Source organism: Mycolicibacterium aromaticivorans JS19b1 = JCM 16368 (assembly GCF_000559085.1).
GTDB lineage: Bacteria > Actinomycetota > Actinomycetes > Mycobacteriales > Mycobacteriaceae > Mycobacterium > Mycobacterium aromaticivorans.
On sequence record NZ_JALN02000001.1, the window covers coordinates 461374 to 519044 of the forward strand.

General features: G+C 67.6%; 52 protein-coding genes (2 of these 52 only partly in view). 28 read left to right on the top strand and 24 right to left on the bottom strand.

Features of this window, described 5'->3' with window-relative positions; translation table 11 throughout:
• Positions 1 to 359: the 5' end (the start) of an FAD:protein FMN transferase gene (locus tag Y900_RS02230; protein ID WP_051659834.1), read on the bottom strand. It extends 517 nt beyond the left edge of the window; only the first 359 of its 876 coding nucleotides appear in the window; the start codon lies at positions 357 to 359; its stop codon lies beyond the left edge, outside the window.
• A 366-nt stretch (positions 360 to 725) separates the two neighbouring features.
• Here Y900_RS02230 and Y900_RS02235 point away from each other — a divergent pair, with 366 nt between their 5' ends.
• Positions 726 to 1742, top strand: coding sequence for an FkbM family methyltransferase (locus tag Y900_RS02235; RefSeq protein WP_081844958.1), 1017 nt, complete (start codon positions 726 to 728; stop codon positions 1740 to 1742).
• On the opposite strand, the gene Y900_RS02240 is transcribed toward Y900_RS02235, so the two are convergent.
• Both Y900_RS02240 and Y900_RS02245 read right to left on the bottom strand, forming a co-directional pair.
• Complete coding sequence (locus Y900_RS02240; RefSeq protein ID WP_237752486.1) at positions 1739 to 2947, bottom strand: sensor histidine kinase; 1209 nt, start codon at positions 2945 to 2947, stop codon at positions 1739 to 1741. The genes Y900_RS02235 and Y900_RS02240 overlap by 4 nt on opposite strands.
• Positions 2944 to 3624, bottom strand: a complete 681-nt coding sequence (locus tag Y900_RS02245; protein WP_036338491.1) for a response regulator transcription factor — start codon at positions 3622 to 3624, stop codon at positions 2944 to 2946. Before Y900_RS02245 ends, Y900_RS02240 begins: the two co-directional genes overlap by 4 nt.
• A gap of 182 nt (positions 3625 to 3806) precedes the next feature.
• Between Y900_RS02245 and Y900_RS02250 the strand changes: the two genes are divergently transcribed.
• The 6 genes from Y900_RS02250 to Y900_RS02275 all read left to right on the top strand — a co-directional run bounded on the left by Y900_RS02250 (position 3807) and on the right by Y900_RS02275 (position 13349).
• Complete coding sequence (locus Y900_RS02250) at positions 3807 to 6179, top strand: heavy metal translocating P-type ATPase (protein ID WP_237752487.1); 2373 nt, start codon at positions 3807 to 3809, stop codon at positions 6177 to 6179.
• A gap of 140 nt (positions 6180 to 6319) precedes the next feature.
• Positions 6320 to 7600, top strand: a complete 1281-nt coding sequence (locus Y900_RS02255; RefSeq protein WP_420329729.1) for an MgtC/SapB family protein — start codon at positions 6320 to 6322, stop codon at positions 7598 to 7600.
• A 295-nt stretch (positions 7601 to 7895) separates the two neighbouring features.
• Positions 7896 to 8249 (top strand): hypothetical protein, encoded by a 354-nt coding sequence (locus tag Y900_RS02260; protein ID WP_081844960.1) that lies wholly within the window; start codon positions 7896 to 7898, stop codon positions 8247 to 8249.
• Entirely contained in the window at positions 8246 to 8803 is a 558-nt protein-coding gene (locus Y900_RS02265) for a GNAT family N-acetyltransferase (protein ID WP_420329791.1), read from the top strand. The genes Y900_RS02260 and Y900_RS02265 overlap by 4 nt, the downstream gene beginning before the upstream one ends.
• Before the next feature lie 113 nt (positions 8804 to 8916).
• Entirely contained in the window at positions 8917 to 13041 is a 4125-nt protein-coding gene (locus tag Y900_RS02270; RefSeq protein WP_051660291.1) for a SpoIIE family protein phosphatase, read from the top strand.
• Entirely contained in the window at positions 13038 to 13349 is a 312-nt protein-coding gene (locus Y900_RS02275; protein ID WP_036338497.1) for an STAS domain-containing protein, read from the top strand. Before Y900_RS02270 ends, Y900_RS02275 begins: the two co-directional genes overlap by 4 nt.
• Positions 13350 to 13357: 8 nt before the next feature.
• Here the strand turns inward: Y900_RS02275 and zapE are convergent, their stop codons facing one another.
• Complete coding sequence (zapE, locus tag Y900_RS02280) at positions 13358 to 14446, bottom strand: cell division protein ZapE (protein WP_420329730.1); 1089 nt, start codon at positions 14444 to 14446, stop codon at positions 13358 to 13360.
• Here zapE and Y900_RS02285 point away from each other — a divergent pair.
• Genes Y900_RS02285 through msrB form a run of 4 tightly spaced genes read left to right on the top strand, consistent with a single transcriptional unit; the run spans position 14445 to position 18591 of the window.
• Positions 14445 to 15239, top strand: coding sequence for a pyrimidine reductase family protein (locus tag Y900_RS02285; RefSeq protein WP_036338504.1), 795 nt, complete (start codon positions 14445 to 14447; stop codon positions 15237 to 15239). The two genes, zapE and Y900_RS02285, sit on opposite strands and share 2 nt — an antisense overlap.
• Before the next feature lie 36 nt (positions 15240 to 15275).
• Complete coding sequence (locus tag Y900_RS02290) at positions 15276 to 16850, top strand: alpha/beta fold hydrolase (RefSeq protein ID WP_036345615.1); 1575 nt, start codon at positions 15276 to 15278, stop codon at positions 16848 to 16850.
• A 20-nt stretch (positions 16851 to 16870) separates the two neighbouring features.
• Entirely contained in the window at positions 16871 to 18175 is a 1305-nt protein-coding gene (aftC, locus tag Y900_RS02295; RefSeq protein WP_036338507.1) for an arabinofuranan 3-O-arabinosyltransferase, read from the top strand.
• Positions 18172 to 18591, top strand: coding sequence for a peptide-methionine (R)-S-oxide reductase MsrB (gene msrB / locus Y900_RS02300; protein WP_036345617.1), 420 nt, complete (start codon positions 18172 to 18174; stop codon positions 18589 to 18591). Before aftC ends, msrB begins: the two co-directional genes overlap by 4 nt.
• Here the strand turns inward: msrB and Y900_RS02305 are convergent.
• From Y900_RS02305 to hemE, 6 genes are all read right to left on the bottom strand, one after another.
• Entirely contained in the window at positions 18551 to 20896 is a 2346-nt protein-coding gene (locus tag Y900_RS02305) for a putative bifunctional diguanylate cyclase/phosphodiesterase (protein ID WP_036338510.1), read from the bottom strand. The two genes, msrB and Y900_RS02305, sit on opposite strands and share 41 nt — an antisense overlap.
• 35 nt (positions 20897 to 20931) lie before the next feature.
• Positions 20932 to 23349 (bottom strand): putative bifunctional diguanylate cyclase/phosphodiesterase, encoded by a 2418-nt coding sequence (locus tag Y900_RS02310; RefSeq protein ID WP_051659837.1) that lies wholly within the window; start codon positions 23347 to 23349, stop codon positions 20932 to 20934.
• 2 nt (positions 23350 to 23351) lie between these two features.
• The gene (locus tag Y900_RS02315) at positions 23352 to 25736 is read right to left on the bottom strand and encodes a putative bifunctional diguanylate cyclase/phosphodiesterase (protein WP_051659838.1); all 2385 of its coding nucleotides are present in this window, start codon (positions 25734 to 25736) and stop codon (positions 23352 to 23354) included.
• A gap of 118 nt (positions 25737 to 25854) precedes the next feature.
• A complete protein-coding gene (gene hemQ / locus Y900_RS02320; protein WP_036338513.1) occupies positions 25855 to 26559 on the bottom strand; it encodes a hydrogen peroxide-dependent heme synthase in 705 nt (234 codons plus the stop codon).
• Positions 26560 to 26588: 29 nt separating this feature from the next.
• Positions 26589 to 27938, bottom strand: coding sequence for a protoporphyrinogen oxidase (locus tag Y900_RS02325; RefSeq protein WP_036338516.1), 1350 nt, complete (start codon positions 27936 to 27938; stop codon positions 26589 to 26591).
• Complete coding sequence (gene hemE / locus Y900_RS02330) at positions 27935 to 28984, bottom strand: uroporphyrinogen decarboxylase (RefSeq protein ID WP_036345623.1); 1050 nt, start codon at positions 28982 to 28984, stop codon at positions 27935 to 27937. Before hemE ends, Y900_RS02325 begins: the two co-directional genes overlap by 4 nt.
• A gap of 174 nt (positions 28985 to 29158) precedes the next feature.
• Between hemE and Y900_RS02340 the strand changes: the two genes are divergently transcribed.
• Both Y900_RS02340 and Y900_RS02345 read left to right on the top strand, forming a co-directional pair.
• Positions 29159 to 29791 carry a DUF3000 domain-containing protein gene (locus Y900_RS02340; RefSeq protein ID WP_420329792.1) on the top strand — a complete coding sequence of 211 codons (633 nt, stop codon included), beginning with the start codon at positions 29159 to 29161 and terminating at the stop codon, positions 29789 to 29791.
• Between the two features lies 1 nt (position 29792).
• Positions 29793 to 31073, top strand: coding sequence for a ribonuclease D (locus Y900_RS02345; RefSeq protein ID WP_036338525.1), 1281 nt, complete (start codon positions 29793 to 29795; stop codon positions 31071 to 31073).
• A 1-nt stretch (position 31074) separates the two neighbouring features.
• On the opposite strand, the gene dxs is transcribed toward Y900_RS02345, so the two are convergent.
• The 4 genes from dxs to Y900_RS02365 form a co-directional block, all read right to left on the bottom strand.
• Positions 31075 to 32991 carry a 1-deoxy-D-xylulose-5-phosphate synthase gene (dxs, locus tag Y900_RS02350; RefSeq protein WP_036338528.1) on the bottom strand — a complete coding sequence of 639 codons (1917 nt, stop codon included), beginning with the start codon at positions 32989 to 32991 and terminating at the stop codon, positions 31075 to 31077.
• Positions 32992 to 33019: 28 nt separating this feature from the next.
• The gene (nhaA, locus tag Y900_RS02355; protein ID WP_036338532.1) at positions 33020 to 34345 is read right to left on the bottom strand and encodes a Na+/H+ antiporter NhaA; all 1326 of its coding nucleotides are present in this window, start codon (positions 34343 to 34345) and stop codon (positions 33020 to 33022) included.
• 84 nt (positions 34346 to 34429) lie between these two features.
• Positions 34430 to 35626 carry a class I SAM-dependent RNA methyltransferase gene (locus Y900_RS02360; RefSeq protein ID WP_036338534.1) on the bottom strand — a complete coding sequence of 399 codons (1197 nt, stop codon included), beginning with the start codon at positions 35624 to 35626 and terminating at the stop codon, positions 34430 to 34432.
• A gap of 7 nt (positions 35627 to 35633) precedes the next feature.
• Positions 35634 to 37637, bottom strand: a complete 2004-nt coding sequence (locus tag Y900_RS02365; RefSeq protein WP_192827466.1) for an APC family permease — start codon at positions 37635 to 37637, stop codon at positions 35634 to 35636.
• 78 nt (positions 37638 to 37715) lie between these two features.
• Here Y900_RS02365 and Y900_RS02370 point away from each other — a divergent pair, with 78 nt between their 5' ends.
• Positions 37716 to 38393 (top strand): potassium channel family protein, encoded by a 678-nt coding sequence (locus Y900_RS02370; RefSeq protein WP_081844962.1) that lies wholly within the window; start codon positions 37716 to 37718, stop codon positions 38391 to 38393.
• A complete protein-coding gene (locus Y900_RS02375; RefSeq protein ID WP_036338541.1) occupies positions 38393 to 39076 on the top strand; it encodes a potassium channel family protein in 684 nt (227 codons plus the stop codon). The genes Y900_RS02370 and Y900_RS02375 overlap by 1 nt, the downstream gene beginning before the upstream one ends.
• Here Y900_RS02375 and Y900_RS02380 read toward each other — a convergent pair.
• The 3 genes from Y900_RS02380 to Y900_RS02390 are packed head-to-tail and all read right to left on the bottom strand — an operon-like array spanning position 39073 to position 41584.
• Positions 39073 to 40494 carry an MFS transporter gene (locus Y900_RS02380; protein ID WP_109751002.1) on the bottom strand — a complete coding sequence of 474 codons (1422 nt, stop codon included), beginning with the start codon at positions 40492 to 40494 and terminating at the stop codon, positions 39073 to 39075. The genes Y900_RS02375 and Y900_RS02380 overlap by 4 nt on opposite strands.
• A 2-nt stretch (positions 40495 to 40496) precedes the next feature.
• Positions 40497 to 41216: a DUF3159 domain-containing protein gene (locus Y900_RS02385; protein WP_420329731.1), complete on the bottom strand. Its 720-nt coding sequence runs from the start codon at positions 41214 to 41216 to the stop codon at positions 40497 to 40499.
• Entirely contained in the window at positions 41213 to 41584 is a 372-nt protein-coding gene (locus tag Y900_RS02390; RefSeq protein ID WP_036338547.1) for an OB-fold nucleic acid binding domain-containing protein, read from the bottom strand. Before Y900_RS02390 ends, Y900_RS02385 begins: the two co-directional genes overlap by 4 nt.
• Positions 41585 to 41706: 122 nt before the next feature.
• On the opposite strand from Y900_RS02390, the gene Y900_RS02395 reads away from it, so the two are divergent.
• A complete protein-coding gene (locus Y900_RS02395; RefSeq protein WP_036338550.1) occupies positions 41707 to 42411 on the top strand; it encodes an alpha/beta fold hydrolase in 705 nt (234 codons plus the stop codon).
• Here Y900_RS02395 and Y900_RS02400 read toward each other — a convergent pair whose 3' ends face one another.
• Both Y900_RS02400 and dut read right to left on the bottom strand, forming a co-directional pair.
• On the bottom strand, positions 42412 to 43203 hold the full coding sequence (locus tag Y900_RS02400) for a DUF3710 domain-containing protein (protein WP_109751003.1): 792 nt from the start codon (positions 43201 to 43203) through the stop codon (positions 42412 to 42414).
• Positions 43203 to 43667 (bottom strand): dUTP diphosphatase, encoded by a 465-nt coding sequence (gene dut, locus Y900_RS02405; RefSeq protein ID WP_036338555.1) that lies wholly within the window; start codon positions 43665 to 43667, stop codon positions 43203 to 43205. The genes Y900_RS02400 and dut overlap by 1 nt, the downstream gene beginning before the upstream one ends.
• Positions 43668 to 43692: 25 nt before the next feature.
• Here dut and Y900_RS02410 point away from each other — a divergent pair, with 25 nt between their 5' ends.
• Positions 43693 to 44178 (top strand): DUF3093 domain-containing protein, encoded by a 486-nt coding sequence (locus Y900_RS02410; RefSeq protein ID WP_036338558.1) that lies wholly within the window; start codon positions 43693 to 43695, stop codon positions 44176 to 44178.
• 12 nt (positions 44179 to 44190) lie between these two features.
• Here Y900_RS02410 and Y900_RS02415 read toward each other — a convergent pair whose 3' ends face one another.
• A complete protein-coding gene (locus Y900_RS02415; protein WP_005145714.1) occupies positions 44191 to 44493 on the bottom strand; it encodes a DUF4193 domain-containing protein in 303 nt (100 codons plus the stop codon).
• 170 nt (positions 44494 to 44663) lie between these two features.
• On the opposite strand from Y900_RS02415, the gene cei reads away from it, so the two are divergent.
• Entirely contained in the window at positions 44664 to 45314 is a 651-nt protein-coding gene (gene cei / locus Y900_RS02420; RefSeq protein WP_036338567.1) for an envelope integrity protein Cei, read from the top strand.
• On the opposite strand, the gene Y900_RS02425 is transcribed toward cei, so the two are convergent.
• The gene (locus tag Y900_RS02425) at positions 45315 to 46175 is read right to left on the bottom strand and encodes an inositol monophosphatase family protein (RefSeq protein WP_036338570.1); all 861 of its coding nucleotides are present in this window, start codon (positions 46173 to 46175) and stop codon (positions 45315 to 45317) included.
• A gap of 101 nt (positions 46176 to 46276) precedes the next feature.
• Between Y900_RS02425 and ppgK the strand changes: the two genes are divergently transcribed.
• The 4 genes from ppgK (at position 46277) to Y900_RS02445 (ending at position 50826) form a co-directional block, all read left to right on the top strand.
• Positions 46277 to 47059 carry a polyphosphate--glucose phosphotransferase gene (gene ppgK, locus Y900_RS02430; protein WP_036345638.1) on the top strand — a complete coding sequence of 261 codons (783 nt, stop codon included), beginning with the start codon at positions 46277 to 46279 and terminating at the stop codon, positions 47057 to 47059.
• A gap of 175 nt (positions 47060 to 47234) precedes the next feature.
• Complete coding sequence (locus Y900_RS02435) at positions 47235 to 48743, top strand: RNA polymerase sigma factor (RefSeq protein ID WP_109751160.1); 1509 nt, start codon at positions 47235 to 47237, stop codon at positions 48741 to 48743.
• A gap of 65 nt (positions 48744 to 48808) precedes the next feature.
• A complete protein-coding gene (locus tag Y900_RS02440; protein WP_192827553.1) occupies positions 48809 to 50239 on the top strand; it encodes a serine hydrolase domain-containing protein in 1431 nt (476 codons plus the stop codon).
• Positions 50240 to 50451: 212 nt separating this feature from the next.
• Entirely contained in the window at positions 50452 to 50826 is a 375-nt protein-coding gene (locus Y900_RS02445; protein WP_420329793.1) for a RidA family protein, read from the top strand.
• On the opposite strand, the gene Y900_RS02450 is transcribed toward Y900_RS02445, so the two are convergent.
• Positions 50802 to 51167 (bottom strand): DUF952 domain-containing protein, encoded by a 366-nt coding sequence (locus Y900_RS02450; protein WP_036338579.1) that lies wholly within the window; start codon positions 51165 to 51167, stop codon positions 50802 to 50804. The genes Y900_RS02445 and Y900_RS02450 overlap by 25 nt on opposite strands.
• A 159-nt stretch (positions 51168 to 51326) precedes the next feature.
• Here Y900_RS02450 and Y900_RS02455 point away from each other — a divergent pair, with 159 nt between their 5' ends.
• Both Y900_RS02455 and Y900_RS02460 read left to right on the top strand, forming a co-directional pair.
• Entirely contained in the window at positions 51327 to 51518 is a 192-nt protein-coding gene (locus tag Y900_RS02455; RefSeq protein WP_036338582.1) for a DUF7455 domain-containing protein, read from the top strand.
• 60 nt (positions 51519 to 51578) lie between these two features.
• A complete protein-coding gene (locus Y900_RS02460; protein WP_036338585.1) occupies positions 51579 to 52586 on the top strand; it encodes a YihY/virulence factor BrkB family protein in 1008 nt (335 codons plus the stop codon).
• Here Y900_RS02460 and Y900_RS02465 read toward each other — a convergent pair.
• Positions 52573 to 52812 carry a DUF3039 domain-containing protein gene (locus tag Y900_RS02465; RefSeq protein ID WP_036338588.1) on the bottom strand — a complete coding sequence of 80 codons (240 nt, stop codon included), beginning with the start codon at positions 52810 to 52812 and terminating at the stop codon, positions 52573 to 52575. The genes Y900_RS02460 and Y900_RS02465 overlap by 14 nt on opposite strands.
• A gap of 76 nt (positions 52813 to 52888) precedes the next feature.
• Between Y900_RS02465 and Y900_RS02470 the strand changes: the two genes are divergently transcribed.
• The 3 genes from Y900_RS02470 to Y900_RS02480 all read left to right on the top strand — a co-directional run bounded on the left by Y900_RS02470 (position 52889) and on the right by Y900_RS02480 (position 55205).
• Positions 52889 to 53284, top strand: coding sequence for a DUF3099 domain-containing protein (locus Y900_RS02470; RefSeq protein ID WP_036338591.1), 396 nt, complete (start codon positions 52889 to 52891; stop codon positions 53282 to 53284).
• A gap of 117 nt (positions 53285 to 53401) precedes the next feature.
• Entirely contained in the window at positions 53402 to 54391 is a 990-nt protein-coding gene (locus Y900_RS02475; protein WP_272945534.1) for a sigma-70 family RNA polymerase sigma factor, read from the top strand.
• Between the two features lie 124 nt (positions 54392 to 54515).
• A complete protein-coding gene (locus tag Y900_RS02480; protein WP_036338595.1) occupies positions 54516 to 55205 on the top strand; it encodes an iron-dependent transcriptional repressor DtxR in 690 nt (229 codons plus the stop codon).
• A 6-nt stretch (positions 55206 to 55211) separates the two neighbouring features.
• Here the strand turns inward: Y900_RS02480 and Y900_RS02485 are convergent, their stop codons facing one another.
• Positions 55212 to 56270 (bottom strand): DUF4192 domain-containing protein, encoded by a 1059-nt coding sequence (locus tag Y900_RS02485; RefSeq protein WP_036338598.1) that lies wholly within the window; start codon positions 56268 to 56270, stop codon positions 55212 to 55214.
• 175 nt (positions 56271 to 56445) lie between these two features.
• Here Y900_RS02485 and sthA point away from each other — a divergent pair, with 175 nt between their 5' ends.
• A protein-coding gene (gene sthA, locus Y900_RS02490) for a Si-specific NAD(P)(+) transhydrogenase (RefSeq protein WP_036338600.1) crosses the window boundary here: on the top strand, positions 56446 to 57671 show its 5' portion. 187 nt of this gene lie beyond the right edge of the window; the window shows 1226 of its 1413 coding nt (coding positions 1-1226); it begins with the start codon at positions 56446 to 56448; the stop codon falls past the right edge of the window.

Genomic DNA, 57671 nt, shown 5'->3' on the forward strand with positions numbered 1-57671 from the left:
ACCATTCGACCGTCGAGGCTGACCATCGACCAGTCAGCCGACTGACTGACCGACATCGCCAGCGGCGCAGACGAATCCATGTCAGCGATGTCACGGTCGTAACCGAGATCGATCAGGCGAGCGCCGATCGTCGGATCGATGTCGCCATCGGTCTGCTGTGCTGCCAGCAGCGCGGCGCCGAGCAGTTCGGCGAGTAGTTCACTGACCTTCGTCGGCCGACCAGACCGCGTGAGGGCGTTGATCTCCGAATCCGGGTTGAATCGTGAGGCCGCAGCGTCGATGGCGTCGAGTTCCGCGTCCACCGCGCACCGCGCGGCGGCAAGGGCATCGGGGTCCGTGACGATGATCTGCATATCCATCGTCCAACGCTGCCAATGGCTTTCCGCGGTCGCCACACCCCTGCGCGCAGCCGGCGTCTCGGCTACCGCACCTGATGCAGCCACGGCGCGAGGTAACGCAGAACCGGGTGAGTCCATGACTGCATGCTCACAGCCGGTCTTTTGAAACCTCGAAGAATTGCGCCGGCACCGCACACGGTGATGACCCACGTCCGGCGGCGCTGACCGTAATCTGCGCGAACGGTGTGAGTTGTCTGGCAAATCCGCGGCGGGTTTGCTGTGGGAATCTGCGTCTTTGGTGCCGTCTGGCAGCTTCAGGTGCCACGTCACCGGTGCCGCCCGGATGTTCTTTGTGGGCTCAAAGAATGCGACATGAATTTGTAACGCATGGTTTCGACCCGGTCCCCTCTGGAGCTGATGGTCGTCGCGACGGCATGCGGTCTGCGCAACGTGGCACGGCGGCTCGGCACTTCCAAGCAATCAGTTCCCCGCGCAGAAAGGGTGCTCCGGGCCGCGCTTCTGATACCCGTGTTCGCGGCGCTGTCACTGCTGCTGCGCGGCTACGGCCGTCTGGGGCACGCCGTGAAGCTGCCGGGACGCACCGGTTTCGACGCGACCGTGATGTGCCGACTGCCCGATCTCATCGCCACCTACATCTGGGTTTTCCACGAGTGGGAGCCGGACCTGACCCGTTTCATCGCGAGCAGGCTCGGCGACGGCGATGTTTTCATCGATGTCGGCGCCAACATCGGCTACTACTCACTGCTCGCCGCAGGCCCGGTGGGCGCTCACGGCGGCGTCGTCGCGGTCGAGGCATCGCCGGCGATGTTCGACGATCTGCACCACAACGTCGACGTCAGCGGCCATCGCGATCGCATCCGCCAGGTGAACATGGCAGCAGCCGCGAAGTCCGGGACGCTGACCGTGTACGCCGGTCCACGCAACAACGCCGGAATGTCGACGACCCTGCCGTCGCGCGGCCTGCACGCCGAGTCGACGATCGAAGCCAAGCCGCTCGAGGAGATCCTCACGTTCCGCGAGATCACGTCGGCGCGGCTGATCAAGATCGACGTGGAAGGCGCCGAACCTGATGTTCTGGCCGGGATGCGCAACATCATCGGCACACTGCGGGACGACGCGGAGATCGTGGTCGAGCTCTCGCCCCGATGGTGGCCCGACCGGCATCTGCGGCCGGTGGACGTCCTTCGCCCGTTCATCGAGGCCGGATTCAACGTGTACGAGATGACCAACAGCTACTCCGCGTGGCGATACCTGTGGCCCAACGACGTACGCGACGCGATCCGGCTGCGCGATCCGCTCACTGCCCGGGTGTCACGACTGGAGCTGGTGCTGTCTCGCCACGACGGCGAGCGGCTTGCGATCGACGCGCGCACTGCCTGCTAGCCGCCTGGGGCGCCCGGAAGGGTCAGGGTGAAGGTCGCGCCTCGACCGGAGGTCGACTCGACGCTCACTTCCCCGCCGTGCGCATGGGCGATCTCACGCACCAGCGCCAACCCGATGCCGTACGACTGCCGATGTGTGCGGGTGGTGTGCTCGGTGCCGCGCGCGAACCGGGTGAACAGCGTGGCCATCGCGTCGGCGTCGATGCCGACACCGTCGTCGGCGACCTCAGCCTTGATCACCGCGCCGTGCCTGCTCAGACGAATGTCGACGACCCCGCCGGAATGCTCGTGACTCAAGGCGTTGTCCACCAGCGCGGTGAGTGCCCGGCGCATTGCGGCACTGGAGCCGATGATCTCGAATAAACCGGTATTGCTTGGTTTTTCGTAACGCAGGCGGACACCCAGTGCGTCGGCATACGGCGCCAGGCTGTGGTAGACGTCATTTGCCACCGAGGCCAGGTCGACCCGGTCGCGTGGCGACTCGCCGGCCGTCATCGTCGCCGAAGCCAGCAGATCGTCGACGATGTCGCTGAGCGCCCGGGTGTCGGCGACCAGCGCGTCGGCGTCGGCGCGGACCACCTGAGCGTCCGCGGTGCCGGCTCGCTGGGCCAGCATCTGGGCACGGGTGTGCAACACCGTCAACGGCGCCCGCAGTTCGTGTGATGCGTCTGCGACGAACCTGCGCTGCAACGCCAACGCCTGGGCCAGCGGACGCACCGACCGGCGGGTGAACAGCGCCACCACCGCGACGGATGCCAGAATTCCGGCCAATTCGGCGAAAGCCACCGACATCAGCAGACGGTTGCGGCCCGCGTAGTAGGGCGCCAGATCCATCATCGCCACCACCCGCCCCTCCGGCCGGTCCGCGACAAAAGTTCGGTAATGGCGCCCGCCGGTGCGAAGGTCGCCGAAGCCCGCCGGCCCGGCCAGCAACGCCACCCCGGGCTGCCCGCCATCGCTGGTCGACACCGCGCCGTCGTTCTCGCGCAATGCGAGTTCCATGTCGGGAGGCGGATCGCCCGCGTCGTCGGCCGACACGGCCAACGTCCGCACCTCGGCGTCGATCTGACGGTTTTGCGCGCGGACATAGACCGTGAACACGACCCCGCCGACGACCAGCAGCACCAAGGCAAGGGCAACAGACGCTTGAATCGCGGCGATGCGCCCGGTCCGCCGCACCATGGCGAGATCACCAGCCGGAGTCATTCGTACCCGAACCGATAGCCGGCGCCGTGGACCGTGCGGATAACCTGCTTGCCGAGCTTGCGACGCAGATAGTGGACGTAGAGATCCACCGCACCGCCGGACTCGACACCTTCGAACACCAGGTCGAGCAACTGCGCCCGGCTGTACACCCGTTTGGGCGCGGACATCAGCGTCGCCAGCAGGGAGGCTTCCCGCTCGGACAACTCGACATCCCCGCCGTCCCTGCCGGCTTCCGACACCCGGCGGGTCACCCGGTCCAGCCGCAGACCACCCGCGGCGACGACGGTGGCGGAGTTGTCGATCCGCCGCAGCAGCGCGCGGACCCGGGCCAATAGCTCGGGGACTTCAAAGGGCTTCAGCAGGTAGTCCTGCGCACCCGCGTCGAGGCCCTCCACCCGATCGTCCACCGCTCCGCGCGCCGTCAAGATCAGCGCAGGTGTGGCAATCCCCTTCGACCTGAGCAGCGCGACCAGGTCCGCGCCGTCCATCACCGGCAGTCCACGGTCCACGATCAAAGCGTCGTAGTCCCCCGTCAGTCCGCGGTGCAACCCTTGCTGTCCGTCGTACGCGGTGTCGACCCGGTACCCCTCATCGGCCAGGAGCGCGGCCAGCATCGCACTGAGCGCGTGATCGTCCTCGACGACCAGAACCGCTGGGGCGACACTCGGCACGGGCACTCAACGAGCGTGCCACGCAACACGACTCGTCGCCGCCGAAGACACGTTCTTTCAGCGATCAAGATGGTGACCTTGTCCTCTTAACGCAGGATCCGGACGTCATGAGGATGACGGGACGAGAGTCGAGGAGGGTGTGTGATCCGAACTGCCGTGCCCGCTCGCGGACGTGCCGGGGCGGGCCCGTGAGCGACGCCGCGAGCGCCGAACGGCCGTTGTGGCTGCGGATCCGGCCGCTGATCGAGCCGGTTCTGTTGGCGGTCACGGTGACGGCTCTGCTGCTGGGCGGTCTCGCCTGGCTGATCGGCCGGCACGGGATCGCCGACGGCATCTGGGCCGTGGGAACACTGTCGGCTGTGGTGCCCGCGCTGGTCTGGGTTGTCCTCTCGCTGTACCGCGGGCGAGCCGGGGTTGATCTGCTGGCCGTGCTATCCCTGGTCGGCACGCTGTGGGTGGGCGAGTATCTGGCCGGCGCCCTGATCGCGGTGATGCTGTCCACTGGCCGCTTTCTGGATGCCGCCGCGCAGCGCCGAGCGTCGAAGGATCTGCGAGCTCTACTGGAGCATGCGCCGCGTTTTGCCCGGCGCAAGGCCGGCGACGCGGTCAGGGTCATCCCGCTGGCGGACGTCGCAGTCGGTGATGTGCTGGTGGTCGGCCCCGGCGAGGTGGTGCCAGTGGATGGCCGGATCGAGGGCGCCGAGGCGATTCTCGACGAGTCGGTCTTGACCGGTGAGCCCCTGCAGGTCGAACGTGCGATCGGTGAGCCGGTCCGCAGCGGTGTGGTGAATGCCGCCACCGCCTTCGACATTCGTGCGACGGCCACCGCGGCAAACAGCACCTACGCCGGCATCGTTCGGTTGGCCGAGCAGGCCGGCTCCGAACGCGCACCCATCGTTCGGCTGGCTGACCGCTATGCGGCAGCGTTTCTGCCGGTGGCGCTGGTGGTGGCGGCCGCCGCGGGGCTGGCCGGCGGATCGTGGGTTCGTGCGGTGGCGGTGCTGGTGGTGGCGACCCCGTGCCCACTGCTGCTGGCCGCGCCGGTGGCGATCGTGTCGGGGTTGTCACGCGCATCACGCCACGGTGTGGTGGTCCGCAGCGGCGGGGCTCTCGAAAACTTGGGCCATGCAACGACATTGGTGATGGACAAGACGGGTACGCTCACCGCCGGCCGCCCTGTCGTTGTCGACGTTCTGCCTGCGCCCGGCTACAACCGCAAGGAGGTTCTGCGCCTCGCCGCGTCCGTCGATCAGATGTCTCCCCACGTGCTGGCCGAGGCGATCGTCACCGAAGCACTCGCGCAGGGAATACCGCTGTCGTTGCCCGTCAACATGATCGAGCAACCGGGGCGCGGCGTCGCCGCCACCGTCGATGGCGCGCAGGTTTCCGTGGGCAAAGTCTCCACCGCCGTTCCGGAAGCGGGGTGGGCGCGCGCAGCGGTCAACCGGGCGAGCCTGGACACCGCCGCGATCGCATGGGTCGGTGTCGACGATGCCGTGATCGGCGCGGTGCTGCTGCGAGATCCCCTGCGGCGCACGGCGCCCCGGACCATGCGCCGCCTGCGCGCGGCGGGCTTCACCCGGCTGGTCATGCTGACCGGCGACCGGGCCGCGCCCGCGCTGGAGGTGGGCACCGTACTCGGTTTGGACGAGGTGTACGCAGATCAAAGCCCCGCCGACAAGGTCGCCGCCGTACGCGCCGAACGGGAGAAGGCGGTGACCGTCATGGTGGGCGACGGCGTGAACGACGCCCCCGCCCTTGCCGCAGCCACAGTCGGAGTCGCGATCGGCGCACGCGGCGCCACCGCCTCATCGGAGGCCGCCGATATCGTGCTGACCACCGACCGGTTGGACCGCCTCGCCGACGCGATGGACATCGCCCGCTGGTCCCGGCGCATCGCGGTGCAGAGCGCGGTCGTCGGAATGGCCCTGTCGTTGCTGGCAATGGGCGTCGCCGCTTTCGGTTGGCTGCCGCCCGCGGCGGGAGCGCTCCTGCAGGAGGCCATCGACGTCGCCGTGATACTGAATGCGCTACGCGCGCTTCGCGGTAACCCCGCACTGGGCGTTGCACTGCCTCACGAGACGGAAGTCCTTCTGCTTCGATTCGCCGCCGAACACGACATCCTGCGGGACGCACTCTCACAGCTTCGCGATGCCGCCTCCCAACTCGACAGCCAGCGCGACGGCCCGGCGCTCGAGGCGCTCGAGCGTGCCTACCGGTTCCTCACCGACCAGTTGCTGCCCCACGAGGATGCCGAACAGAACGATCTCTACCCGGCACTGGCCGCACCCCTGGGCAGCGCCGAAGCAACCGCCACCATGAGCAGGACACATGCCGAGATTCATCGCCTGACCGATCGGATCGGCAATCATCTCGAACTGGCCCGAAACGCCGGAGCCGTCCAGTTCGACCAGCTCGACGACCTTCGCGCTTGCCTTTACGGGCTGCACGCGTTGCTGCGGCTGCACTTTCTGCAGGAGGAAGAGAACTATTTCACGCTCACCGACGCTGAGGACCCCGGGGCGAAGCGGACAGCGGACCAGATACCACCAACCCGATGACGTTCGACCCCCATGTCGTCACGAAAGCGGCAATAGCGTTGAAGGAACGTGACATTGCACGAGTTCTTCTCGACGCGCTCATCGGTGAGTAGCGCCGACCCTGCCTACCGGCCAGCACGACGTCGCCATAGGATTGCGCGGTGACCGTTGCGGGCGGCTTCGCTGTGAACGCACAGCAGCTGGAGCCTTTCCTGGTGGCGTTGGCCATCGGATTGCTGCTCGGCTTCGAGCGTGAACGTAGCCACAGCCGCCGGCTGCCCGCCGGTTCGCGCTCGTTCGCGTTGCTGTCGCTGGCCGGCGCGGTCGCGGCGAGCTTCAACACATGGGCTGTCGTGGCCGGGATGGTTTGCGTTGCAGCACTTCTCACTCTTGCCTATCTGCGCACCAGCCAGGACGATCCCGGTACCACCACCGAGATAGCCGCTTTTGTGGCCTACCTGCTCGGCGCCTTGGCCTACACCCGGCCCGCAGTGTCCGTGGCGCTCGCGGTGATCGTGACGCTGCTGCTGCTGTCGAAAACCCGGATCCATCGGTTCGCCCGGGAAATCGTCAGCGAGATCGAACTCGAGGACGCAATCAAGTTCTTCGTGGTCGCCTTCGTGATCCTGCCCATGCTGCCGGATCGGCAGATCGGGCCCTATGGGGTCCTCAACCCGTCGAAGGTGTGGCTGCTGGTCGTGCTGCTGACCGGTATCGGCTGGCTCGGCTACATCGGTGTTCGCGCCCTGGGTCCCCAGCGTGGCCTACTCGTCACCGGTTTGGCCGGCGGCTTTGTATCGGCCAGCGCGACGACGGCGTCCATGGGCCGGGCCAGCCGGACCGACGCCGGCTTACGCGCACCGCTGGCGGGCGCACTGCTGGCCAGCGGCGCCACCTTTGCCCAACTTCTCCTCGTGATCGGCCTGGTCGACATCGACGTGCTACGCAGGCTGTGGCTTCCCGTCGCCGCGGGAGCCGTCGTCCTGGTCATCGTGGCGCTGGCGGTGTACCGACGCGCTGCGCGGGACCGGCCCCATGACCCAGAGCCCGCCGAGGACGCAGCGTCCACGCCGGCTGCCCGGCCGTTCGCACTGCGACCCGCTCTCATCCTGGCCGCGGTACTGACCGTGGCCCTGCTCGTCGGACGTTGGGGCGCCGACGTATTGGGGCCACAAGGCGCGGTGCTCGCCGCGTTCGCAGCGGGGCTCGCCGACGCACACGCCGGTTCGGTCGCCGCGGCAAGCCTGGCCGCCAAAGGCGACATCAGCGTCGACACCGCATTGGTCGCGATCGCCGCCGCGCTCGGGTCCAACCTACTGGTGAAGGTCGTGCTGGCCTTCACCGCAGGCGGGCGCCGCTTCGGGCTGGGGTTCGTCGCAGGCATGGCCGGCCCGACAGTGGTGTTCGGTGCGGCGCTGGCCGCCGCGGTCGTCTTCAGCTGAGCTCTCGACGACGGTTCGGCGGGACCGGCAAAGTCGACGCTGCTCTCTCAACGCTTTTGGCTGCTATCGCCAGGCCCGCCTACGCCAGGTGTAGCAGCCCAATCTTTCGCCCGTCGCTTGCCTGACGCTACGCCTACCGCAGGAATTAACTACCGTAGACATCAAATCGTCGCGAATTGGCCTGCCAAACCACCACCTGTTGGTGCCACCCGCGCCGATCAGACCGCCGGTCTTGCGGCCACCCGACGGACACGAAGTGGTATGTCATCATTCCGATGGGGGTGAGGAGGAGTTCGTGCGTTCTCCACTGTCGGTGACACTGGCCGCGGCGACCCTCCCTGCGGCGGGCAGCGCAGCAACGGGATCATCACTGATGTCAGCCGTCGCCGACGTCCAGCCGTCCGAGATCGCGCCGGGCTTCGGCTACCCGCCGGACTCTCCCTGTTTCCATATCTGCGCCAAGACCGGTGACGCTTATCTGCCCCGCAGCTCCGGCGCGCCGGATGCAGCGCAATACGCGCTGCAGAACGCCCCGCAAGGGTCAGCCGTGGGCAGCCGGGTGTTCTGGGACTGCTACCGCGACCGGGTGTCCACCGCGGTCCTGAGCAATCCGCACACCAGAGAGCACCTGGCCCGGTGGCACCTTTGAACCTGAACTCTCCCAACAGTTTTGCGGCCGCCGAGATATCCCATGCCGGCGAAGCCGATGCCGTCGAACTCGCCGATCTGGCAGCCATCACCTTCCCGCTCGCGTGCCCGCCGACCTCGCCGCCCGCCGACATCACGGCCTTCATCGCCGCGCATCTGTCGCGCGGGCGGTTCGCCGACTACGTGGTGGACCCATCGCGCACCGTGCTCGCCGCCCGGTCCGGCGGCCGAATGGTCGGCTACGCGATGTTGATCGAGGGGGTCAGTGCCCATCCCGACGTCGCGCAGGCAATCACCCCACGGCCCGCGGTCGAGCTGTCCAAGCTCTATGTGCTGGCCGACAGCCACGGGTCGGGAGTCGCTGCGGCGCTGATGGACGCCACCCTGAATCGGGCGGCCGACGCCGGAGCCCGGTGCGTCTGGTTGGGCGTGAACCAGAGAAACAGTCGCGCGCAACGGTTCTATGGCAAACACGGGTTCATCGTCGTCGGCACCAAGACATTTCCGATGGGGACACACACCGAACAGGACTACGTCATGGTGCGCCCGTTGTAATCTCGCGCCACGGAGTCGGCTTGGTCGACTATCCCGCTGGTTTAACAACGGGGCCGTAAGGTGAACCCGTTGGCTGATCACACCAGGGGCGGATCTAGCCGAAAGGACGTTTGGTGGACGTTGGATCAGCTTCCGGCCCCGACGATCATGTCGGTCACGAACTGGCCAAAGTCGACTGGGCGTCAACCCCGCTAGGACCGTCCGCCGACTGGCCACAGAGCCTGCGTACCGCCGTCAGCATCGCGCTGTCCTCCCGCTTTTCCATGTGGATGGCCTGGGGCCCGGACCTGACGTTCTTCTGCAACGACGCCTACCGGCGCGACACACTCGGCCGCAAATACCCGTGGGCCCTGGGCCGCCCACTCAGCGAGGTCTGGGCCGAAATCTGGGACGACGTCGGCCCCCGCGTCGGCCGGGTCCTGGCCACCGGCGAAGCCACCTGGGACGAGGGTCTTATGTTGTTCCTCGAGCGGTCGGGCTACCCCGAGGAGACCTACCACACCTTCTCCTACAGCCCCCTGCGCGACGAAGCGGGCCAGGTGGTCGGCGTGCTGTGCGTTGTCAGCGAGGACACCGAGCGGGTGATCGGCGAACGCCGGATGGCCACCTTGCGGCACCTCGGATCCGACCCGTCGGTGGTGCGCACCGAGTCGGAAATGCTGGCATTCGCGGGCCGCCAACTCGACCGCAACACCCTCGATCTGCCGTTCACTCTGACGTACTTGTTCGATGACGACGGGACCGCCCACCTCGCCGGAGCCAGTGGAATTGCCGCCGGTCATGCTGCAGCCCCGGCGACAATACCCAGCGGCGGTTCGGGCATCTGGCCGGTCGACCAGCCCGCCCGCCGCGAATCGGTCGTCGTCGACCTCGACGCTGCACCGTTCACCGATCTGCCCACCGGCGGATGGCGCACACCGCCGAGCCACGCGCTGGTGACACCACTCCTGACCCAGGGTGGCGCCCCGTCCGGCTTCTTGGTCGCGGCCCTGAACCGATACCGGCCCCTCGACGACGAGTACCGCGGATTCATCGACCTGGTGGCCGGGCACCTCGCGACCGGCGTCTCCAGTGCCCGCAGCTACAGCGAGCAGCAGCGGCGCGCCGATGAGCTGGCCGAGTTGGACCGCGCCAAGACGACGTTCTTCTCCAACATCAGTCACGAGTTCCGCACCCCGATCACCCTGATCCTGGGTCCGGTCGGCGAGCTGCGGGCCCACGCCGGCCTGGATGAACGTGCTCAGCAGGAACTCGACGTGATCCAGCGCAACGGACTGCGGTTGGCCAAGCTGGTCAACACACTGCTCGACTTCTCCCGTATCGAGGCCAACCGGGTGCAGGCCCACTACGAACCGGTCGACCTGGCCCAGGTGACCGCCGAACTGGCCAGCGTGTTCCGTTCCGCCATCGATCGTGCCGATTTACAGCTGATCGTCGACTGTCGGCCCCTCGCCGAACCGGTGTACCTGGATCGCGACATGTGGGAAAAGGTCATCCTCAACCTGCTGTCCAACGCGCTGAAGTACACCTTCTCCGGATCGATCACGGTCCGGGTGACCCAGGACGGCGACGAGGCGGTGGTGACCGTCGCCGATACGGGCATCGGCGTATCCACCGCCGAGATGCCGAGGCTTTTCGAGCGATTCCACCGCATCGAGAGCGCCCGCGGCCGCTCCACCGAAGGCAGCGGCATCGGGTTGGCCCTGGTGAAGGAACTCGTCAGCTTGCACGGCGGCACCATCACCGCCGACAGCGTCGAGGACTCCGGCACCACCTTCACCATCCGGCTTCCGGTCGGAGCCGGGCACCTGCCCGCCGAGGCGCTCAGCCCGGCAGGCACCAGCCGGTCGTCGAACATCGCCGAGCCCTACGTGCAGGAAGCGCTGCGCTGGCTGCCCGACGGCGGCACCGGTGACCTGGCCGCGGTACCCAACCCGCCGCCCGCCGTCGAGTCGCCGAGCCGTGTGCTGGTCGCCGACGACAACGCCGATATGCGCGAGTATCTTGTGCGGTTGCTGCGTGGCGCCGGATATCAGGTGGATGAGGTCGCCGACGGTCAACAGGCCCTGAGCCGCATCCGAGCCGACCGCCCAGACCTCGTGGTGAGCGACGTCATGATGCCCCGCCTGGACGGGCTGGCTCTGGTGGCCGCTCTTCGCAACGACCCGCACACCGTGGCGGTGCCTGTGCTGCTGTTGTCGGCGCGCGCCGGACAGGAGGCCTCGATCGAAGGCCTCCAAGCCGGTGCCGACGACTATCTGGTGAAGCCGTTCGTCGCCGCGGAGCTGCTTGCCCGAGTACGGGCGAACATCGAACTGGCCAAACTTCGCAGCCACCACCTCCGGTGGCGGACCGCACTGGTCGAGTCGCTGCAAGAAGCGTTCTTCGTCTGCGACGAAGTCGGTGCGGTCATCGAGATGAACAAGGCGTTCACCGACATTCTCGGCTTCGGGCCCGAAGACCTGCCCTACGATCCGGTCCACCCGTGGTGGCCGGACGCGGAAACGCAGCCCGAGGCCAATGCGCAGATCGTCGATGCGTTCTCCGCCCTCCCCGATCAACCGCATGGCAGCTACACCGTGCCGGTGAATCATCGTGACGGGCATCGGGTGTGGATCACCGCCAACATCGCGCACGCCCAGGACCCGGCGACGGGTCGCAGCGTCATGGTCGGTACATTTCGTGACGTCACCGCTGAGCACTACAGCGTTCAGCGTCAGACCGCCCTTTCCACACTGAATCAGCAACTGGCACAGGCCGATGCGGTGGACGACGCACTACACGGGGCGCTGGAGCAAGTCCGCGGGCAATGGTCGGCCCGGCGGGTGCTGGCGGCGATCTTCCCGGGCGGCGGCGCGACCGGGCCGAGATCGGAGCATCCCGATTTCGCCGGTGACGCCGATGAGGCGCAGTGGGAGGCTCTGGCACCGCAAGTGCGAGAACACATCATCGAACTCGGCAGCAGCGGCAACCTGCTCACGCCCGACACCAGCATCGCCGGATCGGCCGGCATTGCGCTGCAACATCCGCGCGGCACCCTGGTCATCTGGCTCGAACTCCCGGCCGAGCGACCGTTCACCCCCGAAGACATGACGTTGCTGACCGTCCTCAGCGGCCGTCTCGGCCAGGGTTTGCAACGCGTTCACCAGCTTGATCAGCAGCGGGAAACCGCACTGGCACTGCAACATTCGATCCTTGGCCCGGACGACCTGCCTGCCGGTTTCGCGGTGCGCTACCAGCCGGCGTCCCACCCGCTGCAGGTGGGCGGCGACTGGTATGACGTGATCGCGCTCGACGACGGCCGGATCGCCCTGGTCGTCGGCGACTGCGTGGGACACGATCTCAGCGCAGCGACGGTCATGGGGCAGCTGCGCAGCGCCTGCCGCGCGCTACTGCTCGAAAGATCAAGCCCCGCAGCGGCACTGGCCGGGCTGGACCGTTTCGCCGCGCGGCTTCCCGGCGCGCAGTCCACCACAGCCTTCTGCGCCATCCTGAATCCCGCCACCGGTCAGCTGGTGTACTCCAGCGCGGGCCACCCACCGCCGATCCTGGTATGCCCCGACCGGACCACCACCCTGCTGGAGGGCGGCCACTCCATCGCACTGGGTATCCGGCCTGACCGGGAACGCCCCCAGACCGAGGTGACCCTGCCCCCACAGGCCACCCTGCTGCTGTACACCGACGGCCTCGTCGAGCGAAGACGTCGCTCGCTCGACGAAGGAATAGAGCAGGTCACCAACGTCATTCGTGACGACAGCGCCCTCGACCTCGACCCATTGGCCGACCAGATAATGACAAGCCTGGCACCGCCAGGCGGATACCAGGATGACGTCGCCTTGCTGATCTATCGACACCCGAAACCACTGGAAGTGACGATCCCCGCCGACCCGCTACACCTGGCACCGGCCCGCGCTGCGCTGCGCGACTGGTTGACATCGGCCGGAATCGACCACGACCAGGCGCAGGACGTCCTCGTCGCCGCCGGCGAGGCCGTCACAAACGCCATCGAGCACGGATATCGCCACGGCGAGGGCGGCACGATCACCCTGCAGGCCACCTCCGAAGTCGATCTTCTGCGCCTGACCATCTCCGACGCCGGCTCGTGGAAGCCGAAGGAAACCGGCTACACCCACCGTGGCCGTGGCATCCAGATCATGGAAGCGTTGATGGAGGATGTCTCGATCCTCCCCGACGAAAGCGGCACCGTCGTCCGCCTGTCGACGAGGATCCGCCGATGAGCACCCCGCTGACAGTTCGCGTTGAACGGGCCGCCGGCGGCCAGCTGGTGCTGCGCGCGGCCGGCGAGATCGACGCCAGCAACGTGGCCGACTTCGCCGAGGCGCTCAATGCCGCGGTCAACGGTGGCAGCGCCCTCAACGTGGATCTGACCGCGGTGGACTACCTCGACAGTGCCGCGATCAATGCCCTTGTCCCCCACGCTGAATCGCTAGAGATCGTTGCAAATCCGGTACTGATGCGGGTGCTGACGGTGAGCGGTCTGGCCGAACTCGCCAAGATCCGGCCGGCAGCCGAACCCGAGGACTGACGCCTGCTTTACAGCCCGCCCGGGCTGGTCAGGGCCAGGAGTCGTGACGTCGCGCGAAGGTATTTCTTGCGGTACCCGCCTGCCAGCATCTCGTCGGAGAAGATCGTGTCGAGTTTGGCGCCGGAGGCCACCACCGGGATTCCCGCGTCATATAGCCGGTCGGTGAGCGCCACCAGTCGCAACGCCACGTTCTGGTCGTCGATCGGGTGGACGCCGGTGATGTACACGCACGCAACCCCTTCGATCAGGGTGAGATAGCGCGACGGGTGCATGGTCGCCAGATGCGCGCACAGCTCATCGAAATCGTCGAGGGTGGCGCCGGGCTGCGCGGCCGCCCTGGTCGCCACCGCCTCGTCGGTGAGCGGGTCCGGCGCGGGTGGCAGGCCACGATGTCGGTAGTCCGGGCCTTCGATCCGCACCGTGGTGAAAATGCTTGCCAGCGTATTGATTTCGCGCAGAAAATCTTGGGCCGCAAAGCGCCCTTCACCCAGTTGCTCGGGCAGCGTGTTGGACGTCGCGGCGATCGAGACGCCGCGCTCCACGAGCTGAGACAGAAGCCGCGAGATCAGGGTGGTGTTGCCCGGGTCGTCGAGTTCGAACTCGTCGATGCACACGACCACATAGTCGGCGAGCAGATCGATGCACTCGACGAACCCGAAGACCCCGGCAAGCTGGGTCAGCTCCCCGAAAGTGGCGAACGCCTTGGGGCGCTCGGCCGAGTCGGGCAGTTGCCGGTAGCACGACGCCAGCAGATGGGTCTTGCCCACGCCGAAGCCGCCGTCGAGATAGATCCCGGTGCCGGGCACGGTGTCGCGCTTACCGAACAGCTTCTTCTTTCCAGCGCGCCGACGAGCGGCCTCCTCGCAGAACGCCTGGCAGGCGTCCACTGCCGCGGCCTGGGTGGGCTCGTCGGGGTCGGGCCGATAGGTCGTGAAGCTGACGCCCGCGAACGTGGGCGGCGGGACGAGTTGGGCGATAAGCCGCTCCGGGGACACGGTCGGGTGCCGGTCGACGAGGCGGTCCATGACACGAACCCTATCGACCGGTCGCTCCCCGGGTCGCTTCGCTCCTGCCCGCCGTGCTGCAATCGACTTCATGGCCGACCCGAGCTCGAACGACCCGGATGGGACGAACTTCACGCTGTTGGGTGGCGCCGGCGCCGCCGACATCGTCGATGACGACCGGCTCTACGAGCTCTACGCCTACCCTGCCGCCGCGGAGAGGTGCGTGGTCCGCGGCAACATGATCGCCAGTCTCGACGGCGGCGCCGCCACCGAGGGCACCTCGGGCGGGCTCGGCGGCGCCGGTGACCGGCGGCTGTTCCGGGTACTGCGCGAACTGGCCGACGTCATCGTCGTCGGTGCGGGCACCGCACATGGCGAGGGCTACTCGGGTGCCCAGATGACCATCGCACAGCGCGGCAACCGGCAGCTCCGCGGCCAGGGCGAGGTCCCGCCGATCGCGCTGGTCACCCGGTCCGGCCGAGTCGACAACGACTGGCCGGTGCTGACCCGCACCGAGGTAACCCCCCTGGTGCTCACGTGTGCCGACGTCGCGGCGGACACCGGCGCCCGGCTGGGCGGCGCGGCCGAGGTGATCGCCTGCTCGGGCGACGACCCGGCCGAGGTGGACCCGGCCGTCGCACTTGCCGCGCTGGCCGAGCGGGGATTGCGCCGGGTGCTCTGCGAAGGCGGACCCACGCTGTTGGGCACGTTCATCGACCACGGCCTGCTCGACGAGCTGTGCCTGACCACCGCCCCGACGCTGGTCGGCGGCGAGGCACCGCGGATCGCGGGCGGCTCCGGTCAGGTGCTGACCCCGATGCACCGCGCACACCTGATGTCGGACGGCGAGGGCTATCTGTACGGACGCTACACACGCGTCGGCTGAGCAATCCGCACCGGCGGTGTCGCTAGGGTGGTGGGCATGCGCGATCGTCGGGTCTGGGCCCCCCAGGCCATCGTCAGCCTCGGCACCGTGGCGCTGACTGTTCTGCTGTCCGGATGTGCCCCGTGGCTGGCCGCCAACCCGCAGTTCGCCAGCGACAAGGCGCACAACCCGTCGGGCCCGACCACCACCAATCCGGCGGGCGGACCGCCGGCCATCGCGGCACCCAAGAACGAGCTGGGCTGGAAAGACTGCACATCGAAGGTATTCGGTGACGCGGGGACCCCGCCCGCGCCCGGCGTGATCCTCGAGTGCGCAAGCTATGACGCCGACCTCGACCCGATCGCCGGAGCCACCGGCACGGTGAGCATCGGCGTGGTGCGCGCCCGCTCGGTGCAGACCCCACCCGACGCCGGGCCGCTGGTGTTCACCACCGGATCCGACATCCCGTCGTCGATGCAGCTGCCGGTGTGGCTCTCCCGGTCCGGCGCCGACGTCCTCAAGAGCCATCCCGTCGTCTCCGTGGACCGCCGCGGCATCGGCATGTCCAGCCCGGTGGACTGCCGCGACTCGTTCGATCGCCAAGAGATGCGCGACCAGGCGCAGTTCGAGTCCGGCGACGACCCGGTCGCCAACCTCGGCGCGATCACCATGACCGCGACGACGAGCTGCACCGACACCATCGCGCCCGGCGACTCCGCCTACGACAACGCCCGCGCCGCCGAGGATCTCGAACGGCTGCGCAGCACCTGGGACGTGCCTGCGCTGGCGCTGATCGGTGTCGGCAATGGCGCGCAGATCGCCCTGGCCTACGCGGGTTCCCACCCCGACAAGGTGGCCCGGCTGGTGCTCGACTCCCCCGTGCCGCCCGGCGTCAACGCCGAAGCCGCGGCCGAGGAACAGGTCAAAGGTCAGCAGGCCGCCCTCGACGCGTTCGCCCAGCAGTGCGTGGCGGTCAACTGCGCGCTCGGGCCCGACCCGAAGGGCGCCGTCGACTCGCTGCTGGCGGCGGCCAGGGCGGGCCGCGGCCCCGGCGGGGTGTCGGTGGCGGTACTGGCCAACGCGATCGTCACCGCGCTCGGCTACCCGAGCGGGGACCGCATCGGCAGCACCGTGAGCCTGGCCAACGCCCTCGCCGCCGCCCGCGGCGGTGACGCCAACCAGCTGAACAGTCTGATCAACCGGGCCGAGGCGATGCGCGACAGCGACGGCCAGTTCATCAACTCCTGCAGCGACGCCCTGAACCGCCCGACGCCGGACCGGGTGCGTGAACTCGTCGTCCAGTGGGGCAAGCTCTACCCGCAGTTCGGCACCGTCGGCGCGCTCGATCTGGTGAAGTGCCTGAATTGGCCCAGTGGCGCCGCCCCCAAGGAACCCAAGGACCTGAAGGTCAACGTGCTGCTGCTGGGTGTGCAGAACGATCCGATCGCAGGCAACCAAGGGGTACCCGCGTCTTCGGCCACCATCATCAACGCCGGCGCGGCCAGCAAGCGAGTGATGTGGCAGGGCATCGGGCACGGCGCCAGCATCTACACGGCCTGCGCGCTGCCGCCCATGATGAGCTATCTGGACAGCGGGAACATGCCGCCCACCGACACCTACTGCCCCGCCTGAGCGTCTGACCCATCGGGCCGGTGTACGGTGCGACCGTGGCGCTAGCTGACTCATCGCGATCCGGCCTGCTGGCCGCATTCCGCCCCCGGACCAGCCCACCCACCACCCCAGCGGTCCTGCGTTCGGTGCTGTGGCCGATCGCGATCATGTCGATCATTCACCGCAGCTATGTGCTGTCGTCCAACGGTTACATCACCGACGACTTCGGCCCGGTGTATCGGGCGGTGTCGAATTTCCGGCGCGGCCTCGACATCTACAACGAGCACTTCGACTACGTGGATCCGCACTACCTCTACCCGCCCGGCGGCACCCTGCTGATGGCACCGTTCGGCTATCTGCCGGTCTTCGCCTCACACAACTGGTTCGTGTTCTTCAACACCGCGGCGATGATCATCGCCGCATGCCTGCTGGTGCGGCTGTTCAGGTTCCCGCTGAGCTCGGTGGCCCTGCCTGCGCTGCTGCTGGCCATGTTCTGCACCGAGTCGGTGACGAACACGCTGGTGTTCACCAACATCAACGGCTGCATCCTGCTGTGCGAGGTGCTGTTCTTCCGCTGGATGCTCGACGGCAAGGTCAGCCATCAGTGGCTGGCGGGTGTGGTGATCGGGTTGTCGCTGGTGGTCAAGCCGGTGCTCGCCGTGCTGCTCCTGCTGCCGCTGCTCAACCGGCAGTGGCGGGTGCTCGTGGCCGCGTTCGTGGTGCCGGTGGTGTTCAACGTCGCGGCGTGGCCGCTGGTGGCCGACCCGATGAACTTCGTGCGGCGCACCCTGCCCTACATCCTCTCGACGCGCGACTACTTCAACAGCTCAGTGCTGGGCAACGGCGTGTACTACGGCCTGCCGATGTGGCTGATCGTGGTGCTGCGGGTGATCTTCCTGGTGCTGGCGGTGGCCAGTCTGTGGCTGCTGCACCGCTATTACAAACACCGCGACCCGCTGTTCTGGATGCTCACCTCGTCGGGTGTGCTGCTGATCGCCTCGTGGCTGGTGCTGTCGCTGGCCCAGGGCTACTACTCGATGATGCTGTTCCCGTTCCTGATGACGGTCGTGCTGCCGAATTCGGTGGTGCGCAACTGGCCGGCCTGGCTGGCCACCTACGGATTCCTGACGATGGACCGCTGGCTGATGTGGCGCTGGCCGACGACGGGGCGCTTCCTGGAGTACATGAAGATCACCTACGGCTGGTCGCTGATGCTGGTCGTGGTGTTCTGCGTGCTGTACTTCCGCTACGCCGACGCCAAGGCCGAAAACCGGCTGACCGACGGTATCGATCCGCCGTGGATGCGCGAACCGCGAGCCGGCGCCGCGGGTACCGTGAACGCATGAGTTCCATTCCCGCCCCGAAGCTGGAACTGTCCGACGACGAGTGGCGCAAGCGACTGAACCCGGCCGAATACGCCGTGCTCCGCGAGGCCGGCACCGAGCGTCCGTTCACCGGCGAGTACACCGACACCAAGACTGAAGGCGTCTACGCCTGCCGGGCCTGCGGCGCCGAATTGTTCCGCAGCACCGAGAAATTCGAATCGCACTGCGGCTGGCCGTCGTTTTTCGACCCGTCGCATTCCGAAGCCGTCATCCTGCGTCCGGATGACACCCTCGGTATGCACCGGGTGGAAGTCCTGTGCGCGAACTGCCACAGCCACCTCGGTCACGTGTTCAGCGGTGAGGGCTACCCGACCCCGACCGACCAGCGCTACTGCATCAATTCGATTTCGCTGACATTGGTGCCCACGGAGGATTAGCGAGCATCGCGAGCAGCCGTTCGAACGGCACCGGCGGGCTGAAGTAGTAGCCCTGCCCGACATCGCACCCGTATTCGCGTAACTGCGCCAGCGTTTCGGCGTCCTCGATCCCTTCCGCGACGGTGGCCAGTCCCAGTTCGTGAGCGAGGTTGATCACCGCCCGAACGACCACTGCTGCACGGGGATCCGACGTGATCGGCGCGATGAAGCGACGGTCCAGTTTGACATGATCGATGGGCAGATCGCGTAGATACGACAGTGCCGAGTAGCCACTGCCGAAGTCGTCGACGGCGATCTTGACCCCCTTGGCCCGAAGGTCGCGCAAGACGCGCGAGGCCTGCTCCAGGCCCTCCAACACCACATCCTCGGTGATCTCGACGATCAATGCGGACGCGGGAAGTCCACGGTCTCGCAGCGCATCTGACACGGTGCTGGCCAGCCGGGCGGTGCCCAGCGACGGCGCGGACACGTTCACCGCGACCGGAATGGCGAACCCCGCATCGTGCCAGACCCGAGCGTCGTCAAGGGCTCGCCTCACCACGAGGTCGGTGACGGCTCCCATCAACCCATGCCGACGAACCAGCGGCAGGAACGCGTCAGGACTGAGCACCCCGCGCTCGGGATGCGGCCAGCGCACCAACGCCTCGGCCGCAACGATGCCGGACGTGCGGAGGTCGAGCTTGGGCTGATAGACCAGCGTGAGCTGCCCCTGGTCGATGGCGCGCCGGAGCTCACCGAGCAGCCGGACCGCCGACCCACGAGCCCCGGTGGCAGCACTCTGCGGTGTAGGCGGCACGATGCCGGCGGCGAAGAAGTCGGCCTCCATCTCGGCGGTGAACGTGTGCACTCCCGCAACGCGAGATGTCTTGGCGGCGTCCAGCGCGATGTCCGAACGCTTCAAGAGTTCCTCGGCACCGACGTCGGGATCGTCGCTGTCGGCCACCGCAAGGCCAACACTGGCCCGGACCATCAGCTCCTGGCCGTCGACGGCATACGGCAGGTCGAACGACTCCGCCACCCGGTGGGCGATGACGTGGGAATGGTCGTCGTCACCCTGGATGAGGACGGCGAACTCGTCGCCACCGACGCGGGCCACGGTGTCGCCGGTCCGGACAACGGTGAGGATTCGCAAGCCTACGAGGTTGAGCAGTTCGTCGCCGGCATGATGGCCGAAAGTCTCGTTGACCATCTTGAATTCGTCGATGTCGAGAGCCATCACCGCGACCGACACGCCACCTCGGTTGCGCATCTGCATGGCATGACTCACCCGATCGTGGAACACCGCGCGGTTGGCCAGGCCGGTCAACGGATCGCGAAGAGCCTGGTCGGTGACGGCAGCGAAGAGCCTCCGGTTCTCGCCCACGACAAGCAGTTGACGAGCCAGGAACGCGGCGATCAGTAGCCCGCCTGCGACCGTCGTCGGGCTGGTCAGCAGATCCTTCGGTTCCCGGGTGAACGTCGCCACGGTGGCCGCGGCCACCGGCACGAAGGGCAGTAGCACCGACGCCGACGACGGCGGCCGCACCGCGAAGGCGTGCCGGTACTCACATGCCCGTCCGGCAATGGCGGCGGCGGCGAACAACAACAAGCCGGCGAGCCATCCTACCGCGATGACACGATGTTCTGAATAGCGCTGTGCCACAATGTAAGAGACGGCCGCATCGTTGGTCAGAGCGAAGCAGAGGCTGGCCGCAGTGATCAGTCCGGTCGTCAAGCGCTGGCCCGGTAAGGCCCGGATGAACACCAGCAGGGCAATCGTCACCAACGCCGCGTCGAACATCGGGTAGGCCGTCGACGTGGCCAACAACGCGCGATCGCCGGGACGGTTCCGGTATGCGTCCTCCAGTGCCCCGATCCAGGCCACGATCACGAATGACCCGGCAACGACGAGTCCGTCGAGCAGCAACCGCACGCGCGACATCCGGCCCAACCCCAGCGGCAGCAGCAGCACCAGCACACACCCACCCAGCGGAAGCAGGAGGCGCAGCAGGTCCGCTTCGAAGGGAAATACTCGTTCGCGACCGCTGAGCGCGTCCCACGCCCGCACCCCGACCCCGACGCCGAAACCCCCGAGCCCCAAGGCAAGTCCCGACCAGGCCAGCCGCGCCTGCCCCCGGCTCAATAGCGCCGTACGTACAGCGGCACCGACCGCCGACACGGCCGCGAGGGTGAGGGTGATCTTGAAGGCAGCGATGGTTGGGGCGGTTGGCGAATGTGCGATCGCGACGGCGGCAATCGCCGGAAGTACGACCGCGGCAAGGACAACGGCGAGGACAGGACTGGCGTTGCCAAGCAGCTGCCGCATACGCCTCCACCCCCGAACCTAAAAGTTACGACAGCCTAACAACCTTTCACTCCCGCCCCAGGTGTGGACCCGGGCCACCCGCTCGGCAGGCCGCCTAACCCGCCGGTCACCAAACCGGGCACCTGATCGGCTGGCACCGGAACTCCGTAGAAATAGCCTTGCCCGACGCCACACCCCAGTTCGCGCACCAGCGCGGCGGTTTCGGCGTCCTCGACACCCTCGACCACCACCGTCAGGTCCAGCACATGAGCAAGGCCGACGACCGCCCGTACCACCGCCGCCGCCCGGTCGTCGGCGGCAATCGGCGCGATGAAGCTGCGGTCCAGCTTCACTTCGTCGATCGGCAGGTCCCGCAGGTAGGACAGTGCCGAGTAGCCACTCCCGAAATCGTCGATCGCTATTCGAATTCCGTTACGCCGCAATTCATTCAAAACAAGGCGCGTCCGCTCGGTGCTGTCCAGGAAGAGTTCCTCGGTGATCTCCACCGCCAACGCCGATGGCGGCAGGCCGTGGTCGGCCAGCGCCTGGGTGATCGTGGCCGGGAGGCCGACGTTGGCCATCGACGGCGCGAACAGATTGACGGCCACCGGAATGTCGACACCAGCCCGGCGCCACTTCGACGCATCCTCGAGGGCCCGGCTGATGACCATCTGGGTGACCGAGCCCATGAGGCCGTGGCGTCGCACCAGAGGCAGAAACGCCTCGGGCGCCAAGACGCTGCCGTCGGGTTGCGGCCAGCGCAGAAGGGCCTCCACCCCGACGATCCGGCCGGTCTGCAGATCGAACTTCGGCTGGTAGGCCAGAGTGAGCGCAGCCTCGTCGATCGCCGCCCGGAGCCTGCCGAGCAGTTGGATCGATCCCGCCGCCCCCAATCCGGGGGGCGGTGCCGTCGGGCCGAACAGCATCTTGTCGTCCACTTCGGTCAGCAACTGCATCTCCGGGGAGTAGGTCTGCACCACCCGAGCCCGTGACCGCTTCGCGGAGTACATCGCGGTGTCGGCCCGCTGCAGCAACTCGTCGGCCGTCAGATCCGGCTCATCCGACTCAGCCAGTGCGAGTCCGACACTCGGGCGCATCAACAGCTCGTGGCCGTTGAGGACGAACGGCTCCTCGAAGGCCTCGACGACCCGGTTGCCGACGAGCTCTGCGACATCGTTGCCCCCCTCGACGAGGATCGAGAACTCGTCGCCCCCGAGCCGTGCCACCGTGTCACCCGGCCGGACGCAGTGACGCAGCCGCTGCGCGACGCCCACCAGCAGGTCGTCGCCGACCAAATGGCCGAGGTGGTCGTTGACGAGCTTGAATTCGTTGAGGTCCACTGCCAGGACCGCGAGCGAAAGACCTTCTCGCTCATGGAGGTGCATCGCGTGGCCGAGACGGTCGCTGAACAACGCGCGATTGGCCAGCCCGGTGAGTGGGTCGTGCAACGCCTGGTCGGCGACCGTGGCCACCAGCAGCCGATTCTCCTTCACGGCGAGGAACTGACGGCCCAGGACAGTCACCACCAGAATGCTTGCCACGATCAAAACGGGCCGAGACTTCAGATCCGGGACCGGTTGCGCGGCAGCCACCACCCCGGCGACCAACAGGGGCGTGTAAGGGAGCCACACCGATGCCCAACCCGGCAGAACGAACGAGTTGCGCCGCTTGCGTTTACTTTCGTGGGCCGCGGACGCTGCCACGCTGATGAACAGCAAGCCCGCAGCCCACCCGATGTCGATGACGTTGCCGGAACTGTAGGAATCTGTTGCCGTGAGATAGGCAAACGCGCTGTCCGCCAACGCGAAACAGGCCAGCCCTGCTGTCAGCAGGATCAGCGACAACCGATGCTGGCCGGTCGACCTGACCAGCGCCACGCCGGCCACCGTGAGGATGACGATGTCGGACAGTGGATACGCCAGCGAGATGACGAAGCCGAGCTGATCCGGCGCGTCGGACTGATACAGCGGGTGCAGGATCGTCACCCAACTCACCAGGAACAGCGAGCCGGCCATGATCACACCGTCGAGGAACAACCGTGCCCGCGACTGGCTGGTGTGCTCAGCGGGAAGCAGCAGCAGGGCGGCACAGGCGCCCACCGGCATCACCAGGAATGCCACATCTGCGATCGACGGGAATGGCGGCTGATGCAAATGGACCTCGTAAACAGTCCAAATCGCTTCTCCCACAGTCCATCCCAGCAAGCCGACGGTCATCGACGCCCACGCCAACCGCCGGCGTCCCCACAGCGACCGCGCCGCCAGCGCGGAGAACGCGACCGCTGGGATCGCCAGCGCCAGAAGCGCGAAATCGTCGACGACCGTCAGTGTCGGGCCATGCAGCCAGCCACTCAGGATGACAACGACGAACACGACAAACACCACAACGGCCCCGACCGCGACACGAGAAGCCTTGGGCATCGTGGCACCCTCCCCGTCGGCCGCCGGCACCATATTGACGGCCGGCGTCAGCATACCTACCGCATCAGCTCGATGTGGGGCACATCGGACTCTGACCAGTGGCAGGAGCCGTACCGCAGTGAGCAACCCGAAGTCCGGCAGGTGGCGTCGCGATCACACTTCCTCAGGATGTCGCGCAGCTTGTCGGCAGTCAGTGGCGGGCTGAAGTAATAGCCCTGGCCGATGTTGCAGCCGTGTTCACGCAGCCACTCGGCAGTGGTCGCAGTCTCGATCCCTTCGGCGACCGTGGTGAGGCCGAGTTCGTTCGCCAGGTTGATGACTGCTCGCACCACTGCGGCTGCCCGTTGATCGGCAGGGATCGGCGCGATGAAGTTGCGGTCCAGCTTGACTTCGTCGACGGTGAGGTCGCGCATATAGGACAATGCCGAATAGCCGCTGCCGAAATCGTCGATCGCGATTCGAATCCCGAACTCCTGCAACTGATTCAATACCGTCTTGGTGCGTTCCATGTGATCGAGGAACAGGTCCTCGGTGATCTCGACGGTCAATTGCGACGGACTCAGGTTGCGATCCGACAGCGCCTTCGCGAACTTGCCGGGCAAGCGTAGGTCAGCCATCGACGGCGCGAACATGTTGACCGCGACCGGAACCTCGAGGGAGTACTCCCGCCAACGCACCACGTCATCGAGCGCCTGGTTGACCACCAGGTCCGTGATCGACCCCATCAGCCCATAGCGGCGGACCAGCGGAAGAAACTCATCCGGCGACAGCAGGCCACGCTTGGGGTGCGGCCAACGCACGAGGGCCTCTACCCCCACAATCGACGCGGTATTCAAATCGAACTTCGGCTGGTACACCAGCGTCAGCTCGAATTGATCGATGGCCTGACGCAGCTCGCCGAGTAACCGGACGGTGCTGGCGCCGCTGCGGGATGCCGGCATCGGCCCGCTGGCGAACACGTCGCCGTCGGATGTCTCGGCCAGCAGCATTTCCGAGTTGAACGGGTGAACGCCGCCGGTGCGGGACCGCTTCGCCGAGTACATCGCGATGTCGGCCCGCTTGAGCAGATCCTCGGGCAGCAAATCGGGTTCGTCCTGCTCGGCTACCGCAAGCCCGATGCTGGGCCGGATCAGCAAATCTTGTCCGTCGACGATGAACGGCTCGTCGAAGGCCTCGACGACCCGGTGGGCGACCAGCTGCGACTTGTCCACCCGGCCCTCGATCAACACCGCGAACTCGTCACCGCCGAGGCGCGCCACGGTGTCCCCGGCCCGCACGCTGCCGACGATCCGCTCGGCGACCAGGCTGAGCAGCTCGTCACCGACCGGGTGACCCAGGGTGTCGTTGACGACCTTGAAATCGTCGAGATCCATGACCAGGACCCCGATCGAGAGTCCGTCGCGCTGGCGTATCTGCATCGCGTGAGTCAGTCGGTCCCGGAAGACGATGCGGTTGCCGACCCCGGTGAGCGGGTCTCGCAGAGCCTGGTCTGCGACTGTCGCCAGCAAGCTGCGATTCTCGCTCATCACCAGCAGCTGGCGGGCACTGAACGCGAGCAACAGCATGAGCCCGATCACCGGTATCGGCCCCGCCTTGAGGTCTGCTGGCGATTGGGCGAATACCGCTGCGCTGGCCAGCATCACGGGCACAAAGGGCAACCAGACCGATGTCCACGAAACAGGCTGTGCAGCAATGATTTCCCGGTGAGCGAAGCCACGACCGGTCACGGCCGCCCCGATGAACAGGACCAGTCCGATCAGCCAACCGGGGTACAGCAGCGGCGTAGCGGTCGACTGTTGGGTTGCGGTGAGGTAGACGAATGTGCCGTCGGAGATCGCGATACCCGCCATGGCCGCCGTCAACAGCGCCAGGGTCCGGCGCTGACCACCGTGCGCACGGGCCACTACCAGGAAGCCGATCGTGAGGACTGCCGCGTCCAGCACCGGGTAACCGGCCGATACCACCACTTTCAGCCGGTCGTGCGGGGCAGACTTCCAGACCGGATCGAGCACGGCGACCCAGCCGACGATCGTGAAGGATCCGGCAACGACGAGCGCATCGAGGACCAACCTCGTCCGCGAGGTACGACTGAACCCCGAGGACAGCAACAACAACGCGATCGCGGTGGCGATCGGCAGTACCAGATACGCCAGGTCGGCCACCGACGGGAACGGGTTCTCGAAGTCGATCAGTCGGTAGATGAACCAGAGAACAGCACCAAGCGTGAACGAACCGAGCCCAATTGCCATGGTGGCCCAGGCGATTCGCACCCGGCCGCGACACGTCCGCGCGGTGATGACCGACGCCACCATCGCGACGGCCGCCAGCGAGGTCATCGCGTTGTCGGCGACGGATGCGAGCGACATGCCCGACCCGCTCAGCCAGCCGATGAGGGCCAACGCGATGGCGCACGCGACGAAACAGACGCTCCAGGCAATCATCTGTTTCGCCCTCAGCCCTGTCACTCGGGCCCCCGATCGTGTCGGCCGTGCAGAACTCACGGTGACGCAATCGTAGCGAACTTCTACCCCCTGAGCGGGAAGTCCGCGGGCTCGTTTGCTAGGGCAGTTTGGCGACCAATTCCTCAACGCCGATCCGCGGACCGGTGAAGAACGGGACTTCCTCGCGCACGTGCCGACGGGCTTCAGTGGCGCGCAAGTCGCGCATCAGGTCGACAATGCGGTACAGCTCAGGAGCTTCGAACGCCAGAATCCATTCGTAGTCGCCGAGCGCGAAGGCAGGAACGGTGTTGGCGCGCACGTCCTTGTAACTGCGGGCAGCCATGCCGTGGTCGGCCAGCATCTTGCGGCGGTCCTCGTCAGGCAGCAGATACCAGTCCAGCGAACGCACGAAGGGGTAGACGCAGACGTAATTGCCCGGCTCCTCGCCGGCCAGGAATGCCGGGATGTGGCTCTTGTTGAACTCCGCAGGCCGGTGCAGGGCGACGGCGCTCCACACCGGGGTGACGGCTCGGCCCAGGGTTGTGGTGCGGCGGAAGTCGTTGTAGGTCGCCTGCAGGGACTCGATGCGCTCGGCGTGCGTCCAGAACATGAAGTCGGCGTCGGCACGCAAACCCGCGACGTCGTAGATGCCGCGCACCACGACGCCGTTGTCCTCCTGCTGCTTGAGGAAGGTCGCCGTCTCGTCGGCGACGGCGGCGCGGGCTTCTTCGTCAAAGCCCAGCTCGCCCGGTTCCGCCGCGAAGGTCGAGAACATGACGTAACGGATCGTGGCGTTGAGCTCGTCGAAGTCCAGTTTGGCCATGGCCCCCATCGTGCCACGCGGTGGTACGCCTATCGGCGGATGGTGGCCGCCACCACAGCCTCAGCCGCACGGCCGGCCACGCCGACGCAGGCCGGCACCCCGATGCCGTCGAGATAGTTGCCCGCGATCGCCAGGGTCGGCGGCAATCCGGCGCGCAGCCCCGCGGCCAGCTCGCGATGCCCCGGCGAATACTGCGGCATCGCGTCCAGCCAGCGGTGCACCCGCACATCGACCGGGTCGACCACGATCCCGAACACCGTCGACACATCGGCCAGCGCCCAGCTCTGCAGTTCGGTGTCCGACGTCGCGCGCGCCAGGTCGTCACCGAAACGCCCGAACGACAACCGCAACAACTCGGCATTGCCGCGCGATCCCCACTTGCGGGTGGACAGCGTGATCGCCTTGGCGTGCAAGCGTTCTCCGGTGGCGACCAGGACCCCGGACTGCGCGGGCAGGGGTGTCCCGCCCGGGACGGCCAATGCCAGCACCGCCGCCGAGGCGACCGGAATCCGGGCTGCAGCTGCGCCGGCGGCAGGGGCCACGTCAGCCATCAGAGGCGCGAGCCGCGGGGCCGGCACCGCGACGATCACCCCGTCGGCACCCCATTGTCGGCCGTCGTCATCGCGCAGGTTCCAGCCCGTCCCGTCGCGCCCGATGTGCTGTATCGAGGTCTGCTCCCACGTCGGCCGGCCGCATTGCACCAGCGCGTCGAGCAGCACCTGGTAGCCGCCGTCGATCGCGCCGAACACCGGGCCCTGCGTGCTGCCCGGCAGTGCACGGCGGGCGGCGTCGGTGAGACTGGGGGCTCCGGCGTCAAGAGCGGCGGCCACCGTCGGCACCGCGGAGCGGATACCGATGGTGGCCGCCGACCCGGAATAGACGCCGGACAGCATCGGGTCGACCGAGCGGGCGACGACCTGCTCGCCGAATCGGTCGGCGACCACGGCTCCGACCGCCGGGTCGGAGCCCGGCCGCCAGTGCAGTGGCCGGCCGGGCTCGGCGGCCATCTTCGCGATCGTCGCATCGTCGACCAGGCCGGTCACCGACGAGGCCGAGGTCGGAATGCCGTTGACGGTGTCGGCAGGCAACGGATGCAGGCGGCCCTGGCTGTAGATGGTGGGACGCACCCCGGTGGTGCCGATCTGGCGACCAGCCAGGCCGAGCTCTGTCAGCAGGGCAGGCACCTCGGGGCGGCGCACCACGTACGCCTCGGCGCCGATGTCCATCGGCTGACCCGCGATCCGTTCGGTGCGCAGGATGCCACCGAGACGGTCAGCCGGGTCGAACACCGTGATGTCGGCGTCCGCGCCGGCCAGCGCGCGTAGCCGATAGGCCGCTACCAAACCCGAAATGCCGCCCCCGACAACGCAATATCTCACAACGAGTGCACCAGTGCGACCAGATCGGTCAGGATGCCGGGATCGGTGGACGGCAGTACGCCGTGCCCCAGGTTGAAGATGTGCCCGGCCGCGCCGGCGTCGACCGCCAGCCTGCCGTCGTCGACCACCGCCCGCGCCGCCCGCTCGACGACCGGCCAGCCGGCCAGCAGCACGACCGGATCCAGGTTGCCCTGCAGCGCCAGCTTCTGACCCACCCGCAGGGCGGCGTCGGCCAGCGAGGTGCGCCAGTCGACACCGACGACCGTCGCCCCGGCCTCACCCATCGCGCCCAGCAGTTCCGCCGTGCCCACCCCGAAATGCGTCATCGGCACCCGGTAGTCGGCCAGCGCGGCGAACACCCGCGAGCTGTGCGGCAGCACGTGGGTGCGGTAGTCGGCCAGCGACAACGTGCCCGCCCACGAGTCGAACACCTGGATGGCGTCCACGCCGGCGTCCAGCTGCACCTTAAGGAAGGCGATCGTCAGGTCGGTCAACAGTCCCATCAACGCATGCCACGTCGAGGGGTCGGCGAACATCATCGCCTTGGTCCGCTCGTGCAGCTTGCTGGGTCCGCCCTCGACCAGATAGGACGCCAGCGTGAACGGGGCGCCGGCAAAGCCGATCAGCGGCACCTCACCGAGGTCACCCACCAGCATGCTCACCGCGTCCGAAACCGCGCTCACGCGCTGCAGCTCAAGACCTTTCAGCGCGGCGACATCGGCGGCGGTCCGCACCGGGTTGTCGATGACGGGGCCGACGTCGGGAACGATGTCCAAGCCGATGCCGGCAGCGCGCATCGGCACCACGATGTCGGAGAACAGGATCGCCGCGTCCACCCCGTGCCTGCGCACCGGCTGCAGAGTGATCTCGCTGATCAGGGCCGGGTCGAAACAGGCCTGCATCATCGTGTTCTTGGCGCGCAGTTCGCGGTACTCGGGCAGCGATCGGCCGGCCTGGCGCATGAACCACACCGGGATGCGGCTGGGTTTGCGGCCAGTGGCGGCAGCCAGATAGGGCGCCTCGGGCAGCTGGCGACGGGTACTCATCGCGTCCATGCTGCCACGGGCCGGTCAGCCCGGCCCATCCGCTCCTGCCCGCCGGAGCCCATCCCCGAGTCGCTCCGCTCCTGCCCGCCGGAGCCCATCCCCGAGTCGCTCCGCTCCTGCCCGCCGGAGCCCATCCCCGAGTCGCTCCGCCCCTGCCCGCCGGAACGGCACCAAATCGGCGCGCCTGCCCGCCCGGCCTCAGCGATAGGGCTAGCGTCAATCGACGTGACCACTGCGGAACCCGCGCTTTTCCGCGAGGCGGTGGCGGCGATGAACACCGCTCAGGTACGGGCGGAGATCGAACTCGGTCCGATCCGTCCACCTCAACGTCTCGCGCCGTACAGCTATGCGCTGGGCGCCGAGGTCAAACACCCCGACACCGAGATCGTCCCGGAAACCTCCGACGGCGATGCGTTCGGCAGGCTGATCCTGCTACACGATCCCGACGGCTCGGAGGCCTGGGACGGCACCATGCGACTGGTCGCCTACATCCAGGCCGACCTAGACTCCAGCGAGGCTGTCGACCCGCTGCTGCCCGAGGTGGCCTGGAGCTGGCTGGTGGACGCCCTGGAAAGCCGTTCCGAACACGTCACCGCACTCGGCGGCACCGTCACGGCCACCACCTCGGTGCGCTACGGCGACATCTCCGGTCCGCCTCGCGCCCACCAGCTGGAAATGCGCGCATCGTGGACGGCCACCACCATGGCGCTCGACACACATGTCCAGGCATTCTGCGAGGTCCTCGAACACGCCGCGGGTCTGCCGCCGGTGGGAGTGACGGACCTAGGTTCCCGCTCCCGCGCCTGACATGACACCAGACGATGACGCCGCGACCGCGGCGGCCGATGCCGCAGCCGAGGACGCCCCCGAGGCGACGCCCCTGCTCAGCCCCTCCGAGGGTGTGCCGCCGCTCTCGGTCAGCGCCGACGAGATCGCCCGGGCCGCCGACCAGCTGGCGAAGGGCACCGGGCCGTTCGCCGTCGACGCCGAACGCGCGTCGGGTTTCCGGTACTCCAACCGCGCCTATCTGATCCAGATTCGCCGCACCGGCGCAGGCACCGTTCTGATCGACCCGGTCAACCACGGCAGCAGTCCGATCGATGTGCTGCAGCCGGTGGCCGAGGTGCTGGCCGACGACGAATGGATCCTGCACGCGGCCGATCAGGACCTGCCCTGCCTGGCCGAGGTGGGGATGCACCCGCCCGCGCTCTACGACACCGAGTTGGCGGGCCGGCTGGCCGGTTTCGAGCGGGTCAACCTGGCGGCGATGGTGCAACGCCTGCTCGGGCTGGGGCTCGCCAAGGGGCACGGCGCGGCGGACTGGTCCAAACGTCCGCTGCCCGACGACTGGCTGAACTACGCCGCGCTGGACGTCGAAGTGCTGATCGACCTGCGCGACGCGATCGACGAGGTGCTCACCGAGCAAGACAAATCCGCTTGGGCTGCAGAAGAATTCGAGCACCTTCGACGCTCCGAGCCCACCCCGACCCGACGTGACCGGTGGCGGCGCACCTCAGGTCTGCACAAGGTCCGCAACCGCCAGGCCCTGGCAGCGGTGCGCGAATTGTGGACGGTGCGCGATCAGATCGCCCGCCGCCGCGACATCGCTCCGGGCCGGATCCTGCCGGACTCGGCGATCATCGCCGCCGCCGTCGCCGACCCCAAGACCGTCGAGGAACTGACCAAACTGCCGATCTTCGGCGGCCACAAACAACGCCGCAGTGCCCACATCTGGCTCGCGGCGCTGGAGTCCGCCCGCACCAACCCCGACCCGCCGGACAGCGCTGAACCGCAGAACGGGCCGCCACCGGCGGTGCGCTGGGCCAAACGCAAACCGGAGGCCGCCGCCCGGCTCGACGCCGCTCGGGCGCGCCTGTCCGAGTTGTCCGAACGGGTCCGGGTCCCCACCGAGAATCTGGTGTCCCCGGAGCTCGTCCGGAGACTGTGCTGGGATTGGCAGGACGCCGGCGACGTGAGCGCGGCCATCGATACCGTCTTGCGCGAAGGCGGGGCCAGGCAGTGGCAGCGCTCTCTCGTGGTCCCGGTGCTCGCCGAGGCGCTGAGTTCCGCTGCCGCCGAAGAGGCGTGAGTCAGTTCGTTTTTTCGGCAGAATCGCTGACCGTGTCGTCGAGCGTTCCGAGTGCGGCGACCCAGCCGGTCACCTGACGGGCGATGTTCTGCTCCGTCAGGCCCATCTCCTCGAGCACCTCACCGCGGCCGGCGTGGTCGATGAACTGTTGCGGCACACCGAGATCGCGGCATGGCACGTCGATGCCCGCGGCCCGCAGGGTAGCCGACACCGTGGAGCCGATGCCACCGTGCACACCGCTGTCCTCCATCGTCACCACCAGCTTGTGCGAAGTGGCGAGCGGAGCGATCCCGTCCGGCACCGGGAGCACCCAGCGCGGGTCGACCACCGTCACCCCGATGCCCTGATTGCGCAGTCGCTGAGCCACTTTCAGCGCCATCGACGCGAACGAACCGACCGCCACGAGCAGGACGTCCTGACTCAGGCCGTCGGCCGGGCGAGCCAGAAGGTCCATACCTGACACCCGCTCGAGTGCCGGAATGTCTTCGCCCACTTCACCTTTGGGGAATCGGATGGCGGTCGGGCCGTTGTCGACCTCGAGTGCCTCGCCGAGTTCTTCCCGCAGGCGGGCGCCGTCGCGCGGCGCGGCCACCCGCATCCCCGGAACGATGCCCAGGATCGACAGATCCCACATGCCGTTGTGGCTGGCGCCGTCATTGCCGGTGATCCCGGCGCGGTCCAGCACGATCGTGACCGGGAGCTTGTGCAGCGCGACGTCCATCATCATCTGGTCGAACGCGCGGTTGAGGAACGTCGAATAGATCGCCACCACCGGATGCAGACCGCCCATTGCAAGCCCGGCCGCCGAGGTCATCGCGTGCTGCTCGGCGATGCCGACGTCGAACAGCCGGTCCGGAAAGCGCTCACCGAACGCCGACAGTCCGGTCGGGCCGGGCATCGCCGCGGTGATCGCCACGATGTCGCGGCGCTTGGCGGCATACGAGATCAGCGCATCGGAGAACACCGACGTCCAACCGGGCGCGGCGGACTTCGTGGCCAGCCCGGTGTCGGGGTCGATGACTCCGCAGGAGTGCATCTGCTCGGCCTCGTCGTTCTCCGCCGGTGCGTACCCCATCCCCTTGCGGGTGACGACGTGCACGATCACCGGGGCCTTGAAGCCGCGGGCGTGGCGCAGCGCGGTCTCCACCGCATGCTCGTCGTGGCCGTCGATCGGGCCGACGTACTTCAGACCGAGGTCGGTGAACAGCACCTGCGGGGACAACGCGTCCTTGATGCCGGCCTTCACGCTGTGCATGGCCTGGTAGCAGGCCTCGCCGATGATGGGCATGCCACGTACGGCGACCCGGCCGCGTTCCAGTACCCGCTCATAGCCCGGCTGCAGCCGCAGCCCGGCGAGATGGTCGGCCAGCCCGCCGATGGTAGGCGCATACGACCGTCCGTTGTCGTTGACGACGATGATCACCGGCCGCTTTGCGGCGGCGATGTTGTTCAGGGCTTCCCAGCACATGCCGCCGGTCAGCGCGCCATCGCCCACCACGGCCACCACGTGCCGGTTGCGATGTCCGGTCAGCTCGAAGGCCTTGGCGAGGCCGTCGGCGTAGGACAGGGCGGCCGAGGCATGGCTGGATTCCACCCAGTCGTGCTCGCTCTCGGCCCGCGCGGGATAACCCGACAGGCCGTCCTTCTTGCGCAGCGTGTCGAACTCGGCGGCACGGCCGGTGAGCATCTTGTGCACGTAGGCCTGATGGCCGGTGTCGAAGAGGATCGGATCGTGCGGAGAGTCGAAGACCCGGTGCAGTGCCAGCGTCAGCTCGACGACACCGAGGTTGGGCCCGAGGTGTCCGCCCGTGGCAGCGACCTTGTGGATCAAGAACTGGCGAATCTCGGCAGCCAGATCGGTCAGCTGCGCCTGGGACAGGTGTTGCAGATCTGCGGGGCCGCGAACCTGTTCGAGCATTTGGCCAGTCTACGCACCGTCGTAGAGATCAGTCCTGTCCAGACTCGTAGATGTCGGGCACACCGTCGTGGTCGAGATCGCGGTTCTCCAGCTCCCACACCAGCCGGTAGTGCCGGTTGCGCAGGCGGAGCACGACCGAAGCGAGCAGAGCGGCCAGCAAACTTCCTGACAGCACTGCGACCTTGACCACATCCTGGCGTTCGGAACCCGGATCGTAAGCCAATTCGCCGATCAGCAGCGACACCGTGAACCCGATCCCGGCCAGCATCGACATGCCGAACACGTCGACCCAGCGCAAAGCCGAGTCGAGCCGGGCGCGAGTCACCGCGGCCAGCACCCACGTGGTCCCGAACACCCCGACCGTCTTGCCGACCACCAGCGCGGCGACGATGCCCATCGCGATCGGATCGGACAGCGCCGTTATCAAACCGTCATAGCCGCCGAACGTGACACCGGCGGCGAAGAACGCGAACACCGGCACCGCGAACCCCGCCGACACCGGGCGTATCCGGTGCTCGAAATGCTCGGCGAGCCCGGGGCCGGCCTCCGGACCGCCGGCCGCTTCGCTACGCAGGACCGGCACCGCGAAACCGAGCAGCACCCCCGCAACCGTCGCGTGCACCCCGGACTCGTGAACAAACGCCCAGGTGAGCGCGGCCAATGGGATCAGCAGCCACCATGACCGGATCCGGCGTTGTACCAGCACTGTGAACAGCGCCAACGGGATCAGGGCGACCAGCAACGCGGTGAGATTGATCTTCTCGGTGTAGAACACCGCGATCACCGTGATCGCCAGCAGGTCGTCGACGACGGCGAGCGTGAGCAGGAACGTGCGCAGCGCCCCCGGCAGGTGGGTGGACAGCACGGCAAGCACCGCGACCGCGAACGCGATGTCGGTCGCCGTCGGGATGGCCCACCCCCGCGCCGCGCCGCCTCCTTCACCGAACGTGAAGGAGACGAAGATCACTGCCGGCACCACCATGCCGCCCACCGCGGCGGCGATCGGCAACGCGGCGCGACCGGGATCACGCAGATCGCCTGCGACGAATTCGCGCTTGAGTTCGAGCCCGACGACGAAGAAGAAGATCGCCAACAGCCCGTCGGCCGCCCAACCGCCCAGCGTCAGATCAAGGTGCAGGCCCAGCCGGTCGGTGCCGACGTGGAATTCGCCCAGCCGGTGGTAGGCCGCCGACCACGGTGAGTTCGCCCAGATCAGGGCGATTGCCGCAGCCGCCAGCAGCAGCGCGCCGCCGACGGTCTCCCTGCGCAGGATCGTGCTGACCCGCGATGTCTCCGACCACGATCCCCGGGCGAACAGCGCGCGGGCGAGATACGGCTTGCGGTCGGCCACCAGTCTCCTCAGACATCGACGGGCATGGAAAAGCTCACGCCGACCAGACTTCCCGGCACACCTGCGCAGCAGTCTAGCCGCCAGTCGTCAGCGAGTGAGTATCGCGACGCACTCGACGTGATGGGTGAGCGGGAACGAGTCGAACACCCGCAACTGCTCGACGTCGTAGCCCTGCTTGCGGTAGAGCCCGATGTCACGGGCGAATGATGCTGCCTCACAACCGATGTGGATCACCCGCGGGACTTCGGCGGTCGCCAGCTGTTCGATGACCTCCCGGCCGGCACCGGCTCGCGGCGGATCCAGCACCGCGACGTCTGCGCGACGTGGCTGTGCGCTCAGCGCCCGCCGGACCGAGTCGGTGACCACCGAGACGCAGGTGAGGTCGGCCAACGCCGCGTGCGCCGCCCGCGACGAGCCACGCGACGTGTCGACGGTCACCACCTGCCCGGATTCGCCGACGCCTTCGGCGAGCGCGGCCGCGAAAACGCCCGAGCCGCCGTACAGATCCCACGCCGTCATCCCGGTGTCCAGCTGCGCCCACTGACCGATCAGGCCGCTGTACACCCGGGCAGCGTCGCGGTGCGCCTGCCAGAACGCCGTCACCGGTATTCGCCAGACCCGGTCGCCGACCCGTTGCACCGCTTCGTAATTGCCCTCGATCACCCGGGTCGAGACCTTGCGGCCCGACCGCGGCCCGGACTGCACGACGTGGCGGTCCCCGTCGTCGTCGACGGCCACGTGCACATGGGCCCCCGGCGCCCACGTCACATCCGCAAGCCCGTCGAGCATGCCGGGCGGCAGCTGCGCGCACTCCAGATCGGTGACGAGTTCCGAACTGTGATAACGGTGGAACCCCACCAGGCCCGCATCGGTGGTGTCCAGCCGCACCCGGGTGCGCCAGCCACGCGCGACGCCGTCACCGAGCGGTTCGGCAACCCCGTCCCAATGGAAATCACCGAGCCGGGCCAGCTGATTGGCCACCACCTGCCCCTTGAGCACCCGGGCCGCCTCCGGCGTGGCGAATGCCAGATCGCAGCAGCCGGCCCCGCCGACGCCGGCGATCCGGCACTGTGACGCCACCCGGTCCGGTGACGGCTGGAGAACCTCGATTGCCTCTGCGTGCCAATACGATCCGCGGTCGCCGGTCACCCGGGCCCGCACCACCTCACCGGGCAGGGCGTATCGCACGAACACCACCCGGCCGTCGTGGCGTGCCACGCAGCTACCCCCGTTGGCGGCCGCGCCGGTGGTCAGTTCCAGCTCGACCGTATCCCCCTGACTCACTATCGATTCACTCCAAGAAGCCCCGTCGTACGTCGCCCGGAGCGTTCTGCGACTGCAACTCGTGCACGCGCTCCGACGAATTGAGTTGCCACGGAACCGAAGTCACCATCACGTTCGGCATGAACAGCAGTCGGCCCTTGAGTCGCAACGCGCTCTGATTGTGCAGCACCTGCTCCCACCAGTGGCCGACCACATACTCCGGGATGAAGACCGTCACCACCGTGCGCGGCGCTTCCTTGCTGATCCGCTTGACGTAGTCGAGTACCGGACGGGTGACCTCTCGATACGGGGAGGCAACGACTTTCAGCGGGACGGTGATGTCGCTGTCTTCCCACTTGTGGACCAGCTGGCGGGTCTCGGAGTCGTCGACGTTGACGGTGATGGCTTCGAGCACATCGGGCCGGGTGGCCCTGGCATAAGACAGTGCGCGCAACGTCGGCATGTGCAGCTTGGAGACCAGCACGACCGCGTGGTTACGGCTGGGCAGCACCACGTCGCCCTGCTCGGCTTCCTGCTCGGCAAGCTCGCGGGCCACGGTGTCGTAATGCTTGTGGATCGCCTTCATCAGAATGAAAAGGCTTGACATGGCCAGGATTGCGATCCATGCGCCGGCGACGAACTTGGTGACCAGAACCACGATCAGCACGGCGCCGGTGGCGAGGAAGCCGATCGTGTTGATCACCCGCGAGCGCATCATGTGCCTACGGACGCGCGGATCGGTTTCGGTGCGCAAGTGGCGCGTCCAGTGCCGGACCATGCCGATCTGGCTGAGCGTGAACGACACGAACACGCCGACGATGTAGAGCTGGATGAGCGCGGTCACCTCGGCCCGGAAAGCCACCACGAAAGCGATCGCGGCCAACGCCAGGAACACGATGCCGTTAGAGAACGCCAGCCGGTCCCCGCGGGTGTGCAGCTGGCGGGGCAGGTAACGATCCTGAGCCAGGATCGAACCCAGCACCGGGAACCCGTTGAAGGCGGTGTTGGCCGCCAGCACCAGGATCAGGGCGGTGACACCGGTGATCAGGAACAGGCCGATCGGGAAGTCGTGGAACACCGCGTCGGCCAGCTGGGCGACCAGGGTCTTCTGCTGATAGTTGTGCGGCGCGCCGACCAGCTGGGTCGCGGGATCATCAGCCACCTTCACCCCGGTCGCCTTGGCCAGCAGGATGATGCCCATGAACAGCGAGATGGCGATCAGGCCGAGCATCGCCAGTGTGGTGGCTGCATTGCGCGACTTGGGCTTCCGGAATGCGGGCACACCGTTGCTGATCGCCTCGACACCGGTCAGCGCGGCGCAGCCGGAGGAGAACGCGCGCGCAACCAGGAACACCAGGGCGAAGCCGAGTACCTTGCCGTGCTCGTTGTGCACCTCGAAGCCGGCCGACTCGGCGCGCAGCGGGATGTCGAGCACGTAGATCTGGAACAGGCCCCAGCCGAGCATGATGTACATGCCGAACATGAACGCGTAGGTGGGAATCGCGAATGCGGTGCCGGATTCGCGAATCCCGCGCAGGTTGATCGACGCGAGAAGCACGATGGCCGCCACCGCGAACCACACCTTGTGGGTATCGACGAACGGGATTGCCGACCCGATGTTCGACATCGCCGAGGCCATCGACACCGCGACGGTCAGCACGTAGTCGACCAGCAGGGCGCTGGCCACGGTCAGGCCCGCGGTCGGTCCGAGGTTGGTGGTCACCACCTCGTAGTCGCCGCCGCCGGACGGGTAGGCGTGCACGTTCTGCCGGTAGGAGGCGACCACCACGAGCATCACCAGCGCGACAGCCAGCCCGATCCACGGCGCCATCGCGTAGGCGGACAGGCCCGCCACCGAGAGCACCAGGAAGATTTCCTCGGGTGCGTAGGCCACCGATGACATGGCGTCGGAGGCGAACACCGGCAAGGCAATGCGCTTGGGCAGCAGCGTGTGACTCAGCTTGTCGCTGCGGAACGGCTGCCCCAGGACCAGCCGACGTGCGGCGGTCGAAAGCTTAGACACGAGTGCCAAGAGTAGGCCTTCGGCGATTTGGCTGTAGCGTTCCCCATACGGTCGGGTCGGCGCACGGCAAAGTCGAGAGGACACCAGGTGCGGGTAGTGGTGATGGGATGCGGCCGCGTCGGCGCCTCGCTGGCCGACGCGCTGTCCCGGATCGGCCATGAGGTGGCGATCATCGACCGGGACCCGACGGCCTTCCACCGGCTGTCCCCCGACTTCTCCGGCGAGCGGGTGCTGGGCATGGGATTCGACCGAGAAGTTCTGCTGCGCTCGGGAATCCAGAACGCCGATGCGTTCGCCGCGGTGTCCTCCGGGGACAACTCCAACATCATCTCGGCGCGGGTCGCCCGCGAGACGTTCGGTGTGCAGCGCGTCGTCGCGCGGATCTACGACGCCAAGCGCGCTGCGGTCTACGAACGCCTCGGCATCCCGACGGTGGCCACTGTGCCGTGGACCACCGACCGGCTGCTGGGCGCGCTGGTGCGCGACACCGAGACCACCAAATGGCGTGATCCGACCGGCACGATGGCCGTCGCCGAAGTGGTGCTGCACGAGGGCTGGGTGGGTCACCGACTGACCTCGCTGGAGGAGGCAACCGGCGCCCGAGTCGCGTTCGTGGTGCGGTTCGGTACCGGCATCCTGCCCGAGCCCAAGACCGTGCTGCAGGCAGGCGACCAGGTGTACATCGCGGCGGTGTCCGGGCGCGCCGCCGAAGCGCTGGCCATCGCCGCGCTGCCACCCGGCCCTGACGTCGGAGAGGGGCACTGATGGGCGACAAACGGCTCAAAGTGGCGATCGCCGGGGCGGGCGCCGTCGGACGGTCGATTGCCCGCGAACTGCTCGAGAGCGAGCACGACGTGACGCTCATCGAGCGCAATGCCGAGCATCTCGACGTCGACGCCATCCCGGCCGCACACTGGCGCCTGGGCGACGCCTGCGAGATCAGCCTGCTGGAGTCGGTGCACCTGCAGGAGTTCGACGTCGTCGTCGCCGCCACCGGTGACGACAAGGCGAACGTAGTGCTGTCCTTGCTGGCCAAGACGGAGTTCGCGGTCTCCCGCGTCGTGGCCCGGGTCAACGATCCGCGCAACGAGTGGCTTTTCGACAACTCGTGGGGCGTCGACGTGGCGGTGTCGACGCCGCGGATGCTGGCCTCGCTGGTGGAGGAGGCCGTCGCGGTCGGCGACCTGGTGCGGCTCATGCAGTTCCGCCAGGGCCACGCCAACCTCGTCGAGATCACCCTGCCCGACGACACCCCGTGGGGTGGGCGGCCGGTCCGCAAGCTGATCCTGCCGCGAGACGCCACGCTGGTGACGATCCTGCGCGGGCCGCGGGTGATCGTGCCGGAGGCAGACGAGCCGCTGGAGGGTGGCGACGAGCTGCTGTTCGTGGCTGCCCCGGAAGTGGAAGACGAACTGCGCAAGACCGTGCTGTCGGCCTCGACCGGCTAGTCCCGGTACACCGGCGCCGGGCGCGGCCCGTCCCGGTCGTGGCACGCCGCGGCGGCGGCCGACGACCCGGCGGACAGCGCAGACACGTCGTCGCGGATGCCCACCGCCGAGACGATGCCCGCTATCACGAGCAGCACCGCTGCGGTCACCACGCCCTGCCGAAAACCGTCGAAAGTCATTGCGCCCCCGACGATGACCGCCGTGAACGCGATCGCGATCAGACCCGCCACCCGGGCGACCGCGTTGTTGATCGCCGAGCCGATGCCGCTTTGCGACGTCGGGACGGCGGCCAGCACCGCAGCGGTCAACGGGGACACGGCAACCGAGAGCCCCACCCCGAACAGCGCCATACCCGGCAGCGTCTGCAGCCACACGTTGCCTGCGCCCATCGCCATCCATCCGAATCCTGCCGCGGCGATCACCGGTCCGGCCGCCATGAAGCGGCGCGGTCCGTAGCGGCCCGCGAGCTCACCGAACCGGGCCGCCAACATGAACGAGAGGACGGGCACCGGCAGTGTCGCCAGGCCGGCCTGCGCGGGCGACAGTCCCCGGACCTCCTGAAGGAACAACGCCACCAGCAGCTGGCCCAGCGAGATGCCCGCGTAGAGGAACACCGTGGCGAGGTTGCCGACCGTGAAGTTGCGCGCCGAGAAGACCGCGGGCGGCAGCATCGGGTGGCGCGCGCGGCGTTCCCACCAGCCGAATGCGATCAGACTGGCGGGCCCGACGATCAGCGCGGTGACGACGGCCGGATCGTGCCAGCCCAACCGCTGCTGCTCGATCATCGCGAAGACCGTGGCGCTCAACCCGACCGCGGTGAGGACGGCGCCGACGGCGTCGATACGCGCACCCGTCCGGGGTGTCTGATCGGTCAGCTTGCCGGTGAGGGTCAGCGTGACCGCCAGCGGGACAACGTTGACGGCGAACACCCACCGCCAGCCCAGGGTTTCGACGAGCACACCGCCCAGCAGCGGCCCGATGACGAATGCGGTGCCGGTCCAGGCCGTCCAGACGCCGATCGCGCGGGACTGCTCGGCGCCGGTGAACCGGGCGTTGAGCATCGCCAGTGAGCTGGGGACCAGAAAAGCCGCACCCAGTCCCTGGAAGCAGCGGCCGGCGACCAGCACCAGTCCACTGGGTGCTGCCGCGCACAGCAGTGAGGCGACGCCGAACACCACCAGCCCGGCACGCAGAACCGTCAGCCGCCCGAAGGTGTCGGAGATCGCACCGGCGAGCAGAATCAGCGCGCCGAGCGTGAGCAGGTATCCGTCGACGACCCACTGCTGGATGACCAGGCCGCCGCCGAGTTCGGCGCTGATGGCAGGCAGAGCCGGATTGACCACCGAACCGTCGAGAAATGCGACGAAGGACGCCAGTACCGCGACCGCGACGAGCAGACGGTCGTCGCGCGCAACCACTGTCAGTCTTCGGCGGGCGCGACGTCGCCGTCGTGGCTACGTGCGTGGGCAGCGTGAACGGCGCGTTGCGCCTCGCGGATCGCCAGGTAGGTCACCAGCGCGGCCACCGCGGTCAGCGGCCAGCCCATCGCGATCCGGGCCACTCCGAGCCAGCCGGTCTGATCGGCGTCGTAGAGGTGACGCTGCACCGCGAACCGGGAGGCGAACACCAGCACCCAGGTCAGCGTCGCGATGTCGAAGGCGAACACCGCGCGCCGGCTTCCGCGCCACGCACGGTCCTTGTTGCTGACCCAGCTCCAGACGTATCCGACGATCGGCCTGCGAATGACGACCGAGAGTGCGAACACCGCCGCCCAGATCAGCGACGTCCAGATGCCAAGCAGGAAGTAGCCCTTCGACGCGCCGACGAGCCACGCGATCAGCGCGCTTATCCCCACGCCGATGAACCCCGAGATGGCGGGCTGCACCGAATCGCGGCGGTAGAGCCGCCACACCAGGATCAGGGCGGCGACGCCGAGCGCGGCACTGATCGCGGGCACCAAGCCGAAGGCGGTGTTCACCGGGACCAGGACCGCCACCGGCAGCGCCGAGTAGATCAGGCCGCTGATGCCGCCCATCTGGGCCAGCAGCTCCTGCGCGGGCGTCTTCTCCTCGGGGGTCACCGCTGGGGTGTCGGCGGCGGCGTCCTGACTGCGATCGCTGTCTTCGACGGGACGGCTCAAGTCTGGATCTCGTAGTGCGGGTTGTAGATGGCCTTCGTGCCGTTCTCGAGGGTGCCGAGCCGGCCGCGCACTCGCAGGGCACGACCCGACTCGATGCCGGCGATACGGCGCTGTCCCAGCCAGACCAGCGTGACGGTGTCGGTTCCGTCGAACAGCTCGGCGCGCACACCACCTGCGCACCCCTTGGCGTTGGTCTCGACACTGCGCAAGGTGCCCACCATGGTGACCTCTTGGCCGCGCTGGCAATCGATTGCTCGCTGGGCGCCGGTTCCGGCGGCTTCGTCGGTGAGTTCCTCGACGTCGCGCTGCTCAGGGTCTTCCGTCAACCGACGAGTGAGACGTCGGACGAAACTTTCGGCCGTAGCCATGGCCTCTCCTGATACTCCAGCGGATCACAATGCCAACGCAACGGTAGACCTCTTGGTGCCGCGATGCCACGTGGCATACCCGCGGCGGGCGTTGCTAATACGTCACAGGGCACGATCATGAGATGACGATCACTTTTCGCGGTGTCACGGCGGTGCTGCTGCCCGGCACGGGAAGCGATGACGACTACGTGTACCGGGCGTTCGCCGGCCCCCTGCACGGCGTCGGCGCCGTGGTCACGACGCCCGCTCCGCAGCCCGCCCGGCTGATCGACGGCTACCTCGAAGCGCTCGACGATGCCGCCCGGAACGCCCCGATCATCGTCGGGGGGGTGTCGATCGGGGCGGCCGTGACACTGGCGTGGGCGCTGGCCCACCCGCAACACGCGGTCGCGGTGCTGGCCGCCCTGCCGGCCTGGAGCGGCGCTGCCCAATCCGCTCCTGCCGCGCTCTCAGCCCGCCACACCGCGCATCAGCTGCGCACCGAGGGACTGGTCGCGACCACCACGCAGATGCGCGCGTCCAGCCCGGGTTGGCTGGCCGACGAGCTGGCCCGAAGCTGGCTGGGTCAGTGGCCGGATCTGCCCGACGCGATGGAGGCCGCGGCGCGGTATGTCGCGCCGAGCATCGCCGAGATGGGACGGCTGAGTGTGCCGATGGGGGTGGCGGGGGCGACCGACGACCCGATCCATCCGTTGGAGGTGGCACTGGAATGGGTTGCGGCGGCGCCGCGAGCGGCACTGCGGACGGTCAGCCTCGCCGACTTCGGGCCGAAGCCGGAGCTTCTGGGTTCGGCGTGTCTGGCGGCGTTGACCGACGCCGAGGGCTGATCAGCCCCCGGTGCTGGAGCTGCGCAGCTGCTGCATTGCCGAACCGGATGCGCTGCGCCGCTCGGTCGGCGGCTGGGCCTGGCCCTGCTGCTCCTGAACGATGGCCTGCTGCGCCGCCGCCATTTGAGCCTGCTGGGCGGCGGCCTGACGCAGCTGCTCGAGCATCGGTTCGGGCAACTGGACCTGGAGCGGGGTACGGACCGGCAGCGGCGTTTCACCGCGACGAACGACGGTGTCACTCAAGGCTTCCCGCGCCTCGGCAACCAGGTTGGCCATGGCCTCCGGAGCGCCGTTGACCACGCAGCGGATCATCCACCGATAGCCGTCGACGCCGATGAAGCGCACCACGCCGGCGCCAGTACCGACCACCTCGCGGCCCCAGGGACCGTCCTCGATGGAGACCTGTGCGTTGTCCTTGCGCAACGAGTCCGCCAGCTCGCTGGCCACCTCACGCCACAGCCCGGGCGACTTCGGCGCCGCGTAGGCGGCGATCGTGAACCGGCCGTGCGGCGTGACCACCCAGACCGCGCTGGGAACGCCCACCTCGTTCAACTCGACCTGGATCTGGCCGGCCGACGGCATCGGCACCAGCACCGAACCGAGGTCCAGGCGGGCTTCGGCGGCATCGGCCGGGTTGTCGAAGTCCTCGACGTCGAACGGGCCGCCGTCATAACCGTCATCGACGTCATCGGCGTCGTCGGCGTCGTCGGCAACGGGGTCCTGGACCACTGCGTCCTTTGCCGCCTGGTCCGCGCCGCTGTCTGATTCGTTCTTACGTCTGCCGAATGCCATCACAAACTCGCATGTCCGCCGGAGGATCCGTGGCCGCCTTCGCCACGGGTGGTGTCAGCCAGTCCGGCCTCGTCGAACGAGGCCACCTCGACCAGCTCTGGAAGTTCGACCCGCTGGACCAGCAATTGGGCAATGCGGTCGCCACGCCGGATCGAGATCGGCGTCGCGGGGTCGAGGTTGATCAACGAGATCTTGACTTCGCCGCGATAACCGGCGTCGATCGTGCCGGGGCTGTTGACGATTGAAAGGCCAACGCGCGCAGCCAAACCGGACCGCGGGTGGACCAGTCCGACCATGCCGTGCGGAATGGCCACGGCGATGCCGGTGGCTACCAGCGCGCGCTCACCGGGCGCCAGGTCGACGTCGCGGGCGCTGAACAAATCCACGCCCGCGTCGCCGTCGTGGGCGCGGCTGGGCATTGGGAGATCGCGGTCAAGGCGAACCACCGCGAGAGGAGTCGGCACGATGGGAAAGACTACCCTTGGCCGCGTGTCTGGTTCGCGTGTGACCTCGCAAACCCTGCGGTACCGCGAGCGGCTCTGGGTGCCGTGGTGGTGGTGGCCGCTCGGTCTGGCATTGGCGGCACTGATCGCCAAGGAAGTCACCATGGGTGTGCGCACCCTGCCGGTGTGGCTGCCGTATGCAGTGCTCGGCGCCGTCGCGCTGGGCGTGCTGCTGTGGATGAGCCGCACCGAGGTCCGGGTCGTGACCGGCGGCGACAACGGCGATGACGTCGAATTGTGGGCAGGTCAGGCACATCTGCCCACGTCGGTGGTATCCCGGTCGGCCGAGATCCCGCGAACGGCGAAGTCGGCGGCGCTGGGCCGTCAGCTCGATCCGGCAGCGTTCGTGCTGCATCGCGGCTGGGTGGGTCCGCTGGTGCTGGTGGTGCTCGACGATCCGGACGATCCGACGCCGTACTGGCTGGTCAGCGCCCGCCATCCGGACCGGGTGCTCTCAGCGCTGCGGAGCTGATCGTCCCGCTGACTACGCCGCGCAGTCGGTGCAGATCATCACGCCGTTCTTGTCGCTGGCCAGCCGGCTGCGGTGATGCACCAGAAAGCAACTCGAGCAGGTGAATTCGTCGGCCTGCTTGGGAACAACGCGTACCGAGAGCTCTTCACCCGACAGATCCGCGCCGGGCAGCTCGAAATTCTCCGCGGAATCCGTCTCGTCGACGTCTACTACGGCCGACTGCGCCTCGTTGCGGCGCGCCTTGAGTTCCTCCAGCGAATCCTCGGACACCTCGTCGGTCTCGGTGCGCCGCGGGGCGTCGTAGTCGGTAGCCATCTCTTGTCCCCTCGTAACCTCAGCATGGCTTTGTATCAGCGTGGAACGGATCCGCCAAACGATTCGTGCCCAGATGCCCCTTACGTCGTATGTGATTTACGTCACATGTATTCATTCTGATCGACGGGCGTGTTGGGCCGGTATCCAGCCGGTGCCTCTAGAGTGCATCCGTGGTCGCTCAAATCACGGAGGGTACGGCCTTCGACAAGCACGGTCGCCCGTTCCGTCGACGCAACTACCTGCCCGGACTCATCGCCCTGGGCGTGATGTTCGTGATCACCGCAATCGTGTGGGGATTCGTGCTGACCCGCCCCGTCGACGTGCGGGAGGCGGCGGCCTGCAATCCGCCGCCGCCGGCCGCCGATCCCGGCGCCCCCACCCTCGGCCAGCAGGTGTCGCACTCGTCGATGATCGACGTCGCACCTGCCAAGCTCGTCGACACCAAGATCCGGGTGCTCAACGCCAGCGGCCAGGGCGGCCAGGCCAGCGAGATCGCCGGCGCGCTACGTGACCTCGGCTTCGCCCAGCCCACCGCGGCCAACGATCCCATCTACACCAACACCCGGCTGACCTGTCAGGGCCAGATCCGCTTCGGCGCCAGCGGCCGGGCCGGTGCGGCCGCGGTCTGGCTGGTGGCACCGTGCGTCGAGCTGTTCCAGGACGACCGCAAGGACGACTCGGTGGACTTGGCCATCGGCACCGACTTCACCACGCTGGCGCACAGCGACGACATCGACGCAGTCCTGGCCGGTCTGCGCCCGGACGCCACCGAGCCGGCCGATTCGACCTTGCTGACCAAGATCCACAACGGCACCTGCTGACTAGGTCAGCGGCTGCAGACCCCCGAAACCCGCCAGGGCGTCGGTGAGCGCAGCCGCGATCCCCGGCGCCGCCGCCACCAGTAACGCGCCGTCCTCGTCGAGCTGCGGCAGCGCCACCACCGCGCCCGCCTCGGCGGCGATCAGCGCGCCCGCGGCCCAATCCCACACGTGCAGGCCGTGCTCATAGTGAGCATCGAGACGGCCCGCGGCGACCATGCACAGATCCAGCGAGGCCGACCCGATCCGGCGGACGTCACGCACCAGCGGCAGCAACCGCGCCAGCAACGCGGACTGCTCGGCGCGCCGCTGCGGGGCATAGCCGAAACCGGTGCCCACCAACGCCATCGACAGCTCGGTCACCGGGGCGGCCCGCAGTTCCCGGCGCTGCCCGCCGCGGGACACGTGCGCGCCGCCTCCGGCGGCCGCCGAGTACACCTCACCGCTGACCACGTCGGCCACCGCGCCCGCGACCGACACGCCGTCGATCTGGGCGGCGACCGAGATCCCGTATGCCGGAATGCCGTACATGAAGTTCACCGTGCCGTCGATCGGGTCGAGCACCCAACACACCGCACCGTCGGTGCCCGCCGCCGGGCCACCGCCCTCCTCCCCGAGAATCACATCGCCGGGACGCAGCGCGCTGATCCGATCACGCAGTAGGAGTTCGGTTTCGGTGTCCACAATGGTCACCGGATCGGTCGGCGTGCTCTTCGTCTGAACTATCCCGGCCTGAACCGCATTCGCGGCCTGAGCCTGCTCGTCGTCGAAGACTTCCGCGCGCCGGCGACGGACGAACTCGGCGGCTTCGGCGGCCAGCTGCTCCGCCAGTGCCCGTAACACTTCTCCGCCGTCGTTGCTCACCCGACCATCGCAGCACAGACGTCCCGACACCGAACACAAAGGGGCGCGCAGCCACTAGTGTGTGCATCGCGCAGACCGCCCGCGTCGCCGAGGAGCAGCCCATGCCCGAGACCGAATCCCCCACCACCCCCGGACAGAACCGCGGCTTCGGCGTCGACGTCGGTGGCAGTGGGGTCAAGGGTGGCATCGTCGATCTCGACACCGGCAAACTGATCGGCGACCGCTACAAATTGCCGACCCCGCAGCCCTCCACCCCCGAAGCGGTCGCCGCGACGGTCGCCGAGGTGGTCAAGCACTTCGACTGGACCGGCCCGCTGGGCGTCACCTACCCCGGGGTCGTCGTCAACGGCGTCGTGCAGACCGCGGCCAACGTCGACAAGGGCTGGATCGGCACCAACGCCTCCGAGGTCATCGGCGCGGCCTTGGGCGGCCAGCACGTGGTGGTGCTCAACGACGCCGACGCCGCGGGCATAGCGGAGCAGCACCACGGCGCCGGCCGCAACAGGGACGGCGTGATCATCTTGCTGACCTTCGGCACCGGGATCGGGTCGGCCGTGATCCACGGCGGTCAGCTGCTGCCGAACACCGAGTTCGGCCATCTCGAGGTCGACGGCAAGGAGGCCGAACACCGGGCGGCGTCCTCGGTCAAGGAACGCAAGGACTGGAGCTACGAACGGTGGAGCCAGGAAGTCACGAAAGTCCTGGTCAGCATCGAGAATGCGCTGTGGCCTGACCTGTTCATCGCCGGCGGCGGCATCAGCCGCAAGGCCGACAAATGGATCCCGCTGCTGAACAATCGGACCCCGGTGGTCGCCGCCGAGTTGCAGAACGAGGCGGGCATCGTCGGGGCCGCGATGGCGGCGCAGGCCGACGTCACACGCTGATTTTTCGTCGCTCGGCGCGGTAGCAGCCCACACTGTCGTTACAATGGTCGATGGCGGCCGCCTACCGGATAGCGGCGAGAATCCACCACGAGATCCACGCCAATAGTCCTCATAGCCGACGCTTTCGGTGGCGCGCCCACGCCCGCCGAGAGCCAGCACGACCGAAAGGGTGTACGTGGCAGCGACGAAGGCAAGCCCGGCAACCGATGAGCCGGTGAAGCGCACCGCCACCAAGACTCCCGCGAAGAAGTCGGCGGCCAGCCAGACCAAATCGGCGGCCAACGGTTCCGCGCCGGTCAAGCGTGCCGCCAAGGCCGCTCCCCGCGCCGCCGGAGCCGAACCCGGCGATTCCGAGATCACTGACGCAACGGCCACCCCGACCAAGACGCGCGCCACCAAGGCTGCCGCGAAGAAGGCCCCGGCCACCCGCGGCCGGGCCAAGAAGGATGCGGCCCCCGCCGACACCGACGCCGAGGCCGGCGCCGATGAGGAACTCGACGGCGACCTCGATGTCGATCCCGAACTCGACGTAGCCGAGGACGACATCGAACTCGAGGACCTCGAAGACGTCGCCGAAGATTCTGACGACGCGGCCGACGAGGAAGCCGCCCCAGCCGCGGGCGCGCCGGCCGCCGAGGGCGAGTCCGGGGACGAAGAGGACATCGCCGAGCCGTCGGAGAAGGACAAGGCGTCCGGCGACTTCGTGTGGGACGAAGAAGAGTCCGAGGCATTGCGGCAGGCCCGCAAGGACGCCGAGCTCACCGCCTCGGCCGACTCGGTTCGCGCCTACCTGAAGCAGATCGGCAAGGTCGCGCTACTCAACGCCGAGGAAGAGGTCGAGCTCGCCAAGCGGATCGAGGCAGGCCTCTACGCCACCCAGTTGATGGCGGAGAAGACCGACAAGGGCGAGAAGCTGCCGGTTCAGCAGCGCCGAGACATGCAGTGGATCTGCCGCGACGGTGACCGCGCGAAGAACCATCTACTCGAGGCCAACCTGCGTCTTGTGGTGTCGCTGGCCAAGCGCTACACCGGTCGCGGCATGGCCTTCCTGGACCTCATCCAGGAAGGCAACCTGGGTCTGATCCGCGCTGTCGAGAAGTTCGACTACACCAAGGGCTACAAGTTCTCCACGTACGCCACATGGTGGATCCGCCAGGCGATCACCCGCGCGATGGCCGACCAGGCCCGCACCATCCGTATCCCGGTGCACATGGTCGAGGTCATCAACAAGCTCGGACGCATCCAGCGTGAGCTGCTCCAGGATCTGGGCCGCGAGCCCACTCCCGAAGAGCTCGCCAAGGAAATGGACATCACGCCGGAGAAGGTGCTGGAGATCCAGCAGTACGCGCGTGAACCCATCTCGCTGGACCAGACCATCGGCGACGAGGGCGACAGCCAGCTCGGCGACTTCATCGAGGATTCCGAGGCCGTCGTGGCCGTGGACGCGGTGAGCTTCACCCTGCTGCAGGATCAACTGCAGTCAGTGCTCGAGACGCTCTCCGAGCGCGAAGCCGGCGTGGTGCGGCTGCGGTTCGGCCTGACCGACGGCCAGCCGCGCACACTCGACGAGATCGGGCAGGTCTACGGAGTCACCCGCGAACGGATCCGCCAGATCGAGTCGAAGACCATGAGCAAGCTGCGGCACCCGAGCCGTTCCCAGGTGCTGCGCGACTACCTGGACTGAGGCCCGAACCGATTTCGCTGCGCCGCAGCAGTTTTCACTGGGCAGCACGCGCTGCCGGGTGCGTACTGCTGACGGTGGCCACCGCGTGCTCACACGGGCCCGCACCGCACGAGACCCTGACCCGGGCCGCGGTTCCCACGTACCTGCCCGCGCCACCGGTCGGGCCGCCGACGCCCGATCTTCCCGAGGTGTCGAAAATCGTCACCGAGGCCGTCGCGGCGAACCGCCTGCCCGGTGCGGTGGTCGTGGTCGGGCACGGGGGCAAGATCGTCTTCCGCAGGGCCTACGGCGTGCGCAAGCTGCCCGGCGAACGCGGACTGGACGGATCGCCCGCCCCCGCCGAACCGATGACCGAGGACACCATCTTCGACCTCGCGTCACTGACGAAGCCGCTGGCCACGGCGACGGCCGTCATGCAGCTTTACCAGCAGGGCCGGCTGGGAGTCGACGACCCGATTCAGAAGTACCTGCCCGAATTCAACACCGGCAACGATCCCAAACGCGCCGCGGTCACGGTGCGGATGCTGCTCACCCACACCTCAGGTGAAACCGGTGACGTCGAGCTCAAGGACCCGTGGGGTTTGGACTCCCCCGATCGCGCCGAGGGTTTCCGTCGCGCACTCACCACACCGCTGGAATCTCCTCCCGGAGAGGGGTTTCGCTACTCCGACATCAACTTCATCGTGCTCGGCGCGCTGATCGAGCGACTCACCGGTGAGCCCGAGGACGACTACGTTCAACAGCACGTATTCGCCCCGCTCGGCATGGCCGACACCCGTTATCTACCACTGGCGAAGGTGTGCGGACACAACAAGATCACCGGCGCCGCAGTCCGGTGGTCGCCTACCGAATCAACCGAATGCACTGCAGGCCAATGGAATACGGTTCTACTCCCCCGCATCGCACCGACGGCGTGGGATGAGGACAGCCCCGGCGAGCCGAACCGCAACCCGGATTTCGGCCACCTACTACGCGGAACTGTGCACGATACGACGGCGCGGCGAATGGGTGGGGTCGCCGGACATGCCGGGGTGTTCTCCACCGCCTCCGACGTCAGCGTCTTCGCCCAGGCACTACTCGACCGGCTTGCGGGCAGGCCCAGCACTTTTCCGCTGACGCAGTCGAGCCTCGAGTTGATGACCTCTCCGCAACAGCCGGGGCATACCACGGGACAACTCGACGCGGCCAACGCCGCGCTGGCTAGGAAGCCGGGCCATCGCCCGCGGTATCCGGCGATCCCCGGACAGAACCTTCGCGGTCTCGGCTGGGACATCGACACCGGCCAGTCCGGCGCCCGCGGCACGGTGTTTCCCGTCGGCGGCTTCGGCCACACCGGCTTCACCGGGACGTCACTGTGGCTGGATCCCCGATCCGACACCTACGTGGTGCTGCTGTCGAACGCGGTTCACACCCGCGGCAGCTCTCCGATCACGTCGCTGCGCGCTGCCGTGGCCACCGCCGCCGCGCGATCATTGCGCCTCTACGGCAGCGGCTGAGCAGGCCCTACTCCCTCGGCCTCGATCGGACGCGCATTTGTGTTCCTTGCCGTCAGAAACATGGACCTCAGCGCTGGCCGCCATGTCATGATCGGCTTGATCAGCTCGCCGGGAGCTGCCGCCTCGGCCGCCGGCGGCGGAGGCTGAATCCCGCTCAGCCACCCGTAATTCAGCTGCGCGAGCAGGTCGCACCCCTTTACCCTGGCACAGTGTTGAGCAGGGTGAATCTGTCCTCGGAATCGGCCTACGAGCCCGAAGTCGGCTACTCCCGGGCGGTTCGCATCGGCCCGCACGTCGCGATATCCGGCACCACCGGTGCGGGCGACGACGTCGTCGCTCAGACTCGACATGCATTGCAGCGCATAGCAACAGCGCTGGACGATCTCGGCGCCTCGCTGTCCGACGTGGTCCGCACCCGCATCTACGTCACCGACATCGCGGCCTGGCGCGGGGTCGGCGCGGTGCACGCGGAGTTCTTCGGCGCGATCCGCCCGGCCGCCACCATGGTCGAGGTCGCCGCGCTCATCGAGCCCGGGCTGCTGGTGGAGATCGAGGCCGACGCCTACGTCGACGTCTCGAACGGCTGAAACCGGCCGTCCCGTCCCGGTTGATAGGGCGTGACTTTCATCACGGCGGTAGTCGGTAGGCGGCCGTACAGATGCGGGAACCGCATCGACTCGGGATCCGTTGGAACACCGTGTTCCCAACGCAGCGGTGCCTGCAGCTGTTGAGGGTCGATGTGCAGCAGTACCAAATCGGTTCGGCCGGAGTACAACCGGTTGGCCGGCAGGTGCACCTGCTCGGGCGTCGACAGGTGGATGAATCCGGCTTCGCTCAGCGATGCGGGGCAAAGTTCTCCGCTGGCCTGCGCGATTTCCCAGTCTCGCTGTCCGCACAGGTGGAGTAAGAATTCCGGATTCGGGTACATACGACCACACTGCACCACCCGCAACACGAGAAGGCGTGAGACACGACACAGCGTTAAACCCCCGGGGAACAAGGCCGGAACACAAAACGTCTGAGACAGTAGAGATACGTGACGGTGGCGACCAGTCACCGAAGCGCTGAGCACCTTACGGAGGAGCCCATGAACGCGACCCTGACCAGTCCTGAATTGACCAAGGCTGATCGCTGCGACCGCTGTGGTGCAGCGGCTCGGGTGCGCGCCAAGCTTCCCTCCGGTGCCGAGCTCCTGTTCTGCCAGCATCACGCCAACGAGCACCAGGCCAAGTTGATCGAGCTGGCCGCGGTGATCGAAGTCAGCCCGTCGGAGGCGTAACAACTACTCACGGCCGCGTCGCTGGGCAGGACCCCCGTCGTCAGGAATGCTGGACTGGTCATGACTGACCAATCGGCCAAGCCATCTCGTCACCACGTATGGCGGATCTCGAAACGCACGTTGTCCAAAAGCTGGGACGACTCGATTTTTTCTGAGTCCGCACAGGCGGGTTTTTGGTCGGTCCTGTCGTTGCCGCCGCTCCTGCTCGGCATGCTCGGGAGCCTTTCTTACATTGCACCGCTGTTCGGGCCGGACACCCTGCCGACCATCGAGAACCAGCTGATCAACTTCGCCAACAGCTTCTTCTCGAAGAATGTGGTCAACGAGATCATCCAGCCGACCGTCCGCGACATCGTGGCGAGCGCGCGCGGTGAAGTGGTGTCGTTCGGTTTCGTCATCAGCCTGTGGGCCGGCTCGTCGGCCATCTCGGCGTTCGTCGACTCGGTGGTGGAAGCTCACGACCAGACGCCGTTGCGACATCCGGTGCGGCAACGGTTCTTCGCGCTCGGGCTCTACGTGGTGATGTTGGTGTTCGTCATCGCCAGCGCACCGTTCGTGGCGCTCGGCCCCCGCAAGATCTCGTCGTATCTTCCCGACAGCTGGGACAACGTCCTGCATTACGGCTACTACCCCGCGCTCGCCGTGACCCTGGTGCTGGCCGTCACGATCCTCTACCGGGTGTCGCTACCCAAACCGTTGCCCACCCATCGCCTGCTGTGGGGTGCGATCCTGGCGGCGACGGTGTTCGTGGTCGCGGCGATGGGCCTGCGGTTCTACCTGACCTGGATCACCAGCACCGGCTACACCTATGGCGCGCTGGCGACCCCGATCGCGTTCCTGCTGTTCGCGTTCTTCCTCGGCTTCGCCATCATGATCGGCGCCGAACTCAACGCCGCCATCGAAGAGGAGTTTCCCGCTCCCACACCGCATGCCGAACAGATGCGAACGTGGTTGCGGCGCAAGGCGAAGTCGATGGGTGATAACGACAACAAGGACGCCGCCGCCGACAACGAGGCGCAGCCGGTGCCCGGGGAGACGACCGAAGCCGCCCCGATCAGCCCTTCTTGAGGTTCTCGTAGACCCGCTTGCAGTCCGGGCACACCGGCGAGCCCGGCTTGGCCGCGCGAGTCACCGGGAACACCTCGCCGCACAGCGCGACGACGTGGGTGCCCATCACGGCACTCTCGGCGATCTTGTCTTTCTTGACGTAATGGAAGACCTTGGGGGCATCGTCGTCGGTCCCGTCGTCGACACGTTCGTCGGCGTCGGTGCGCTCGATCGTCTGGGTCTGCATACACACATTGTGCCCGGTAAGACAGCCGTAAGAAACCGGCATGCATATCGATCGCGAATTGTGGAACAGTAGAGCTATGAAGCGTGAGCTGGGATTCGACGACGAGGGTCGGCCCGTGCTCATCACCGCCGCGGCGACACCCTACGAAGAGCAGCATCGTCAGCGAGTACGGAAGTACCTGGCGATCATGTCTTTTCGGATTCCGGCGCTGATCCTGGCGGCAGTCGCATATGGCTTGTGGCACAACGGACTGATCTCACTGGCGATCATCGCGGTGTCACTGCCACTGCCGTGGATGGCCGTCCTGATCGCCAATGATCGCCCGCCCCGGCGTGCCGAGGAGCCCCGGCGCTTCAACGACACCCCGCAGCGGACCCCGCTGTTCCCGCGGGCCGAGCATCGCGCGCTCGATGCCGGGATCTCGGCTGCTCAACCGCATCCGGCCGGTGGTCCCGACCGCGGTTCCCACTGATCGCCATCGCGGCCGTTTCTCAGGACATTCTCAGGGCTCCTCACTATTCCCGCACGTCAGAGGGTGTGAACAGACGCCTTCGCGGGAACTCTTTGCTCGGATCGCACGTTGAACGCTGTGACAGTTGCAGCCGATCAGGAGGCCACCATGGCACATGCCACCACCAGCCGGATTGACAGCGATCTGGACGCCCAGAGTCCAGCCGCCGACTTGGTGCGCGTCTATCTGAACGGCATCGGCAAAACCGCCCTGCTCACCGCAGAAGACGAGGTAGAGCTGGCCAAGCGGATCGAGGCCGGGCTGTTCGCCCAGCACCTGCTGGAGACCAAGAAGCGACTCAGCGAGAACCGCAAGCGCGATCTCGCCATCATCGTGCGCGACGGGCAGGCCGCCCGCAGTCATCTGCTCGAGGCCAACCTGCGCCTGGTGGTGTCGCTGGCCAAGCGCTACACCGGTCGGGGCATGCCGCTGCTGGATCTCATCCAGGAGGGCAACCTGGGTCTGATCCGCGCGATGGAGAAGTTCGACTACACCAAGGGTTTCAAGTTCTCGACGTATGCCACGTGGTGGATCCGTCAGGCCATCACCCGCGGCATGGCCGACCAGAGCCGCACGATCCGGCTCCCCGTCCACCTCGTGGAACAGGTGAACAAGCTCGCCCGCATCAAGCGTGAGATGCACCAGAGCCTGGGCCGGGAGGCCAGCGACGAGGAGCTCGCCGAGGAGTCCGGTATTCCGGTCGAGAAGATCAACGATCTGCTCGAGCACAGCCGCGACCCGGTGAGCCTCGACATGCCGGTCGGCAGCGACGAGGAGGCCCCGCTCGGCGACTTCATCGAGGACTCCGAGGCCATGTCCGCCGAGAACGCGGTGATCGCCGAATTGCTGCACACCGACATCCGCCACGTGCTGGCCACTTTGGACGAGCGGGAGCAGCAGGTGATCCGGCTGCGATTCGGCCTCGACGACGGCCAGCCCCGCACCCTCGACCAGATCGGCAAGCTGTTCGGCCTGTCCCGCGAGCGGGTCCGCCAGATCGAGCGTGAGGTCATGTCGAAGCTGCGCAACGGCGACCGGGCCGACCGGCTGCGGTCGTACGCCAGCTGAGTAAGCAACCCCCTCCAGTGTGCCCGTCGGTCAACCCGGCGGGCACACTGCTGTGGCCGGAGGTGTTGCACGTCCATTTACGCAGCTAGCCAAGTAGACTCGGGGCAGACGAAGGGTGTCCTTAATGAACGATCTGGTCGATACCACTGAGATGTATCTGCGCACGATCTACGACCTCGAAGAGGAGGGCGTGATCCCCCTGCGCGCACGCATTGCCGAGCGGCTCGAGCAGAGTGGCCCAACGGTCAGCCAGACCGTGGCCCGCATGGAACGCGACGGCCTGCTGCATGTGGCCGGCGACCGGCACCTTGAACTGACCGAAAAGGGACGCGAATTGGCCGTCTCGGTGATGCGCAAGCATCGCCTGGCCGAGCGCCTGCTGGTGGACGTCATCGGGTTGCCGTGGGAAGAAGTGCACGCCGAAGCCTGCCGCTGGGAACACGTGATGAGCGAGGACGTCGAGCGCCGGCTGGTGCAGGTCCTCGACGACCCGACGGTGTCGCCGTTCGGCAATCCGATCCCCGGTCTGTCGCTGCTGGGCCTGGACATGAGCAAGTTCGAGGACGCCAACCTGGTGCGCCTGACCGAACTGCCGGCCGGCTCCCCCGTCGCCGTGGTGGTCCGTCAGCTCTCCGAGCACGTGCAGGGTGACGTCGAGCTGATCGGTCAGCTCAAGGGGGCCGGTGTGGTGCCCAATGCCCGCGTGCAAGTGGAGAGTGGCCCGCACGGCGGTGTGACGATCCTGATCGGCGGCCACGAGAACGTGCACCTGCCCCACGAGATGGCCCACGCTGTCAAGGTCGAGAAGGTCTAGGCCGCCCTACACTGCGCGGCGGCCGAACGTTCGCCGCGGCGGAAGCCGCACCCCCAACCGCTTGGCCAGCCGGTACCCGGCACCGGCCAGCTCCCGGATCTGCTCGGGCCGCATGCCCGACTGCAGCGCGGTGTCGAGCATGCTCGCCATTCGGTGCTCAGGATCGCTGCGCAGCGCCGCCTCCAGCGACAGCCCGGCCAACGGCCCGTCGCCACGCGTGTACGCCGAAAAGGCCAGCAGCACAAGCGCTTCGGTTCGCCACGGGTCGGGAAGCGTCCGTGCGAGCACGGTCCACAGCGCTTCGGCGTTGCCGGCCACCGCACCGACCGCGAGCGCGTACAACGTGTCGCGGACCGAGACGTCGGTCAGCGCGCACGCCAGCATCGCGAGTTCGGCATCCTCGAGGTCCGCACCGTCGCTGACGCGGGCGGCGATCGCCATGGCCGCCTCGACATCGCGGCGCCCGCACCCGTCGGGATCGGCCCGCCAGTCGGTCTCCCGCGCCTGCGCGTGCGCGGTGATCGCCGGCACCAGCGAAGCGGCGCGGCCGGCGTCGGCGACAGCGACCACCGCCTGCAGATCGGAGCGGCGTGGATACAGTCGTCGTCCCTCGAGCACGGCGGCTGCGGCGAGCGGGGAGGCCATCGGATCTTCCACCGCGCCGAATCTGCCGCAGCCGTCGACGCAGTGCCACCGGCCGCCTGCCTCGATCCGGTCGACCACGTGGGTGGCGTAGACGGTCATGTCGTGGTCGGCCAGCGCCGCGTTGAGTTCGTCGCACATGTCGCGGTAGTCCTGGTTGCACATCGGGCACGAGGCGCCGTCGGCGTCGATGATCACGGCCACCACCGTGTCGGCGCCTGAGGCGGCGGCGACGTCGGCCAGGTGGGTGAGGTTCCCGTCCATCACCTTGGGCAGGTCGACACGCATGACGGCTCCCATCTCGCGGTCCTCCAGGGACACCAGCACCAGTGATTTCTCCGGGACGAAGCCGAGGACAGCGGGCAGCGCGGCGATCAGGGCGCCAGGACGGGTGAAGCGATGGTCAGGTTGGTGTGTGGTCATGGCCCGACAGTCGCAACCGGCGCCGACCAAACCCCTCCGCCGAGAACCGACGAGCACGCCGCTGGGGATGAACCCGGAACTGGGGATAGCCGCCGGGCAGCGGCGCCACATTGTTCATGTCGTATTGACACGGTCGGCATGCGAGATTCGGCAAACCGGCGTACATCTTGTCCTCATGAGTGTGGAATACGACCTCGTCGTCATCGGCTCGGGGCCCGGCGGTCAGAAAGCAGCCATCGCGGCAGCCAAGCTGGGCAAGTCGGTGGCCGTCATCGAACGCGGGCAGATGCTCGGCGGTGTCTGTGTTCAGACCGGCACCATCCCGTCGAAGACGCTGCGCGAGGCGGTGCTCTACCTGACCGGCATGAGCCAGCGCGAACTCTACGGCGCCAGCTACCGCGTCAAGGACAAGATCACTCCAGCCGACCTGCTCGCCCGCACCGAACACGTGATCCGCAAAGAGGTCGACGTGGTGCGAAACCAGTTGATGCGCAACGGTATCGAGCTCTACGTGGGGCACGGCCGGTTCATCGATGAGCACACCGTCGAGGTCGAGGACCCCACCCGAGCCGAGCACATCACCGTCAGCGGTCGCTACATCATCATCGCCACCGGCACCAAGCCGGCGCGGCCAGCCGGCGTCGAGTTCGACGAGAACCGGGTGCTGGACTCCGACGGCATCCTCGACCTGAAGACCATCCCCGGCTCGATGGTGGTGGTCGGCGCCGGCGTCATCGGCATCGAGTACGCCTCGATGTTCGCCGCACTGGGCACCAAGGTCACCGTCGTCGAGAAACGCGACACGATGCTCGACTTCTGCGACCCCGAGATCGTCGAAGCCCTGCGCTTCCACCTCCGCGACCTGGCGGTGACGTTCCGCTTCGGCGAGGAGGTGACCGCAGTCGACGTCGGTTCGGCCGGCACAGTCACCACGTTGGCCAGTGGCAAGCAGATCCCCGCCGAAACCGTCATGTACTCGGCCGGACGGCAGGGCCAGACCGACCACCTGGATCTGGCCAACGCCGGTCTGGAGGCCGACAACCGCGGCCGGATCTTCGTCGACGAGAAGACATTTCAGTCCAAAGTGGACCATATCTACGCCGTCGGCGATGTCATCGGCTTCCCCGCCCTGGCGGCCACCTCGATGGAACAGGGCCGGCTGGCGGCCTACCACGCGTTCGGCGAGCCGACGGCCGGTATGACCATGCTGCAGCCGATCGGCATCTACTCGATCCCCGAGGTGTCCTACGTCGGTGCCACCGAGGTGGACCTCACCAAGGCGGCGGTCCCCTACGAGGTCGGGGTGTCCCGCTACCGCGAACTGGCCCGCGGCCAGATCGCCGGTGACTCCTACGGCATGCTCAAGCTGCTGGTGTCCACCGAAGACCTCAAGGTCCTCGG

Excerpts from the sequence above, each read along its gene's own strand:
- Y900_RS02455 (WP_036338582.1), top strand. The coding sequence starts at position 51,327 with ATGAACGCGACCCTGACCAGTCCTGAATTGACCAAGGCTGATCGCTGC.
- dxs (WP_036338528.1), bottom strand. The coding sequence starts at position 32,991 with ATGCTCGAACAGGTTCGCGGCCCCGCAGATCTGCAACACCTGTCCCAG.
- Y900_RS02470 (WP_036338591.1), top strand. The coding sequence starts at position 52,889 with ATGAAGCGTGAGCTGGGATTCGACGACGAGGGTCGGCCCGTGCTCATC.
- Y900_RS02315 (WP_051659838.1), bottom strand. The coding sequence starts at position 25,736 with ATGATTGCCTGGAGCGTCTGTTTCGTCGCGTGCGCCATCGCGTTGGCC.
- Y900_RS02375 (WP_036338541.1), top strand. The coding sequence starts at position 38,393 with ATGGGCGACAAACGGCTCAAAGTGGCGATCGCCGGGGCGGGCGCCGTC.
- Y900_RS02395 (WP_036338550.1), top strand. The coding sequence starts at position 41,707 with ATGACGATCACTTTTCGCGGTGTCACGGCGGTGCTGCTGCCCGGCACG.
- Y900_RS02450 (WP_036338579.1), bottom strand. The coding sequence starts at position 51,167 with ATGTACCCGAATCCGGAATTCTTACTCCACCTGTGCGGACAGCGAGAC.
- msrB (WP_036345617.1), top strand. The coding sequence starts at position 18,172 with ATGAGTTCCATTCCCGCCCCGAAGCTGGAACTGTCCGACGACGAGTGG.
- Y900_RS02235 (WP_081844958.1), top strand. The coding sequence starts at position 726 with ATGGTTTCGACCCGGTCCCCTCTGGAGCTGATGGTCGTCGCGACGGCA.
- Y900_RS02480 (WP_036338595.1), top strand. The coding sequence starts at position 54,516 with ATGAACGATCTGGTCGATACCACTGAGATGTATCTGCGCACGATCTAC.
- Y900_RS02400 (WP_109751003.1), bottom strand. The coding sequence starts at position 43,203 with ATGGCATTCGGCAGACGTAAGAACGAATCAGACAGCGGCGCGGACCAG.
- Y900_RS02415 (WP_005145714.1), bottom strand. The coding sequence starts at position 44,493 with ATGGCTACCGACTACGACGCCCCGCGGCGCACCGAGACCGACGAGGTG.
- Y900_RS02275 (WP_036338497.1), top strand. The coding sequence starts at position 13,038 with ATGAGCACCCCGCTGACAGTTCGCGTTGAACGGGCCGCCGGCGGCCAG.
- Y900_RS02345 (WP_036338525.1), top strand. The coding sequence starts at position 29,793 with ATGACACCAGACGATGACGCCGCGACCGCGGCGGCCGATGCCGCAGCC.
- Y900_RS02465 (WP_036338588.1), bottom strand. The coding sequence starts at position 52,812 with ATGCAGACCCAGACGATCGAGCGCACCGACGCCGACGAACGTGTCGAC.
- hemE (WP_036345623.1), bottom strand. The coding sequence starts at position 28,984 with ATGAGTACCCGTCGCCAGCTGCCCGAGGCGCCCTATCTGGCTGCCGCC.
- Y900_RS02460 (WP_036338585.1), top strand. The coding sequence starts at position 51,579 with ATGACTGACCAATCGGCCAAGCCATCTCGTCACCACGTATGGCGGATC.
- ppgK (WP_036345638.1), top strand. The coding sequence starts at position 46,277 with ATGCCCGAGACCGAATCCCCCACCACCCCCGGACAGAACCGCGGCTTC.
- Y900_RS02285 (WP_036338504.1), top strand. The coding sequence starts at position 14,445 with ATGGCCGACCCGAGCTCGAACGACCCGGATGGGACGAACTTCACGCTG.
- Y900_RS02390 (WP_036338547.1), bottom strand. The coding sequence starts at position 41,584 with ATGGCTACGGCCGAAAGTTTCGTCCGACGTCTCACTCGTCGGTTGACG.
- Y900_RS02310 (WP_051659837.1), bottom strand. The coding sequence starts at position 23,349 with ATGCTGACGCCGGCCGTCAATATGGTGCCGGCGGCCGACGGGGAGGGT.
- zapE (WP_420329730.1), bottom strand. The coding sequence starts at position 14,446 with ATGAAGTCGATTGCAGCACGGCGGGCAGGAGCGAAGCGACCCGGGGAG.
- Y900_RS02290 (WP_036345615.1), top strand. The coding sequence starts at position 15,276 with ATGCGCGATCGTCGGGTCTGGGCCCCCCAGGCCATCGTCAGCCTCGGC.
- Y900_RS02305 (WP_036338510.1), bottom strand. The coding sequence starts at position 20,896 with ATGCGGCAGCTGCTTGGCAACGCCAGTCCTGTCCTCGCCGTTGTCCTT.
- Y900_RS02485 (WP_036338598.1), bottom strand. The coding sequence starts at position 56,270 with ATGACCACACACCAACCTGACCATCGCTTCACCCGTCCTGGCGCCCTG.
- hemQ (WP_036338513.1), bottom strand. The coding sequence starts at position 26,559 with ATGGCCAAACTGGACTTCGACGAGCTCAACGCCACGATCCGTTACGTC.
- Y900_RS02240 (WP_237752486.1), bottom strand. The coding sequence starts at position 2,947 with ATGACTCCGGCTGGTGATCTCGCCATGGTGCGGCGGACCGGGCGCATC.